The organism is Paenibacillus kribbensis, from assembly GCF_001705305.1.
GTDB lineage: Bacteria > Bacillota > Bacilli > Paenibacillales > Paenibacillaceae > Paenibacillus > Paenibacillus kribbensis_B.
This window is the reverse complement of sequence record NZ_MCBP01000009.1, coordinates 115,343-173,013: the sequence shown is the minus strand read 5'-3', so window position 1 is coordinate 173,013 and position 57,671 is coordinate 115,343. Positions and strand designations below refer to the sequence as shown.

Below are 57,671 nucleotides of genomic sequence, written 5' to 3'. Positions count from 1 at the left end.
CAGGCGCTACAGACAACATGACGCCCGTCAAACCTGCAATCAGGAAGTTCGGAATAAAAGCAATAGACCACATCATCGGAGTTTTAAATGTGATTTTGCCCCGATACATCGTGAACAGCCAGTTAAACACCTTAACCCCTGTCGGGATTGCGATAACCATCGTCGAAATCGCAAAGAATGCATTAACATCTGCGCCTGATCCCATCGTGAAGAAGTGATGCGCCCAGGTGAAGAAGGACAGGATCGCAATAATGAACATGGCGTAAACCATGGATTTGTAGCCAAACAATTTCTTTTTGGAGAATACGCTGATGACCTCGGAATAAATACCGAAAGCAGGCAATACTACAATGTATACCTCAGGGTGACCCCACATCCAAATCAGGTTGATATACATCATCGGGTTGCCGCCAAAGTCAAGGGTAAAGAAGTGTCCTCCTCCGAAGCGGTCAAGGAATAGCAAAGCCAAAGTAACCGTCAGAATCGGGAATGCGAAAATGATAATAACACATGATGAAAATACGGACCACGTAAAGACAGGCAATTTCATCCAAGTCATACCAGGTGCGCGCATTTTAATAATGGTAACAATAAAGTTGATCCCTGTAGCCAATGAACCTATACCAGAAATCTGAATACCCCAGATATAGAAGTTCTGACCGACACCAGGACTAAATTGCAATTCTGAAAGCGGCGGGTAACTCAACCAGCCTGCATCTGGCGAACCGCCAATAACGAAGGACAGGTTGAACAACATCGCTCCCATAAAGAAAAGCCAGAAGCTCAGTGCGTTCAGGAAAGGGAACGCTACGTCGCGCGCACCAATTTGAAGTGGTACCGCGATATTAAACAAACCAAACATCAAAGGCATCGCCATAAACAAGATCATGATCGTGCCATGTGTTGTAAAGATCTGATTGTAATGCTCAGGATGCAGCAGTGTAACATCCGGTGAAGCAAGTTGAATACGCATCAATAATGCATCCACGCCTCCGCGGAATAGCATCAGGATGGACGCGAGGATATACATGATACCGACTTTTTTATGGTCAACGGTAGTCAACCAGTTTTTCCAAAGCCAGCCCCATTTTTTGAAATAAGTGAGCACAAACACGATCCCGATCGTCGCAAGAGCGATGGAAACGTCCGCTCCATAAATCATCGGATCTCCAGTGACGAAGAAAGTGGATGCAAACTCTTTTATTTTGTCAAGCATTGGGAGCCTCCTTCCCTATAATCATTTAATTGTGTCCGCTCATATTCATATGACTCATGTCCATTGCACCTTTATCTTCTGTGCCGGACTTGGAAGAACCTTCAGTGGATGCTCCTCCGCCATGTCCTGCATGCGGGTTGGAAGCACCGTCTATTACGTACTTGGTTACGATATCCTGGAACAATCCGTCGGGAATCGAAGAATACTCATCAGGCTGGGACAAACCTGGTTTTGCAAGCGCCAAATAGCCGTCCTTTGTCAGCGGTTTGGACTGCTTCTTGATGTCAGCGACCCAGTTTTTATACTCTTCATCCGACTGGACTTCTACATCAAATCGCATTTGTCCAAAATGCTCACCGCTAAAGTTTGCACCCGAGCCAAAGTAAGTTCCTTCGTGATCGGCCTGCAAATGCAGTTTCATAGCCATGCCTGACATGGTGTAGATTTGACCGCCCAATTGCGGAATCCAGAACGAGTTCATCGGGGCATCGGCAGTCAGTTCAAAACGGACTGGAACACCTTTAGGAATGTGAACCTGGTTAACTGTAGCTATACCTTCCTCCGGGTACATAAAGAGCCATTTCCAGTCCAGTGAAGTCACTTGAATGGTTACTGGCTTTTGTGTACTTGCCATTGGCTTGGAAGGCTCCAGCAAATAGGTATATCTCGCAGTGATAACCGCAAGGATGCAGATAACGATGATCGGAACAGCCCACCATACGGTCTCCAGCTTTTTGCTGTCATCCCAGTGTGGTTGGTATTTCGCCTTGTTATCCGGTGCGTCGCGATAACGCCAGATGATGAAAAAAGTCAAAATCATGACCGGTACAATTAAAAGTGCTGCCATAGCCGTCGAAAGAATGATCAGCTCTTTTTGTGCTTGCCCAATGGGTCCTTTCGGATCGAAAACAACGTATTTTCCGCCAGCATAAAAACACGTCCAAATGAGCAATGCTACCGTGAGCACGGTCAAAACCAACGCAATAATCGCTTTTGGTTTTTTGTTCATGTTGTTCCCCTCTCCTTGGAAATAGTAAATTACTCAAAACTAACGAACTCCTGTAATGTTGCCCCTATATAAGATAGCAGAAAAGCGGTCACTTTTTTTATTGTTAACAAAATTGTCGATTATTTGTCCGTTTTTTGTGAAAAATCTCTCTTAAAATAAAATTCCTCTTGCAAATCCGAAATCTTTTATTACTAAAAAAATGACATAAAAAACGATATTTATATATCGCAAAGAAGCTATATTAAAGCAAAAAGTGGGCCTCCGTACAGTTATCATGCTACACTGCTCGAAGACCCACGATGTTGTTTTCATTGGATATGCTCTTTCATTTTTATTTATGTTAACTGCGGCCGTTTTCCTGGTCTTCCTTCTTACGGGCAATGACAAATGATTTCCCAATGAGAAAAATAAAAATTCCGGCAACGACGCAGCCAATACCTACCATTAAATATATATTACGATCACTTAAATTCCCTAGATCATACAAAATAAGGATAATACCTGCAATGCAGGCGATCCCCGCGATAACAGATACCGTACGGCTCATTTGGTTGTCAGTTGATCCTGATTTCCTAAAGTTTGCAGCCATACCCTCCACTCCCTCTGGTTTAAAATGTTTTCAAACGCCCTCGTCAGGTATTTTTGTCAGTATGCACATATCTTGCTTTTTTATTCCCTTTGGTCTATACATACTTGGAACAACCTGTAACATATCTTGGCTATTATTACCCCGAAGGACCTGCTATTCAAACAAAAGGGAGTGAAACGGACCCAGCTCCGCTATTGCAAAACAGCTCTTTTTTAGCGTCTGGTCTCCAGCCAATTATTATTGACCACATTTTGATACCAGTAATAGCTTTCCTTGGGGGTACGGACCTGTGTGCGGAAATCGACATGAATCATGCCAAATCTCATATTGTACCCTTCTGCCCATTCAAAATTGTCCATCAGTGACCATGCCATATAGCCTTTGACATGAAGCCCGTCATGAATAGCCCGGTGTACCTGCACCAAATGCTGACGCATATACGAAATACGACGGTCATCCTGAACCTTGCCGTTCACGATGTCATCGTTGATACATGCCCCATTCTCTGTAATGTAAATGTCAATGTTGCCGTATTTTTGCAAATAATGCAGTACCTCATACAGCCCCCGTGATTCCACCGGCCAGCCGATATCCGTGACTGGCAGTCCCATATTGATCTCTTCGGATTGAAGGAACCCGGCTTCAGGATTAAAGCGATTCACCGACATACTGTAGTAATTGATGCCGATCAGATCAATCGGTTCACCAATGATGTCCATATCCCCGTCCTGAATCGGTACGCTGGCTCCCTGCTCCGCAAACCAGTCTACCAGAAACTGTGGATATGAACCTTGATAGATAGGCTGGAGAAACCAGTCACTGTGCAGGGAAATCGTGCGCGCACAAGCGGCTTTGTCTTCCTCGGAAGTGCTGTAGGGTACAGCCCATGAGACATTTGGCGCGATGCCGATCTGGCCACTGGTGCCCAGTTCGCGGAAACGACGTACAGAAAGGCCATGTGCAACCAGCAGATGATGTCCCACATCGATGGCTGTCTGGAGATTCGTCAGACCAGGGGCGTGAACGCCCAGCAGATTGGATAAAAAAGCGATGCACCACGGTTCATTAAATGTGAGCCAATGGTGTATTTTTCCGTGAAACTCACGGAACATCGTTTCGGCAAACTGGACAAATGCCTGAATTGTGCGGCGATTTTCCCAGCCTCCCGCATCCTGAAGCACCTGTGGCAGATCCCAGTGATACAGTGTGCAAAACGGTTCAATCCCGTTTTCGTTCAACAAATCGACAACGCGATGATAATAGTCCAAGCCTTCTTGATTGACTTCACCGTCACCATTCGGGAAAATACGCGGCCATGACACCGAAAAACGATATGTACGAATGCCCAGCTCCTTCATCAGCCGGATATCCTCCTCATAGCGATGGTAGCTATCACAAGCTACATTTCCGTTATCTCCGTTGAACACCTTACCAGGCGTATGGGCAAAGGTATCCCAAATGGACAGGCTTCTTCCCCCCTCCTGATAAGCCCCCTCGATTTGATAGGCTGCCGTTGCCGTTCCCCACATAAAGTCCTGCGGAAATTGAAAAATGGTCATATTCGATCTTCCTCTCCATGAATAATAATCGTATGTCCGTCCGTTATTTCCTGTTCTTTGGTAAAAATCCATGACAATACGAATCCACCGTGCTCTGGATCAGGTTGAGCTAGCCGGGTATCTGTGCTAAAGGGCTGTGCACTGCGAATGACGCAGCTTCCTGTCGAGACAGATGCAATAAGTTCCGCACGGACGAGCCGGGAACCGGACCATTCCATGCTGACCGTCACCCCGCCACGTCCCCGCAATCCGTTGACCCGTCCCTGCGACCATGCCGCAGGCAGGGCAGGCAGTAAAGTTAATTCACCCGGACGGCTTTGCAGCAGCATTTCCGCGATCCCCGCCGTCGCGCCGAAATTACCGTCAATCTGAAAAGGCGGGTGAGCGTCGAATAAATTGGGATAGGTCGAACGCGACAGTAATGTGCGTACATACCGATGAGCCGCCTCGCCATCCTCCAGCCTGGCGTACAGGTTAATCAGCCAGGCACAGCTCCACCCGGTATGGCCTCCACCATGATCCAGACGCCTGTGCAGTGATATGCGGGCCGCCTCTGCCAGCTCCGGGGTATCGCGGATATGGATTTGTCGGCCGGGGTACAATCCATACAGATGCGAAACATGTCGATGTCCCGGCTCCGCTTCCTCAAAATCGACAAACCACTCCTGCACCTGCCCGTGACGACCCAATTGATAAGGCAGTAGCCGTTGCTGTGTCTCTTCACAGCGGTTGCGGAACTCTTCGTCTAATTCCAGCAGGTCCGCTGCCTGAATGCAGTTGCCGAGCAGTTCCCGGATCAGTGTCATATCCATAGTAGAGCCCATGGATATACTGCACTCTTCGCCGGACGGTGTAATGAATTTGTTTTCGGGTGATGTGGAAGGAGAGGTCACGAGCCAGCCATCCGGGCCTTCTATGAGCCAATCCATACAAAAGGAAGCCGCACCCTTCATCAGCGGATATGTTTGTTCCGCCAAATAGGCTGTATCCTGGGTGAACAGATAACGATCCCACAGATGGGCGGTCAGCCATACACCCCCTAGCGGCCAAAACGCCCAACTGGCATGGCCTCCTGAAGGTCCGGTGTATCTCCACAGGTCTACATTGTGATGGGCTGCCCACCCTTGAGCGCCGTAATTGACGGAAGCCACTCTGTGTCCCGTGCGACTGATTTCTCCAATCATGTGCAGCAAGGGCTCATGGCACTCGGCAAGATTGCATATTTCAGCCGGCCAGTAATTCATCTGTGTATTTATATTGGTTGTATAATTACTGTTCCACGGCGGCTGCACACGATCATTCCAGATGCCCTGGAGATTAGCGGGCTGACTGCCCGGACGTGAACTGCCCATGAGCAGGTAGCGCCCATACTGAAATAACAGCACCTCCAATCCAGGGTCCGCCTCCCCTTTCTGATAGCGTTCCAAACGCAGATCGGTCGGCAGGATCGGCTCTTCAGTTCGAGTGTCACCCCCAAGCTCCAATACCACGCGGTCGAACAGCGTGCGATGATCCTGCTCATGCCGTTGCCGCACCTGCTCACTCCCCAGCGCTATCGCTTTATCCAAAGTGGTTTGACAGGCTTCTGCCGAATCCGCCGGATCACTATTGGGCATCGTGTTGAATCCCCGAAATCCGGTCGCTGCCGCCAAATATATCGTGAGTTGGTCGGCGCCCGAAACGATCAATGTTCCGTCAGCCCCCGTCGCCAGGGTTCCCCCCTCGGGAACAATCCTTACCTGAACTGCAAAAGCCGTCCCCAGGTCACTCTCGTATACAACCGACTGCGGATGGTCACCATGGTAATTGGATTCCACATGACTGGGCGCTCGTCCAGTCAGCGTAATACAGTTCCTTGCCGCTTCATCGGATGGCCCCTCAGCCTCATCGCTATCCCACTGGAATAAATCAGCAAAATGTTCATCCTCGCCTGCCTCGTCTTCACAAGGATGCGGTGATGTTATGCGCACAGATGCATTAATCTTCCCAGCCCTATCCGCAGTCAGCGATACCATGATGATTCCATCTGGCGCACTGGCAATCATCTCACGCGTATAACGGATGCCATCGCTCTGAAAAGCAACTGCTGCTGTTCCGGTCGGTAAATCCAGTTCCCGTTCATAATGCGTGATTTCCCCAAAGCCATCCTGCGTAATCCACAAATCTCCCAAAGGCTGATACGCCTCCGTATTGCAACCCAGCATGTGCGTATTGATCAGATGTTCAGCATCCTTGTATTTTCCAGCTGCAATCAGCTCCCTGACGGGCTTCAAGTATCGCAAAGCATCATACTGAACGCCATCTCTGGGAAATCCGGACCAGAGCGTGTCCTCGTTTAATTGCAAACGCTCCTCCCTGATCCCGCCAAACACCATAGCGCCGAGTCTCCCATTCCCGACGGGCAATGCTTCCTCCCATACCTCAGCAGGTTGGCGATACCATAACTGCAGGGACTGCGGCTTTTCACCTTTTGTCACGTCAAACCCTCCCCACCTGAGCTTAAACAGAGCGCCAATCCCGTATTGCCCCTAGGACAAGCGCTCTGTCATCCGGCATTTCAAAGTTTGGTTAAATGGATTCGTTATTTAGAGGCCTTCCCGCTCCATAACTCCACTCTGTCCTTCACCAATTGCGTGTACTGCTGTTCCATTTGTACAGCGCCGGCCGCATCCAGCTCTTTAATCATGTTGTCGTACACGGTGTCAAAATTGGAGGCTGGTGCCAAAATAGCCTCCGGTATACGCTTGCGGATAATATCCGTCGTTTTTTTGAACGTAACGTTATAATTGGATTCATTGTCCGTCGTCAGATTATAGGCTGCGCCCCATGGCTTCACTTCAAATTCCTTTTCGCCCGGGAAGAGCTCCTTCCACGTTTTTACGCCATACGCCTTGAGCGACTCCTTTTCCGGCTCTGAATAGGCTGCGATAATTTGTTCCGGGAATTTGGTGGTGTAATAGTTCCCCGTAGGGTCCTTCACACCATCGCCGTAGTGCCCGCTGATCAACGTGTACAGGTCCATTCCGCTTGTTTTATTGAAGCTGGTGGCGTTATTCGTTTTTTGCTCCAGTATATTTGCCGGAATGACGCGTTTACCGTCCTTGACCTCATAATGCTTACCTTCGATCCCCCAGTTCACCAGCACCTGTCCTTCATCGGAAGCCAGATAATCAAGGAACTTGATGGCCCGCACCGGGTCCTTGCAGCTCTCTGTGATGCCTACACCATAACCGGACATGAAGCCTGCATCCTGAAAGGAATGATCCTTATATTCCTCAGAAAGTGTAACTGGAAAATGCGCATAGCTGGCATCGGCCTTGCCTGACGTTTTTAACGCATTTTCAGCTTCCAGATAGCCCCATTCCTGGTCAATCAGACCGAGGACGCGACCGCTGGCAATTTTGGATTTGTATTGATCACTTTTTTGCACAAATGATTCCTTATCCAGCAGCCCTTCATTGTACATGTGGTTCAACCAGCGGAAATACTCCTTTTCCTCCGGACGCTTGTAATGAAGCTTGGCCTCAAACGTCTTGGGATCAATAAAATATTCGCCATCGTCCGACGCTCCTGTCGTCTGGAAGGCAGGATTCGTTACGGTAATCATGATTCTCCAGTCGTCCGCATCCAGCGTGAGAGGAATGGTCTTTTTGCCGTCAAGGGTCGGGTGTTTGGCTGCATAGGTTTTGAGTACGTTCTCAAAATCCTGTAATGTTTTCACCTTCGGATACCCCAGCTCCTTAAGTACCCTGTGCTGGATTTCAAATCCACCCGTCGCATCAAAGCTCTTCTGTCCCACACCTGAGTACGTAGGAATGACATAGATGGCCTGATCCTTGTTGCTGTATTTCAGCCGATCCATATAGGGACCGTACAGCTTTTTGAGATTCGGCGCGTGCTCGTTAATCAGGTCTGTCAGATCAATCATCGCTCCGGCGTCCACCAGCTTGCTGACATTTGCTTTGGCAGAAACCAGATCCGGGTACTCTCCACTCGCTGCCATCAAGGAAATGCGATCATTCCCTCCCCCGCCGCTGACATCAAATTCAGCATTCAGGGTTACACCCGTTCTTTTTGTGATTTCCTTGCCTATTTCATCCTTCATGCCGCTCCATTGCGGGCTCGGATCAGCCCCAAAAAAGCTTAACGTAATCGGATCGGTTCCGCTGGATGAGCCTTCCTTTGCTGCGTTTTGGCTCCCGCCACAGCCTGCCAGTGCAGTAAGTGATACTGCAAGCAGGGAAATGAGTGCAAATCTGGACCAGTGTTTTTTCATATTCGAAACCTCCTGTATTCTTAATGATGACCTAGTCTGCAAAATAGCTGCTACTTACCCTGGAAAATCCGGTTTTTATAATTTCACTGTTATAATCACCGTTATGTTCTCACCGTTATGATTTAACTGCCCCCAGCGTCATACCGCCTACAAAATACTTTTGCAGGAACGGATATACCAGCAGGATGGGGAGCGTAACCGTAATCGTGATTGCCATTTTGATGGATTCTGGCGAAATCTGTGCCATTTGCTTCGCCATATCATTGCTGTTGGTCATGCTGGAGCCGCCTTGCTGTGTACTTTGCAGTACCTTCATCAGCTCGTATTGTAGCGTTGTCCATTGCGAGGCTGTCCCGTTGTACAAGTACGTATCGAACCACGCGTTCCATTGATTTACCGCCAAAAACAGAGCAATTGTCGCGAGCACAGGCTTGCACAGCGGCAAAATAATTTTCCAGTATATTGTAAAATCGTTCGCCCCGTCCAGCTTGGCAGACTCCTGCAGCGCATACGGCAAACCATCCATAAAGGAACGAATGACAAATACGTTAAACGCGCTAATCAACGTCGGAAAAATATACACCCAGAACGTGCCCAGCAAATGCAAGTCACGCATCAAAATAAACACCGGCACCATCCCGCCGGAAAAATACATCGTTAACGCCAGAAACGTGGAGATGAACTTGCGGGCGCGAAAATCGACCCGACTCAGCGTAAATGCAAGCATGGATGCACAGATGAGTCCCAGCACCGTTCCGACCACTGTACGTAAAATCGATACCTGCAGACCCTGAAGAAGGCCATCGTATTGAAAAATCGTTTTGTAATTTTCGAGTGTAAACTGGCGGGGCCATATATAAATGCCGCCACGAACCGTGTCCGTCGAATTATTCAAGGAAATCGCAAGTACGTTCAGAAACGGATACAGCGTCACTACCACGATTAGAGCCATAAGGATATAGTTGAACAGATCAAACATCTTTTCAGACCGGGTCGCGTTAAAAGCCTTGTTCGTCATTTCGCCTCTCCCTCTCTACATGATGCTTTCTTTGGTCAGTTTCTTGAAGATTCCATTTGCCGTAAACAACAACAAAATGCTGACCAGCGAGTTAAAAATACCGATCGCCGTCCCGTAAGAGAAGCGGCCCAAATTAATCCCGTAATTGAGTGCATACAAATCCAGCACTTCGGAGTAATCTGTTACGAGGCTGTTGCCCAGCAGGAACTGCTTTTCAAAACCGTTGCTGACCAAATGTCCAATCGCCATAATAAACAGAACGGCAATGGTCGAGCGGATACCCGGCAGCGTAATATGCCACATCTGTCTCCAGCGGCTCGCCCCATCCACACGCGAAGCCTCATACTGCTCCTGGTCAATTCCGGTGATGGCGGCTAAATAAATAATCGTGTTCCAGCCCGTCTCTTTCCATATGTCGGAAGCGGTTACAATGTACCAGAACCAGCTCCCCTTGGCCATGAATTGAATCGGCTCATCCACAATATGAAGCGCTATCAATATATCGTTGACGACACCTCCGTCTATGGACAGCATCTTGGTGACCAATCCGGCAACAACCACCCAGGATACAAAATGCGGAAGGTAGGAAACTGTCTGTACGAAACGCTTGAACAGCATCCCCCGCAGCTCATTGAGCAAAATTGCAAAAAAGATCGGTACGACAAAGCCAAATACAATGCCCATCAGGCTCATCGCCAGCGTATTGCGTAATACCAGATAAAATCGTTCATCCTGAAAAAGCTCAATAAAGTTGTCGAGCCCCACCCATTTCTGATTCCAGAAGGATTTGGCCGGCTTATAATTTTGAAACGCCATCGTCCAGCCCCACAGCGGAAGATAACTAAAAATAAACACCCATATGACGAAAGGAATGGACATAAAATAAAGATATTTTTGCTGCTTCACACTGTCCCACAAGCCTTTTTTACCACGTGCGGGCTCCGGTCCGCGTCCCTTCCGCGGTCTGCCCCGATTGGATTCGGGAATCGCAGCACCAGTATTGGAAGCGGTTTCAGTTGAAGATTCCATAGCAAGCTCCTCCTCGTATCTAGTTACTATTATCATACTGTGCCGGATCAGAAGCCGATACCCGACGAATTAGGAGAAAAATCAGTTCAAAATTAGATATATAGGGGGGAGTTGAAAATTACGTTCGTGCCACTGCGCATGCGGATGGTGCTTCCCATCGCTGTTGCCCCCGGATTTCTTGAATAAACACACAACGGTAGAAATCCGGGGGCAGTTTATGCTTACGATGCGAGCTTTCCTACAGAAAGCTTTCAGGCGACCGCTATCGCTTGTACAACACCATTCCGCCTGCTCCATTTTCCGTATAATTTTCTTGAGAAAAATCTTTAAAAAAGAGAACAACAAAAAAGCAGCTCAAGTAGCTGCCTTTTCAAAATATCAAACTTTACTACGATACATTCCATAACTTAGCAACTCATTCCTAGGATTATTTCAATCATATTCTACAACCAATTGGCGGGTATATGGATGTCTGTCCGGAGCAAATAATTCCTCCTTTACAAACTCATCCACCAAACGGCCTTCGTGCATGACCAGTACCCGGTCACACATATATTGCACCACAGGCAAGTCGTGGGATATAAACAAATACGAAAATGCCAGCCTGCCCTGCAACTCCTTGAGCAAGCTTAGCATGTCTGACTGGATTAAGGTATCCAGACTGGATGTTGGCTCATCCATTATAATGAGTGCCGGTTCCACACTAATAGCCCTTGCCATGCAAAGTCGTTGCTTCTGTCCACCGCTGATTTCATGTGGATATCTATCCAGCAGTTCAGGCGATAAGCCCACACACCCCAGCAGCTTCCCTGCTATTTCTCTTCTGTCTGGACCACAGTCCTTCAAAAAAGCTGGAACCTTTTGTTCCAACTGATCCAAGGGCTCCATGACAGATTCCAGTAAACGGAATCTTGAAGCGAATAGAGAAGCAAAAGAAGCCGGACATATCTGCGCCGGCTCCTGATGCTAGAATTATTTTATCGAGGCTTGATCTTTCCTATGATGTCACAGATGCGGATGATCCAGATCATACAGGTTACGGTATCGGGGCTGCTCCTGCCAAAGCTGTTCATGACTGCCTCGCATGGAAATGCCGCCTTGCTCCATAAAGATCACCTCGTCCATATGCTCCATGCCTGTCAGATGATGCGTGATCCAGATCAATGTTTTGCCCTCCAGCACACGAAACATCGTCTGCATGAGCTCATGCTCTGTCAGTGGATCAAGCCCTACCGTCGGCTCATCCAGCAAAACAATCGGATGATTTTGCAGCAAAATCCGCGCCAGAGCAATACGCTGCCTTTCTCCACCCGAAAAACGAAGGCCCGTTTCCTGCATCCGGGTATTGTAGCCCTCCGGTAAAGAATCAATCAGGGCTCCAAGTCCCACCTGCTCCGTTACCGCACGAACTTCTTCCAGCGAAGCATCGGGTCGCCCCAATCGAATATTGTTCGCCACCGTCGTATCGAACAAATACGGCTGCTGGTTTAATACCGCAAACAAGCTGGAGTATGCTCCACCCGTATAGACGGGTGTACCTGCGACAGTGACGCTCCCTTCATCCGGCTGCAACGCTCCCTGAATGAGGTTCAACAGCGTGGACTTGCCCGCACCGCTGCGACCAAGCAACGCAACCTTGCCTCCCTGCGGCACACGCAAGGAAATATTGCGCACGCTCCAAGCCTGTTTTTCCGAATAGCGATAGCTCACATTGTCCAACAGCAGCTCGCCTGCGTTGCCAGATTGACGCACAGCAGCACATGCTCCCGTTGCTTCAGCTGTGACGTCTGCTGCTCGCTGCCCTTTATCCACAGCAGCTGACGTTGCAGGCACAGCAGGTGTATGCGTATTTTTCTCCGTATCCTTCAATCGTCGCAGCGAATCCTGATACTCCGGTGCATGAACCACCGCTTCTCCGGCACGAACAAAGGCATCCAGCAGCGGAAAGCCCGCCAGCGCAAAGGAGGCCAGCCATGTGGCTTCAAGGTGATTTTGTGCTACCAGCCCTCCGGCCCATACGGTCATGATCACAATTCCGTCGCCGACAACGCATTGTGCAATCCAATGGGAACGCCACTCGCCCCGTCGAAGGGAATTTTCCACCATAGCAGCCTTGTTTTGCCGCCCTGCAAAGGAAGCGAGAAAATGCTCAGTCCGCCCGCTCAGCACCAAATCACTCATACCGAACAAAGCATCGGTAAGCTCCTGGTATGCTTTGCTCCGTTCCTGCTTGAACGTTCGCCGTTTGGCGAGTGAGGTCCACAGCGATATGGCCGGGGCAATCAAAAGCAAATATGCACAATACAACGCCATCAGCAGAGCAAAAGTTCCGTCCATCCATCCAAGCGCTGAGATGCCGATCGCATAAATCAGCAGCGACGATAAGGCAGGCAGGACCAGCTTCAAATAGATATTTTGAAGCTGGTCAATATCCTCCGCCAGCAATCCTAACAAATCTCCTGTACGAAATTTGCTGCGGATCATCAGCGCCTGCGGCTCCACTGCCCGGTACAGCCGTACCCGCATACGGGACACCAGGCGCAGCGCTGCATCATGCCCTACCAAACGCTCCAGATATTGAATGACAGCTTTACTAAAACCGAATGTTCGCACAAGCACAATCGGTACGTACACCATCAATATATTTTCCGGTTTTAGAGCCGAACGGGTAATCAGATGACCGGACGTAAAGAGCAACGCGCCTGCACATCCTATCGCCAGTGCACCCAAAAGCCCGGCCGCCAGAAAGGTCCAAAAATATTGTCTCAGATAAGACACAAACCAGCCTTGGCCGCTATGGTTCGTCGCTCTCATATCGTTCGTCCCCTCCTTCCGCCGTTCCTGTCAGCAATCGGAAATATGCTCCCTTGCGTGCAACCAATTGCTTATGAGTGCCTGCTTCTTCCAGACGCCCATCATTCATCATCCAGACACAATCCATATCCGGCATCCAATGGAGCCGATGGGTGGCAAGAAAGATTCGCTTGTGCTGCAAAACGGTCAAAATCGTCTGCTTCAGCTCCCATTCCGTCTCAATATCCAGATGTGCGGTTGGCTCATCCAATAAAATGACCGGACGATTGCTCAGCAAAGCACGCGCCAATGCAATCCGCTGCGCCTGCCCTCCACTCAGCGTCCGACCCGCTTCACCAATAGGCTCGTTCAGCCCGTCCGGAAGTCCATCCACCAGCTCACGGAGTCCTACCGCGTCAATCACCCATTCCACCTGCTCGTTCGATGCCTCCGGTTCATAGAAGCGGATATTATCCGCCAAAGAAGCGCTGAACAGGTATGGATGCTGTGGAATATAGGCAATGTGCCGCTGCCATTCGGCTTTGGCATCACCGGCTAAAGGGTATCCATTCAGGCTCAGCTCGCCCGCAGTCGGGTCGGCAAAGCCGCCAAGCAGACTGAGCAGTGTTGTTTTGCCTGCACCGCTGGCTCCAACGATGCCGATCATGTTCACGTGCGGCTCGATGCTTGCAGATACATGGTCAAGCCTCGCGGAGCCGTCCTCATTGAGGAGACACACATCCAACAGCTTCAGGGTTTCCTGTCCTGTAATGGCCAGACCACTACCACTGCCGCCATTACCACCATTTTTAGCATTAACCGCGCTGCCAAGACCCGTGAAAACCTCTGCGGAATCGGTGTCTCGCTCATCTTTGGCCAGAATAGAGCGCATCGCGCCCCAAGCCTCTTTGCCATCCAGCGAGGCATGATAGTCTGATCCCAACTGACGGATCGGCATAAAATAATCCGGGGCCAAAATGAGCACCATAAGCGCTGCCTCCAGGCCCACCGATCCACTAATCAGGCGCAGACCCAAGCCTACAGCTACAAAAGCAACCGACAGCATACTAAAAAAGTCGAGAGCAAACGAGGAAAGAAATGCTACTCGCAGCGTGCGCATCGTTGCCGCCCTGTACTGGTCACTAACCTTCCCAACGGTGTCCCCATGCTCTCGACTGCGGCCCAGAAATCGTAAGGTCTGTAGCCCACGCAACGAATCCGTAAAATGATGGGATAGCAGACGGTAGGAACGCCACTGCTTGTCTGCCTGCTTCCGTGCCGCCAAGCCGAGCAATATAAAGAAGCCCACCAGGATCGGCATTGTAGTCGTCAAAATGACACCTGAAATGACATCCAATGTGAAAACATATACAAGCACCAGTAAAGTTACAGCCATCATATCCATCATACGAGGGATGGACAGCTCCAAATACGTACGAAAACGATCCACGCCATCCAGCGCCAGCGTTACCAGCTTGCCGCTGCCTTCCTTCGCAGCAAACCCCGGCCCACGCTCGAACAAACGTGCAAGCAGACGCTCCCGCAAGGAAGCGCCTGATGCTTCGGCAAAACGGCCTGCTGTCCGGCGTTGCAGCCAGATCACCGTATGCCTTGCTGCAAAAGCCGCCAAAAACAGCGCCAGTGACGGCCAAGCCATCACCAGCGGATTTTTTTCAAATAAAATCGTCACCGCCTTCGCCAAAAAGGTCGCTTGCGCAATCACAGCGGCCCCCTGGAGAAGGGAAAGGGCGGCCAGCAGCAGCATGACCGGCCGAATGCCCTTTAATTCAAACCATCCTTTATCCATTAATATTCCAAATGATCCTTTTCACTGAGACGCTTGTGGAAAACAAAGTAGCTCCAAGCCTGGTAAGCCAGCACAAAGGGTAAAAGCGTTGCTGCAACAATCGTCATGGCCTTCAGCGTGTAATGACTGGAGCTTGCATTATAAATCGTCAGATCAAATGCACTGTTGATTGAACTCACCATAAATCTCGGGAACAAGCCGACGAATAATGAAACGAAGGTCAGCAAAATGATGGCACCCGTCATTCCGAAGGCCCATCCTTCACGGCGCTGCTTCAGGAAATACCAGGCCAACACATAGGCGATAATTCCGACCGCGACCGCGGCATACATAAAGGGACCACGACGTGCGAATAAATCTGTTGCAAAATAAGTCCATACCACCATTCCGGCGAGTAAAATACCTAATACCGGCAGGAATTTGGACGCGATCACACGAGCGCGATCTCTCACCTCTCCAACCGTCCGCAAAGAAACAAACGTCAGTCCATGCATCAGGCACATCCCGACCACGGTCAGACCGATCCATACCGTATATCCGTTGAACACATCGGAGAATCCGGCTTTTAAATCCATGTTCTGCTGGATAGGCACACCTCTCACCAAAGCGGCAAAAGCCATACCGAACAGCATGGGCGGCAGGAAGCTGCCTATTAGAATGCAAGCATCCCACGTGCCTGTCCACCATTTGCCTTCTGCTTTGCCACGGAATTCAAAGGAAACTCCACGCAAGATCAAGCCAAGCAGAATGAACACAAATACCAGGTAATATCCGCTGAACATGGTCGCATAAAAGTGTGGGAAAGCGGCAAACATCGCACCTGCCGCTGTAATCAGCCATACTTCATTGGCATCCCAAAACGGACCAATCGTATTGATCATCAAGCGTTTTTGCTGGTCATTACGCGGCACCAGCCCCGTCGCCATCCCTACACCAAAATCAAAACCCTCCAGAAAGAAGAAGCCGGTAAACAGCACGGCGATCAATAAAAACCATAAATCATTTAACGACAATGGTGTCACCCCCTTGAGCAAATGGATCATGAATGACCGTATGCTGATGCGGCTCGATATCCGGACCTTTGCGCGCTGTGCGAGCAAACAGGAATGCCAGTACACCCGTTAAAACGACATACAGCGTCGTAAATGCAATCAGTGAGAACAGCACTTCTCCTGCTACAACGGTAGGTGAAACGGAATCTTTCGTTTGAAGCAAACCAAACACGGTCCATGGCTGACGCCCCATTTCGGTCATGATCCAGCCCGCAGTATTCCCAATGAATGGAAGCGATATCCCCCACAGCATCAGACGGTAGAACCAACGATGTGAGCCCTCCAATTTTTTGCGCAAACTCAGGTAAGCTCCGTACAGAGCAAGTGCAATCATGGCACATCCCGCCGCAATCATAATGCGGAAGCTCCAGAAGGTAGTACGTACTGGCGGAATATAATCACCCGGACCATAGGTTTTTTCATACTGCGCCTGAAGCTCCTTCATACCAGGCACAGAGCCGGAAAACTTGCTATACGACAGAAAGCTCAGTGCAAACGGAACTTTAATCTCAAAGGTATTTTCCTGCTTTTCAGGATCAATCCCCGCCACAACCGTCCAAGGCGCCGGGTCACCACTGTTTTCCCACAGGCCTTCACTGGCAGCCATCTTCATGGGTTGTGTTTTGACCAAATATTGAGCCTGTCCATGACCGAACAAAGGAATGGCGATGGCACTGATTAATGCAACAATAATGCTCAATTTAAAAGAAGGCTTAAAAAAGTCCATATTCTTTTTATGCATCAGCTTCCAGGCACTAATACCTGCTACGAGGAAAGCCCCGGTTGCAATGGCAGCAAATATGGTGTGAGGATACTCCCACAAAAGCTGCTCGTTCGTTAACAAAGCAGCAAAATCCTGCATTTCTGCACGTCCATTTTCAATCCCATATCCTACGGGACGCTGCATGAATGAATTGGCAGCCAGAATCCACAAAGCCGAGAGCATCGTACCGATGGAAACCAGCCACATACAAATTAAATGGACACCTTTGGACAGCCTTTCCCAACCGAATACCCATAAGCCGATAAAGGTGGATTCCAGAAAAAATGCAAGCAGTGCTTCAATCGCCAGCGGCGTACCAAATACATCGCCGACAAAACGGGAAAAGTCCGACCAGTTCATCCCGAACTGAAATTCCTGTAAAATCCCGGTTACTACGCCTACTGCAAAATTGATTAGCAGAAACGTTCCCCAAAATTGAGCCATTTTTTTGTACAAATCATTTTTTTTGATTACATACATCGTCTCCATGATCGCCACCAACAATGACAATCCAATGGAGATCGGCACGTAAACAAAGTGGAGAATCGTGGTTGTTGCAAACTGCAATCGTGCCAATTCTAATACGTCCATGATGTTATTCCTCCCCCTGTGCTTCTCTTAACAATCGCATGCTAAATTAGTTTCTAAAGCCAACAAACAAACTTTGTGATAATATTCACGTTTTTGCATATGAATTGATCATTTTTTATCATGACCCGACTTCAGAATAACAACATTATATAGAATAGATTTGAATGAAATAGAATCGAAAGTGTGAACATCGTGTCAAAGTTGTGTCGTAACGATGGCAAATTTATGAATTCAGCTCAAATTCTCTAATGAGTGTGACATTTGCGATTGATCTACTTGATTTTTTCGCACAAAAAAATCTCTCTTCGTTCGGATAACCTTCCTCCGATATCTGCAAGAGAGACTTCATAGAGTGAAACCGAGGGAAACGATTAACAGTCGTCCGTCCCTCCGTTCTTCTGAACCCGATTACGATAGGAGGAAGGCGACATCCCTGCATACTTTTTGAATTTGCTATGAAAATAATCAGCATTCGCATACCCCACACGACCTGCTACCTGATGCACCTTAATTCCCTGTGCCAGCAATTCCCGGGCTCGCTCAATCCTTACTTTATCCAGGTAGGCATTAAAAGCCTCGCCGGTATGGCTTTTGAACAGTTTGCCCAAATAACCACTGTTGTAGTTGAACATCTCTGCCAATAACTCCAGCCGCAAATTTTCATCGAAGTGACTATGTATGAAGTCCAGCATTTGCTTCATAATGATCTCCTTGCCGCCTGAGTCCGTCTGGCCTATCCATTGCAATATATGCTCAACAGAGTGATCGACCAGCTCGCCCAGTGTAGAATAGGCATATACATCGGTAATCAAGCTGGAATGCTCCTCCAACACCGCTCGGCTCTGATCCTGTCCAGCCGCATACTTATTGAGCGCCAATGTAAACGCCTGGGCAAATGCCGCCTTGATTGCAGATTCCGTGCGATACACCTGAGGAAATTGGACTTCCATTTCCTTCAATACACGCAACGCCGCTTCCCGGCTTGCCATGTCCAGCGCATAGTACAGCTTTTCTGCGTAACGCACGGGGTCTGCTGTTTTATTGGACGCCTCGTCCATTCCGGCGTTCATCGCTTCCAATTGATGCAGATCACTGGAGAGCATCACCCTTTCCACCCCAAACAGAAAGGTACGCTCTAATAACCGCAGCGCCTGTTCAAAAGAGCTGGGAATATCGGTTAATTTCGCCACCGGATCACCAGCAGCCACGTAAATCTCGGTTGCCCACGGCTTTAGCTCTTGTCGCCAGGATGCCAGCAGCGCAGCAGCCTTTTCCTCCGTTCTCACCGTGGCGGGAAGCAGCAGGCCTGTATAGATTCCCGCCTCAAACAACATGCCTCTGCCCTGCTCCCGGCACATCTCTGCCAGACGCTGTTTTGCTGCCGATTGCCGGGCTTGCCGATCCCAGTCAGGTATCCGCAGATCCAGCAGAATAATCTGATAGCTGGCCCAATCCAAAGCCGGCAGCGCCAGATGCTGCCCGTGCTGTTCGTTTGATCGTTTCCTTTTATCCAGAGGACTGCCAATTTCCCTTGTATCGCGTATAGCCCCATCCGCTTGAACCGGAAACAGCAGTGCTTCAATCCAATCACGCTCATGGTGAGAAGTACCTCCCCACTTGCCGTTTTCCTTTTCGTCCTCAATGCTTCGCCGTACCCGTTTCAGCTCTGTCGTCATCTCTTCCTCATCGACAGGTTTCAACAAATAACCATCCACTCCGAAGCCCATGGCTTGCCGGGCATAATCAAAGTCTGCATATCCGCTTAATATAAGAAAATGGAACGGCTCACTGTTCATTTCACGTATGCTCCGTATGACCTCCAGCCCACTCATGCCTGGCATACGAATATCGACAATAACCAGCTCCGGCTGGTGCTCTCCGAATTTTTCCAAAGCCTCGCGCCCGCTCCCTGCTGTATCTACAATCCGAAAGCCACAATCCCCCCAGTCAATAATGGAGGATAGTCCTTCTCGAATTGCAGGCTCATCATCCACAATCATCGCTTTATACATTCTAATCCTCCTCTCCAGGTATGGAAAAAAATACGGTTGTTCCTGCGTCCAACGCGCTTTCAATATGCAGGCCATAACGTTCACCGTACATCAACGTCAGACGCTGGTGGACATTGCGCAGACCAATACTGCTTCCTTCCGGCTCATCCGTTCCCCTGATACGGGTCAGCAGACGAGCCAGCTGCTCTTTTTCCATACCTATCCCATCATCCGCTACTTTAATGTGCAGCTCTCGCAGCTCCATTGTAATATCCACTTTCACGGTAACCGGCTCTTCCTTATTTTCGAGGCCATGAATGACTGCATTTTCCACCAGCGGCTGTATGATTAAAGGAGGGATAGATATGTCCTCAGCGTGTTTTTCCAGATTCACTTCATAGATCAAACGATTCCCGAATCGGAACTGCTGAATTTGCAAATAGGACCTCACCATATCCAGTTCCTGACGCACCGTTGTTGTACCGCTGCCAATCTCCAGATTCCGCCGCATCAGCTTGCCAAGCAAACGCACCGTCGTTGCAATCTCGGCTTCCCCATTCAGATGTGCCTTCATTCGGATGGACTCCAGCGCATTAAACAGGAAGTGCGGATTAATTTGACTGGCCATCATTTTTAGCTTGATATCCTTTTGCGCCAGTTCGAGTCTGTTATTTTGCTCACTCGCTTCGTACACCTGCGTCATGAGTTGGCGGATGCTGGTCACCATATAGTTGAAACGGCGGGATAAATCTCCGATCTCGTCCCTTCCCTCCACGCTTGACACCACATGGAAATCGCCTGAGGCTACTTTATCCAGTTCATAGCTCAACCGCTGTAGCCGTTTGGTAATAAGCCAGGAAATGATGGTAATCAAAATCAGTGCCATGATCAGTACCGCAAAAACACACAAAGCACCAATCAGGCTGACCCGGTTCGCCCCCTGCACAATATGTTCCGTCGAAAACACTGAAATAATTGTGAATCCACTCACACTTGAGGTTGGCAGCAGCTCATCCACAATAATGTTCGAGGGCTTTCCGTTTATTTTGGCTTCATATATACCCTTACCCGCCCGCTGGACATCAAAGCCCAGATGTAAACCCGCCAACGTCTGCCCCACCGACTGCGGATTAGTTGCTGCAACCACAATCCCGTTGCGATCCGCTATCAGTGTTTCAAACGGCTCCTTGCTCAGCATATGATTCAGCTCCGTCTGACTCAGCGCTATCATCAAAACTCCCTTGGTATGGTATTCGGGAAACGGAATTTGCCGCACCAGACTCAAGCGGTTAACCGGATTATCCTCCTTATCCTGAATATAAAACCAGTTAATCGCCGTCCCCTTCAAAGCCGTCTTGAACCATTCCTGACGCTCTATGCCGGAGTCCACTGGAATAAACTCCAGATTATTGACAAGCGTCGGATTGTACGAATAAAACCGGACGGTAGCAATTTCTCGATACTGCTGCACATACTCATTAAAATCCTTGTATTGATGATACGCATTCATTAGCTCAACCATGCCCGAATAACGGTGGTTCGCCATTTCCTTGAGCCTTTTATCGAACATCAGCCCATTTGAAATATCTGTTGGCACGCGCAGTAAATTCGCAGTCTGGCTCTTAATCTTTTCCACATTGTTTACCGTCTGGGCAATCGCACTGTCGAGTGCCTGCTGACGCAAATAAAAAGTAACACAGCCGCCCACCACCAGCACCGGGATCATGACAATCAGCACGTAGGAGAAGAGCAGCTTATTCCGCATACGCATATTGTTCATCAAATGCCTTACTCCACGATACATGCCATCCCTCCAATAAAATAAGCGCTTACATTTTCGTGTATATCTCACATCCAACATCACAACGTATATGATTCCAGTTTAAAGCTTCGCAACATTTATATCCATATTTTCTTGAAAATTAAAAATGTGGCGAACGAAGTCACCACACTTTACGGATCATGAACTATTTACGCACAAAAGGTTCAATATGCACTCCCTGCGGCAGCTTATGCGGATCTTCCGGGTTGATGCGGTCATAGAACATAATACCGTCCAAATGGTCCATTTCATGCTGTACCACAATCGCTGCATAACCTTTGAAGGTCAGTAGTTCCTGAGTTCCGTCCGGCAAATAGGCCTTGATGCGAATTTTTTCATAACGCGGAACATATCCGGGTATGTAACGATCCACTGACAAGCACCCTTCTCCCTGTTCCAAATAAATCATGGATGTGGAGTGGCTGACCAGCTTCGGATTAAACAACGCGTACTCTATCGTTTGGTCTCCATCCTCATAATAGATTGCGCACATTCTTTTATTCAGACCTACCTGGTTGGCGGATAGCCCTACACCCGGGCGCAGCTCATAGCGGGTGGCCAGCTCTTCATTTTGGCTATTTTTCAGATAATCCAGCATCCATTGCATCTGTTGAAGGTCCTCTTCAGACAGCGGCAGGCATACCGGATCAACCTTCGTACGCAAAATCGGTTCCCCTTCACGCACGATATCCTTGGTGAGAAGCATGTCCATCGATTGATTGCTCATTCGTCAGCCTCGATTCATTTTTAAATAATTATATGATCATGTGATGTTATGCAAAAATCGGGTAAACCCCCGGTTTTCTGCAAGTTTTATCCCATAAATTATATCTATTTATGAAATGAATTGTCAAAATAAAGCGACGTTTGGAGTAAAATTTTGTGCAATAGCGGCCGCTACGCGGGCGGATCATTCTTCCGATCGCTGTTGTCCCCAGATTTCCCGATTATAATTTTCAAAGGTAGAAATCCGGGGGCAAAGGCGAACGCTAACTATAGTTCGTATCTTTATTTCTGAAATTCTAGCCATTAAATATTCATAAGCTTAATTGTTCACCAGCTTGACTAGATAATTTCTATCACATATTTATGATAAAATACTATTTTTTTGCTTGTTGCACAAATTTTATACCCTACATCAATAATATATTACGTTATTAATTAGTAGAAATATAATTTATGATGAAAGAAGGTTATATTATGGATTTTAGCAAAAAGAAAGCAAGTCAACTGTTAATAGCTATTTTGGCTTCTGTTGTTACCCTTGTACCGATTGGTTCCAGTGCTACAGTTTTTGCGGAGACCACACCTAAAAACGAGGAAGCACTTAGCGTGGATAGAAATGGATACACACCTTATGTAGATCGGATAGAAAATATTCCGAGTATTGACGAACTGAAAGAACTAGGCTTATCAGATGATGAGATCCAAAGATTGCTGTCCATAAAACCTTCTGGAATATATCTAATTAATGGGGCTGCCTATGATCGAAACGGCAATTCGCTGGAAAAAAATAATTCTGGGGCAATTAGCACTCAGGGTAAGCTATCATGGGCGGTTAAGTTATTAAGAGCAGCGTGGGATAAATTACCAAAAGGCGTTCAAAATGCAATAGGCGGTACTGCAGGATTTTCTACCCTATTAAGCATCATAGATACCTATACAGGAGCCGTTGAGGATGCTGTGCTGGAAGGCTGTAAGGCACTAGGTATGTCGGATACGGTGGCTTGGTGGGTAACAAAAACCTTAATGGCGTTTGTTTTGTGACTTGTCAAAAATTCTTTTTAAAAAAATGAATGCTAATACAATTAAAAATACAATAACTATAGCGGTTAGTAGCATTCCTATTCCAGTCCAAAAACCGTATTGAAAAGCACTTATTATATTTTCAGGAGAAGTAACGAGATTCACCAGCGTTGCTATAGCTATGATAATCACAGTATACAACAATGATTTTTTTAACATTTTCAGAATCACCCTCTCATTCTTTTGATTATTATACATTATTTATTAAAAAGATGAAATTTTTTTATTTTCTACAGCCTATTTATAAGAGCATCAAGCCAAAAACCTCCTACACCACAAAGGGTCAGGAGGCTTTTTTGCGTTCCCGTACGTTCGAAGCCGCATTTCAATAATAAAAGACTTCCTTACATTAAGACGGCTGCTCTAATTCCTCAGGTGCATCGTTAAACAGCCTCGCCTTGGGATTCGGCTGAGTCCATGTATTATAATATTGAGAGTTTTTTCCGTAGGAATTGTCAATGACGACATGCGGCATGTCGAGCAGACAGGCCAGAATATGACCGTGAAGCCGTGAAGTGCGAACCTCGCGGTAAGAACTGAACAGCGTGACTGCTTTGTTCATCAGATGGTCAGTGTATTTGTACCAAAAGGTACGCGTTGGCAACGGCCCACCGATTTTTTTATTCAAACGGTAAAACTTTTGGAAGTAGACAATTCCCTTTACCTCCAGTGGAGTGAACAAAGTATCCCAATCCAGACGATGGGCTGCATGGGCCTCGTCGTCGAATTTCTTTTGCCCCCCTACTGTTTCAATATCGGTACGCAGGAAGTACAGTACGTCCTTCACGGTTTCTGTAGTCGGCTTTAATGGCCAGAGCTGGTGTGCCATATCCGGACATAGCGTGATGTTGCACTGATTCAGCTTGTCCTTGGCCCACTGATAAGAGCGTGTGTCACGTACAAACATATGTAAATCGGGGTGACCATTGAACAGGGCAGCGACCTCATTGGCCTTCTGTTCAGATTGAAAGTGGATCGTCTGCGGCATGATGACAATTCGGTGGTTAGGGAAATCGCGAACGATACGTTCTCGCAAATTTTGATGATTTAGATACAGATCGCCGAAATTGCCGCCGCCGTGGCACACGATAATCCAGTCGCCCGGAATGTGAAGCTGATCGGGAATATCCATAGCGCTGTAACGGGCACGAACATGAATACCGTTATCCTTGAAGAACGCCTCGGTGCCTTTCATGATGAGTACATCCCCACCATTATTATAAACGGGATAGTCGACATAAATGATATTCGAGCCTTGAGGGACTACGTCGAGAATGACGCTCAGCTTATTTTTCAGTTTAGCCATGGGATGCGAATTCGGCATCTTTCAGTTCTCCCTTCCTGCGCTTCTTTTGTATGGTCTGAATGACAAACGTGATGTCACTTTTATCAAAAATGATCCGTGATAGCGGAACATTAAAAAACATAGGGAACGAAAACAATGAGAATGCCAGCCGTATACAAGCGCCTGCGAGCAAAGCAATGGCAATGCCGTCCAGACCGAAAATCGGTGTACAAATAAAAAACAGACCGACGGTGATCGCATAGGCTGCAATTTGCCGGAACAATACAAGCCCCGGACGACCCAGCGCGTTGAAGGCTGAAGCCAGAATCCACGAGCCGCCACCGATAATACATTCCAGTGACAGCAGATAGAACGTTAGCGATGCTTCCAGAAAAGCAGGCCCGTACAGCAAACCCAGCATATATCGTCCAATGAAGAGAGCAGGCACAATGACGATCAACATGGCAGCCATCGAGATGCGGAAAGCACGGCCGACTGTTTCGACAATCTTGCTGTGCTCCATCCCGGTCACCTTGGGAAAAGTGACGTTAGTGACGGCATTTTGCACCACATTGAACACGCGCGACAAGGCGTAGACAACAGAATATAGACCGAAGGCTTTGGGAGACAGCAGCGCCACAATGACAATTTTGTCCGTTTGTGTGGACAAGGTCCCCATCAACTCCATCCCGTAGACTCTCGCTCCATAGCTATAATAAGGGCGGAGCACCTCACGACGGGTAAACAGGCGAAAAGCAGGCAAATTCATATGCTTGCGCAAACGGAGGAACGCCCACATCAGCGCAAGGAGACTCGCCGCGAAATTCACCATTCCCGCCAACTGGACATTGAGCAAGCCCATCAACCACAGTGTCACCAGGCCGATGAAGTTCAGCAACGGGTAGTAAAACAGCAGGCCGTTGTAGACGCTAAAGCGATCCATCCCTTGCGACAGAGCCGTCGTCAGTGCTGTAAGCACCGCGAGCGGTATCGCGGCGGCACAATAAAGCTGAGACAGCTGGATAATATCCGCCCCATAGCCACTAAGCCACATAGGCATGCATATCCAGGCCACAGCCCCAGCCAGCAAACTGGCAGGCAGCTGAATCCACAGCGACAGCGACAGCAATTCTTCTGTCGTACCTGTTTTCTTCTTGATGTTATAAATGAGTGACGTGGGCAAGCCGAAGCTCAATACACTACCAATCAGCGTTGGCCAAAACAGAACCGCTGCCAGCTCCCCTTTCCCCTCTACTCCGAGCATACGCGCGGTCAGGATGGAGGTCAGGGTCGTAACGATCAGTACAAAAAAATTGTTAAAGCTCGTACGCATGATCGTTTTGGCAAGACTGTCACCCGTGAATACTTTCCTTGCTGCTGTCCATGTGCTCATGTCACGTCCAACTCCCGTTCCTTATTAAACCCTCTTTTCTGCTCACATCGCGTCTTCCGCCGCACCTCCATCAGCCTGCCGTTTTTTTGGAATTGCGTTCAGGCAGCTGCTCTCCGCCAAGAGGCTCCTTTTGACTTGAAAAAATCGCCTTCAGCGCTCTTCTGTAGCCTTGAATGGCAGCATAATTTTTCCGAGGTCTCTCTCTCAAAATCTGATATAGTGTCGTCCAGTACAACGCTGCATAACCAATCGGTCCGGAACGCTCGTCCCGCAGCAGATGAATATGATTCATCACCCGCATATAAGTGACCTGCTCCATATTGTCGCGCGAGGACGGCGATTCGTGATGAAGCAGCGTGAGCGCTGGATTGATGTACAACGGGCCTTTTTTCATCGCAATACGTGAAAGCAACAGATCCTCGCCTACGCTATAGCTTTGCAGCCAGGGCACCGGCTCCAGACCTCGAATGGCCTCCCGGCGAAATGACATATTACATCCATGGAAAAACTCGGTTCGAAACGTCTTTTTCGCCTTGTGCCAGTTGTACATCGAGCCGGACTGACCGCTGAGGGACAGCCTGCCCTTGGACAATGACTGCTGAAATGACACCAGGCAACGAATCGTCCCCATGAAGCTGTTGCTCATTCCCTGTGCAATGCCGCCGATACCAGCAGCTTGCGGATAAGCTTCGTAAGTACGCATTAACTCATTCAAATAGTTGCTCGGCAGCTCCACATCATCGTCAAGGAACAAAATAACGTCACCCTGCGCAAGCTCAACCGTCTTCACACGCGATAACCATAAGCCCGGCTGCTCCTTGCGATGATATCGGTAGGAAATACCCGCTCTGCCCAACTGTCGCTCATAACGCTCCAGCACATGCTTCGGCAGTTCTCCATCGTCGATAACCCACAGCTCGGTTTCACATCCCTCCGGTGCTCCGCCAATAGCAATTGAATTGATGCATCGGGTCAGATCGTCAATCCGATTTCGGGTGCACAGGGCAATGGACAAGCTTAACATCATACTCCCCCTTTATCCTGTAAATGTGTGCAGAACAGATTACTGAACCGCCGGGCCTAAATACTCGTTGTATTTTTGCTTGCGCGGGTTCAGAATGAACAACACCCCCTGCCTGTACCCGTCTGCTGCATTAAAATTGCGGCGCAGCGTTTCTTTGAGCATCAAGTAGGATAAGGTCCATAAAAGAGCTCCATACCGGATGGCTCCCGCCTTTTTCAGAGCGAGAAAATAATAGTGGTTGATCGCTGTAGCCTTGGCTACCTTGCCCGCCTTATCACGCGAGCTTGGAGATTCGTGATGGATGATGGTTAAATCGGGATTGATAACGAGCTTGCCGTAACGGCTCGCCAGCTGGCACATGTACAGATCATCAGCCACGGCATAGCTGGTCATCCACGGATATGGCTTCATATCCCGAAGCGCATCCCTTCGGAATGACATATTGCAGCCATGAAAAAATTCGGTGTCAAATATCTCCGTTGCTTCGCTCCAACGCAGTAATGAACCTGCCAGACTGCTGGGTGAAAGTTTGCCGAGGGATGGGGACATCTGAAATGTCAAAACGCCCAGCAGCTTTCCTGCCCGGCTCGAATGTAGTCCCTTTGCAATCCCTCCAACACCCACAATTGTCTTATCCTGATCATAGGTATCGAGCAAGCGCCGGATATAGAGTTGATCGTCCAGCTCGGCATCATCGTCAAAATACAGCACAATATCATACTGCACGAGAGACAAGGCTTCATAGCGGGATAGCCAAACACCGGGACGAGTTTTTTTATGATACTTCAGAACGCCTTGAGGCAACCCGGATACCATGTCACGATATTGCTCGACCTGCCTGCCGGAAATATCACCGTCATCAACAATCAGCAGTTCTACAGCCGTATGCTCCAGCTGCTGCTGTGCTGCAATAGACTGTATACAGCGTGTCAGGTCTTCGATCCGGTTGCGGGTGCAAATGATGATGGAGACATCGGACATGCCATTACCTCCTGTGATTATCCAGAAGCTTTGGAAGTGATATTCAAACTTTTTCCAATTGCTGGATTATATATGTTTATTGTATCTTTGACAGCGTTTTAGTGTATATACCTCTTTTGTATACTTTTTCAGTCTCCAAAAGGGTAGACTATACTCGAAAAAAGGCAAAAAAAAGAGGATCGGCTTCTAGCGCCAATCCTGATCTAACCTTGAAAGTCCAGAAACAACGTCGCATTCACATACCGGCGTGCCATGGACAGGAAATAACTGTTTTGCACCGCTACCGCTGCTACCAGCAACGTATTACGTACCGCCTCACGCTGGTTGGAGGTCAAATACGGTAAACGACTGGTGTATTGATCTGCCGCCTGAACAAGCAGTTCCTCTGTGGCACCTTCCTGACGCTGCTGTACTGTACTAAAATTCCCGTTTTCTTTGGCATGTCCGACTCCTGTCACATCCAGCAATTGATCTCCATTCGCATCCAGCTCCTCAAACAAAGTTGAATACGCGGCGTACAAATCCACGGGCTGGATCAGATCATCTGCATCATCTTCAGGCTGTTGGAACAGGATATGAAATAACTGCCGGATGGATTCAAAATCAAGGCAGGATTTTAAATCCTCCACAATGAGCAAAATGGCTGCCTGGTTGACCGAGTATTTTTTGCCGATCTTCGGGGAACCGAGAAATTCCTTGAAATCACGTTTGACCCAATTTTGCATGGAGGCCAGTGAGACATGACTATACTCGACCAATTGACCTAGAGAAACGATCTCCTGAAGCGAAAAGGCGGCGCTGTGCTTGCCCTTGATGATTTTATCCAGCACAGGCGTCACTTCCGTGTACAAAAATGTCGGCATCGTGCTGCCGGAACGGTCGAGATGATTATGAGTGCGTCTCCAGGCATCCTGAAGAACGGCCAAAGGCTGCAATTCGCGGCGACCTTCCATGGCCAGCAGCAAATGGGCCATATCACGGCGAGTGAGGGTAAAAGACTCCATCTGCTTTCCTCCCTTTATCACATTTCAAGTTCATTTGAACTCATCATACGCCCTTGAACTAGGCTTGTAAAGTGAAGCAATGAGCCGTGCGGGTTCTATTATGCCATGTTTTCCGTGCAAATTGGAGGTAGGCGACCTGCCACGATTCCATATGAACCTTGTATATTTTCTTTTAAGTTCTTACAATAAGTTCAAGTGAACTTAAAATGGAGTTCCTAAAAAATTGAACGAAAAAGGGATGAGTGGAAATTATATGGGTATAGGTGTCAGTCTATTTTTGTTTGCGGTGTTGATTTTATTTAGTGCTTTCTTCGTGGCTACCGAGTTTGCGATCATTAAAATCCGTTCCAGCCGGGTCGATCAGCTGGTAGCGGAAAACCGTAAAAATGCACTGGCGTTACAAAAGGTCGTCAATAATCTGGATGGCTACCTGTCCGCCTGTCAGCTTGGTATTACGATTACAGCCCTGGGACTCGGCTGGCTCGGTGAACCGACCGTGGTCAAATTGCTGGAGCCTCTCTTTCAACAGCTCAACATCAATGGGGATTTTTCACATATCCTGGCCTTTATTATTTCATTTATCATTGTAACTTACCTGCACGTGGTGATCGGTGAACTGGCTCCCAAAACATTGGCTATCCGCAAAGCGGAAGCAATCAGCCTCTTAACCTCCCCCGTTATCGTGTGGTTTAACCGGATTATGTATCCGTTTATCTGGCTCCTGAACGGCTCGGCCAACCGTCTGGTTCGTCTGTTCGGTCTTCAACCGGCAAGCGAACATGAAGAAGCGCATTCTCAGGAGGAAATTCAAATCATTTTGTCCGAAAGCGTGGAAAGTGGTAAGATCAATAACACCGAATATGGCTACGTGAATCGGATCTTTGCTTTTGACGAGACCGTTGCCAAGGAAATTATGGTGCCACGTACAGATATGGTATGCTTGTTTACGAATCGCTCGCTGAAAGAAAACATGCTGACTATCCATGAAGAGCAGTATACCCGTTTCCCGGTGGCGACAGACAGCAAGGATCAGATCATTGGTATGATTAATACCAAGCAGCTGTTCCTTGAGTATGATCGCAATCCGGAGCTTGTTTTCGATAGTCTGATTCAGCCGATCTTGACCGTTCCGGAAGTTATGCCTGTTAATACGCTGTTGAAACGCATGCAGAAGGAGCAGGTTCATATCGCTCTTCTCGTCGATGAATACGGCGGAACCTCCGGTCTCATTACCATTGAGGACATTTTGGAGGAAATTGTTGGCGAAATCCGAGACGAATTTGACAAGGATGAACGGAAGGAAATCGAGAAACTGACGGAGAACAGTTATTTGATGGATGGTAAAGTATTGCTTTCCGATCTGAGTGATTTGACTGGCATGACATTGGACGATGAAGACGTGGATACTGTCGGAGGGTGGGTGTATAGCCGGGTTCCAGAACCGAGACAGGGCAAGGAATTCATAGAAGATGATGTGAAATTTATCATTCGTGAAATGGGTAAAAATCGTATTCGTCGGGTGGAAATTATTTTACACCAGAAATCCCCGATATCGGAATTAGAAACGGAATCTTGATGGCATATTTTAGGGCAAACGACTTAGGTCGTTTGCCCTGTACGCGTGTAAGGAGGAACTAGTAAAGTGGATATTTTATCATCTATTATTATGGGAATTATTGAAGGACTGACAGAGTTTTTGCCGGTCTCTTCGACGGGTCACATGATCCTGACGGCTGATCTGCTTGGGCTCAACACAGAGAATGATACGGTCAAAACGTTTGAGGTTATCGTGCAATTAGGTGCTGTATTGGCAGTCGTTGTATTGTATTGGCGCAGATTCCTGAGCCTGTTTGATTTCAGACGCAGAACCTCCACCCAGCCACGTCTAAATTTGCTGCATATCATTTTAGCCATGATCCCTGCTGGGGTGATTGGTGTACTGTTCCGTGATGTGATCAAGCAATACCTGTTTGGTCCCGAGACCGTTTTGTACAGCTTGGTTATCGGTGGCCTGCTGATGATCGCCGCTGAGAAATTCCATCCGCCTATTAAATCACAAACCATCGATGAAATTACGTACAAACAAGCATTTACGATTGGTTTGTTTCAGGTCCTGGCTCTATGGCCAGGCTTCTCCCGTTCAGGCTCAACTATGTCCGGGGGCCTATTCGCACGTGTAAGTCATACGGCAGCCGCGGAATTTACATTTTTGGTATCCGTTCCGGTTATGCTGGGCGCATCGGGCATTGATATGATCAAAAGTATGGATCATCTGTCTATGAGCGATTTTCCAGTGTTCGCGGCCGGCTTTATTACCGCATTTATCGTCGGGATGCTGGCGATCAAAACATTCCTTGGTCTGCTCAAACGCTTGAGCCTGACCTCGTTCGCCATCTACCGCTTCGTACTGGCGGCTGTGTTCTTCTTCATTATTTTGTAAGCATTGTTTGTTGCTTTATAATCAAAAAGGGATATCCGCATGGCATGAATCTTCTGCCCTTGGATATCCCTTTTTTTTGATTTCACTGAAACAATTATTTGCTAAAATGATACATACGTTCATTCCATGCTTGAAGCCTGCGTTCGGATTATTGTTTGGATTCAAGCGTAGTCAGGTACTCAGACACTTGCGCTGGCGTTTTGGCGTATTTGCTGTGCAAATGAGCAATTTTTTCACCGTTGCGGAAAACGAGCAGGCTTGGAATGCCGCGTACCTGATTTTCCTCAGCAATCGGCTGGAATTTCTCGGCATCGAGCGCAAAGAAACGCTTATCTGCGTTTTCCTCAATAATGCCGTCCATGAATTTATCCAGTGTCTTGCAATCCGGACACCAGGTTGTATCAAATTTCACGACGGTCAGACCGTCACCGTTAATCAAATCCTGATATTGCTGCTGTGATTCAATGCGTTCCATGGGTGTGTCCCTCCTAGGGTATATTTTATGAACGTCTCCATATTCATCTATGGATGATAAACCTGAGCTTATTCTTATATTGTAATGATTCTCTCATATATTGCAACTAGAGTGAGTACACGTTTACCGTATCAGCGGTACTGCGCATCATAACGATTGGCCCGGCTGATTTGTTGTAGTGTCTGCCGCTCCTGCCCGGTTAGCGGCGGGATATCCGCTGCTGCGGTATTATGCTCCAATTGTTCCAATGAGCTTGCACCCGGGATGACAGCAGCGACAGCCGGATGAGACAGGCTGTAACGGATAGCTGTCTGCCCCATGCTGCGATCTGTCCCTGCGAATGCCTTTAATTGCTTTCTCACGTCCAGCAGCTCCGCTTCTTCATAGTCCAGATAGCCCTTTGCTGCCTTTTCTTCCCCGCCGTCGGCCAATACGCCGCTGGCGACAGGCCCGCGTGCAATCACGCTAATTCCCCGTTCCTGAAGCAATGGGAGCACCTCTTCCTCTGCACGCCGGTCCAGCAAGCTATACTGATTCATGACACTGACGATATTCGAGCGTTGGGCATATTCTCGAATGACGTGAGGACGAATCGAAGAAATGCCATAATAGCGGATGACGCCCTCTCTTTTGAGCTGTTCAAAAGCCTCAATCGTTTCGTCCATTGGATCGTCAATCGTTCCCCCATGAAGCTGGTACAGGTCGATATAGTCCGTTCCAAGGCGGCGCAGGCTTTCTTTGACCGCAGACAGGATGTATGGCTTGGACGGGTCCCATCCCCAGCCCTCCTGCCCCGGTATACGCCGATTGCCAACCTTGGTCGCCAGGATGACATCCTGACGTCGCCCGCGGATCGCTGCACCGACAATTTCCTCATTGCGTCCGTGATGGTACAAATCGGCTGTATCCAGCAGATTCACACCCCTATCTAACGCTTCATGTATCAGGTAAACCCCTTGCTGCTCCTCCGTGCCAATTGACATACAGCCCAAGCCAATCTCGCCTACCAGCAAATCCGAAGATCCCAGACGGTTTTTTTTCATGTATGGGTTCCCTCACTTTCATTAGCGTGTAACATCAAATTTTGAATATTACTCTATTATACGCAAAAAATAACCCTAAAGGGCATAGAGACTCCACGATCTCCAATCCTTTGGGGTTATTGCATAAAGTCCGTATTCCATTTGTGCTATCGGAACAACCATTTGATGGCCTCGGGGAATTGACGCTGGAAAAAATCTACTCGATGCACCGCATCCTCATCCAACACGAGAAGAACATCCTTTTCATCAAGCCCCTGTCCCAGCAGCGCTTCACGTGCCTGAAGGGTTAACGAAACCATATCTTTCTGCACATTCGTTTTCCCCTCACCTTCACGCGTCCCGACGGATATATAAAAGCGGTGTGTTCCAGTCGTTACAGCGGTATAAGATGTTGACTGCAAGTAATCGACCATTCCCGGATACCAGTAGGAGCCAGAAATTGAGCCAATACGTCCAAACACATCCGCATATCGAAAAGCGCCATACATGGAAATCAATCCGCCCAGCGAGGCGCCGATCATTCCTGTATGCTCCTGTCCGGTTTGAACCGGATATTTCGCCTCGACGTATGGCATGACTTGTGTAACTATAAATTCCAGATAAGCATCTCCACCCCCGCCAAAGGCAGGCCTTCCTGCTACTAAAGCTGCCGCCTGCCAAGGTGTGTAATCATCCAGCCGATTCACGGGCTGAATGCCCACCAGCACGACACGGGGGAGCTCCCCAGCAATAAAACACCGCTCCAACTCATCCAGACTGCTTAGAAATAAGGAGCTGCCATCCTGTACATACAGCACAGGATACAGCTCATTTTCGTTCGCAGAGACAGGAGGCGTATAGATGTGTACAAGATACTCATCTAATAAAACTTCATCTATAGTTCCTTTCATTCTACTCGGTCTCCACTTTGTAAAAAATGAAATTACTGCAACGCAGCGTCAATTTCCTTGATCATTTCAGTCACAGATTCCAGACCGTTACCTGACAGGTACCAGTAGTTTGGATTAAGGTATACCATATGACCGTTTTTAAACGCATTGGTTTGTTTCACCAGTTCATTCTCTATGGTTTGTTTGCCTGAAATCTGTTCCTTGCCTTCTTCTACCACTACAGCCCCGCGGTCAACAACAAAGATATAATCCGGATTTTTTTGCTGTACATATTCAAAAGAAACCTTTTGTCCATGTGTGGATACTTTAATGTCAGGATCTACAGGTGTGACACCAAAAGCATCATGAATGATACCAAAGCGGGATTGTGAGCCATATGCGCTCAGGCTTCCTTCGTTCGTCAATACAATCAGCCCTTTGGCCTTGCTCGCTACAGCCTTGTCATGTACGACCTTGATGGAGCTATCAATCGCAGCCAGTTCCTGTTTGGCAGTGTCTTCCTTGTCGAAGATTTGACCCAGCGTTTCAACATTTTTCTTGAAGGAATTTACATAATCCTTGGTGTCTACAGCGAGCGAAATCGTGGGTGCAATTTTGCTTAACTCCTTGTAGGCATCTGCCTGTCTGCCGCCAATAATAATCAGTTCAGGGGACAGATCGCTGATTTTCTCGTAATCCGGTTCAAACAGCGTACCAGCACTTGCATATTTGGAATCCTTATATTTGCTCAAATACGTAGGAAGATCCTGCTGTGCTACCGCCGCAACGTCAACACCCAGCTTGTCCAGCGTGTCCAGCGCGCCGTAATCAAATACGACGACATTTTTCGGATTGACCTTGACCTGCACCGGGTTTTCATCCAACGCATGTTTTACTTCGATTGTTTTGGCTTCAGTTGTTGCAGCAGAGGATGAGCCGTTGCCAGTCGCTTCCTGCGTTGCCGGAGCCGCTTTGCCGCAGGCTGATACGATCAGTACCAGTGCCAGCATCATCGTGAGAAGCATCATATTTTTCTTCATTATTAATTCCTCCTAAGTGAAATACACACAAATTTTATGATCACCGATCTGTTGAATCGGAATATCCATATCGTACAAATCTTGTAATACCTGACTATCAATCATCTCGTCAGCGGTCCCTTGCTTCAGCAATCTGCCGTTCTTCATGCCCACAATATAGTCTGAATAGCAGGAAGCAAAGTTAATGTCGTGAAGCACCACCAGAATCGTTTTGCCCAGATCATCCACCAAATTGCGCAGCGTCTTCATAATCTGAACCGAGTGCTTCATATCCAAATTGTTCAGCGGCTCATCCAGCAGTATGTATTCCGTGTCCTGAGCCAGAATCATGGCAATAAAAGCCCGCTGCCGCTGTCCGCCACTAAGCAAATGAATGTGCTTGTCCTTCATATCCTCCAGCCCCATATAAGCCAGAGACTGCTCCACCATTTTGCGATCCTCGCTGTTCAGCCTGCCCTTGGAATATGGAAAACGGCCGAAGCTCACCAGTTCCTTCACGGTTAGGCGGATATTCACATCATTCGTCTGCTTTAAAATAGATATCTTCCGCGCCAGCTCCTCGCTTTTGGTCACGCTCACCGGCTGCCCATCAATGAAGATTTCTCCCTCATCGCTGTCTGTCAGGCGACTGATCATCGACAACAAAGTGCTTTTCCCCGCGCCGTTGGGGCCAATAAAGGAGGTGATGGTGCCTTTCGGTACGGTGACGGATACCTGATCCACCACATTTTTATTCCCGTAGCGTTTGGATACGTTTTTGACTTCTACCATGATTTATTCTCCCGCAGCAAAAGATACAGGAAGTACACCCCCCCGATAAAGTTAATAATGACGCTGACCGTTGTCGATAAGTCAAAAACCCGCTCTGCCAACAGTTGGCACCCAGCCAAGGCGATAACGCTGACCAAGATGGAGGCCGGAATAATATAACGATGCTGATAGGTTTTCATCACCTGATAGGCTACATTCGCCACAATCAGCCCGAGAAACGTAATCGGCCCGACAAGCGCTGTAGAAATGGAAATAAGAATGGCTACGATAACCAGCAGCCTTTTGATGATAAAACCATATGGAAGCCCCAGGTTAATCGCATGCTCCCGCCCGAGCGACAGCACATCCAGATACTTGATGAACCTCCACGCATAAGCGAATACAAGCACAAGAATCACGACGGATAGCCACAACAGCTCGGTATTCACATTGCTGAAGCTGGCAAAGCTTTTGTCCTGAATTTTGGCATATTCGTTCGGGTCAATCAGCACTTCCATAAAGGTGGACAGGCTGTTGAACAGCGTACCGAACACCAGACCAATCAGCAAAAGCACATAAATCCCGCGTCCATCCTTGCGAAAAATTAATTTGTACAGCAGACCCGCGAACAGCACCATCAAGCCCACGGACAACAAAAAATTCAGCTCTCTGCTGGTCGAAATAAACGGTACAGAGCCAAACGCAAATACAATGGTGGTCTGAATCAGCATATACAGTGAATCCAGCCCGATAATACCTGGAGTCAAAATTTTGTTATTCGTAATTGTCTGGAAAATAACCGTTGCAAAAGCAATGGAACCACCTGTCAGGATGAAGGCTGCGATCTTTTTCAATCGTCGCGGCAGCGCGTAGTGCCAGGTATGCGGAAGATCTACAAACACAAAAGCAGCAATCAGCAGCAGCGCGGCAGCAGCTAATATTCCGATTTTTAATTTAGGATTCATAGGCCCTTCTCCTCAACAGCAAATACAAGAACAGCGCGCTCCCGATCACACCCACGGTAAGCCCTACAGAGATTTCATACGGATAAATGATGACCCGTCCCAAAATATCGCAAAACAGCACAAAAATAGCGCCGAGAGTCGCTGTATGAGCCAGGCTTTTTTTCAGATTATCCCCCATGTACATGCTGACCACATTGGGTACAACCAGCCCCAGAAAGGGAATCGCCCCCACCGTTAAAATGACAACAGAGGAAACCAAAGCCACAATCACCAGACCCATATTGACGGTGCGCCTGTAATGAACTCCCAAATTCGCCGCAAAATCCTCACCCATGCCTGCAATTGTGAAACGATTCGCATAGATGTACGCCAGCACAACCAAAGGAACACTAAGGTACAGCATCTCGTAGCGACCGCTCATAATCAGAGAAAAATCCCCCTGCATCCACGAGGAAATGCTCTGGATCAGATTGTATTTATAAGCAAAGAAGGTCGTCACTGAATTCAAAATACCCCCGAACATCAAACCAACCAGCGGGATAAATACCGGGTCCTTGAAACGAATCTTATCCAGTATTTTCATAAAAACAAGCGTCCCGGCAAGTGCAAAACTGAAGGCCGCCAGCATCTTTGTCCAAAATCCAGCCGCTCCAAACACCATGATCGCAATCAAGACACCCAAGCGTGCCGCATCCATCGTCCCTGCGGTAGTAGGCGATACAAACCGGTTCTGGGTAAGCTGCTGCATGATAAGCCCGCAGATACTCATACTCGCTCCTGCGATAATAATGCTAATCAACCGTGGAAGTCTGCTAATCAGGAGCACCTGCGCCTGATCATCGGTTAAGCGGAACAAATCGAGCGGAGTTACATCATGAACACCGATAAAAACCGAGGCGAAGGCCAGTACCAGAAAAGCCAGTATTAAATAACGCAATTTCATGTTCTAACCAAGGGAGCCTGTTCTCCATAAACCCTGTACCAAGCTTCGGCCCTGTCCTCCCTTCAATAATGATAATCATTATCAAAATCAACTAGCATAAATTATATCAGTCATCTCGTATCTGTCAAATTTTTTTGAAATGAATAAACCATGCCTACAAAGGTGTTGACATGCACCTGGATAGCCTGGAGAGCGAATGAGCAAATAAGAGCAATATCCTGTAAAATGGAAATAGAGAATTGTGAGACCCTCTTTTACATTTTTATTGTGAGCGATTCTTGGAATTCGGGATTCAATGACTTGGTTAATCAAAATACAGGAGGAGAATGATGAATTACATATTAATCGTCGAGGATGATATCGCCTTGAGTAACGGTATTGTTCTTGCTCTTAAAGAACCTAACAACGTATTTGTGCAAACGTATGACATAGCTGCTGCAAAAGAACAATTGAACGTCACTCCCTTTGACCTGGTAATTCTTGATGTAAACTTGCCGGATGGGAATGGACTCGACCTTTTAACCCATATACGGAAAAAGGCAACTATACCAGTCATCGTTCTGACCGCGAATGATATGGAAACAGATGTCGTCACTGGTTTTGAACTGGGTGCTGACGACTATATCACCAAGCCTTTCAGTCTCATGGTACTGAGAGCAAGAGTCGGCGTTCAGCTAAAGAAATCCAGATACACGCTTGCAGACTCCATTCAGCTCTATAATTTTTCCTTTTCATTCGAGAGGATGGAATTTATTAAGAATGGTACACCCATTGAACTAAGTAAAACTGAGCAAAAATTGTTGCGCATCCTAATCGATAATCGAGGCAATACTGTATCTCGCGATCATTTAGTAGACAGCATCTGGACTGATGGAGCTGAGTATGTAGGTGAAAACGCCTTGTCTGTTACAGTAAAAAGGCTGCGGGACAAATTGGAGGATTCCCCCTCCTCTCCCCGATACATTAAAACGGTTTATGGTATTGGCTACACATGGGCGATGAAATGAGATGACAACACTCCTTTATATATGTATTGGAATTGCTGCTACTGCTCTATTTACCGCAACGGCTGTAATCATCCTATATCGTAAGAACATGTATAAAACCATGAAAACCATTGAGGACATGATTGATACTGCAATAGATGGCAACTTTTCGGAGCGGGTTTTCGACGAATCCGTTTTATCTGCAGTAGAGGCAAAGCTTGCGCGATTTCTTTCCATTTGTACCGTATCCTCCAAAAATTTGCTTGCGGAAAAAAACAAAATAAATGAGCTTATTTCCGATATTTCGCATCAAACGAAAACGCCTGTCGCTAATATCCTGCTCTATTCCCAACTGCTTGGCGAATACGAATTGCCAGAGGATGGTTCCATTTGTGTAAAAGCTCTCTCCACACAGGCAGAAAAGCTTAACTTTCTTGTCCAGGCATTGTTGAAAACATCACAGCTTGAAACGGGAATGATCACGGTATCGCCAAGTCAGGAATCTGTTCAAAAGCTCCTGCACACTGCACGGGAGCAAATTATGCCGAAAGCGGATGCCAAAGGCATCTCTGTTGTTATGGAGAATACAACGATTCATGCTTGCTTTGATCTGAAATGGACGGCCGAAGCAGTCTACAATATTATGGACAATGCTGTGAAATATACAGAAACCGGCGGAAGCATCACCATAAAAGTGATCGCGTATGATTTGTTTTGCCGGATTGATATTACCGATAGTGGCATAGGGATTGCAGAAGAAGAACAAGGTAAAATCTTTACCCGCTTCTATCGCTCCCCTACTGTAAACTCGCAGGAAGGTGTCGGTATTGGACTGTTTTTAGCTAGAGAAATCCTTGCGGCTGAAGGTGGTTACATTAAGGCACGGTCACGCTACGGCCGTGGCTCTACCTTCTCTATTTTTCTTTCTATGGATACTTAATTCTTTCAACACTGTTAGATTTCAGAAAGGCTGTAGAAAGATTGATATGGTACAGTCTGTATTGCAGGGCGCCACAATACAGACTTTTTTTATGGAGGAGAAAGTGTATGGCTCTATTAAAAACTCAGGAGTTGAAAAAGTACTACGGGAACGGGGATACTGCTGTCCACGCTTTGGACGGTGTGAACCTGGAGGTGGAAAGCGGAGAATTTGTCGCTATTGTCGGCACGTCCGGGAGCGGCAAATCTACCCTTCTCCATATGCTGGGTGGACTTGATCGTCCAACAAGCGGAAGCGTTACAATTGACGGCAAAGATATTTTTACATTGAAAGACGAAGAATTGACCATTTTTCGCAGACGAAAGATTGGCTTCGTTTTTCAAAATTACAATCTGGTGCCTGTCCTGAATGTCTACGAAAATATTGTGCTTCCTGTTGAACTGGATGGTATAGAACCGGACAAAACTCACATAGATAAAATTGTACATACCTTGGGCCTTGACCATAAGCTGAATAATCTGCCCAACCATCTTTCGGGAGGCCAGCAGCAGCGTGTAGCCATTGCCAGAGCGCTAGCAGCGAAACCCGCGATTGTCTTAGCAGATGAACCCACCGGGAACCTGGACAGTAAAACCAGTCTGGATGTGATGGGGCTAATCAAAGTATCCAGTCAGCAGTTCCGCCAAACGATGGTGATGATTACCCATAATGAAGAAATCGCGCAGATGGCAGACCGTATCATCCGAATTGAGGACGGTAAAATGGTCGGCGGTGAAGGCAAATGATCCAGGTTAGAAATAAAAAAGCGATCCGCAATCTGGCAGATAAGAGCTTCAAAGTAAACAAAGCCCGTAACCTCTTTGCCATTGTCGCCATAGCTCTCACTTCATTGTTATTTACGACGTTGTACACCTTGGGTCTGGGCGCTGTGGAAAACTTACAACGGGCAACCATGCGACAGGCCGGTGGAGATGGACATGCTGTACTTAAATATATAACGGATGACGAATTTAATCATGTCAAGGATCATCCGTTGATCAAGGAAATAGCTTATAACCGTATATTAAGCGATGGAGTTATGAACGATAAATTTCTAAAACGCCATACGGAGTTCTGGTATTACGACGATGTAGGGATGAAGCTTGGTTTTATTGAGCTTAATGAGGGGCGTAAGCCTGCGGCGGAAAATGAAGTAATCGCAGACTCCAAGACATTGCAGCTATTAGGTATTCCACTGGAGGTTGGAGCACCTTTGAAGCTAAAGCTTGACATACGAGGTAAAGAAGTACAGCGTGATTTTATCCTCTCAGGCTGGTGGAAAAGCGATCCTGTGTTTAACGCAGGACAAATATTCGCCTCTAAAGCCTATGTCGATGCTCATGATAAGGAATTACAAAGCAACTATAAAAAGGATCACTTCTATACAGGAACCATTAGTGCATATATGATGTTCGACAACAGCCTTGATTTGCGGGGAAAGCTCAGTAAAGTGATTACCGAAAGCGGGTATTCGCTTGACAAAGATGCACCAAACTATATTGAGAATAATGTAAACTGGTCATACATCTCGACCAATTTCAGTATGGATGCGGAGACAATCATGGCGCTAACTTCCGCCCTGTTGCTGATCATGTTTACCGGTTATTTGATCATATATAATATTTTCCAAATATCGGTGATGCGAGATATCCGTTTTTACGGTCTTTTAAAGACGATTGGCACAAGCGGCAAACAGATCCGCCGGATCATTCGCAGACAAGCACTGATTCTATCAGCGCTAGGAATCCCGATTGGATTGATAGCAGGCTTTTTTATCGGTAAATCGCTTGTGCCTTTTATCATAAATATGACTGTGTATAACGGAACCAAGATATCAGTATCCCCTAATCCATGGATTTTTGCCGGATCTGCTTTGTTTGCGCTCATTACCGTAATGATCAGTACCTTCAAGCCAGGTAGAGTTGCCTCGTCCGTATCGCCGGTAGAAGCGGTCAGATATACAGGTGGAGCAAACAAGAACAATGGTAAGCTGAAAAAATCAACCGGAGGTGCAAAAATCCACCTCATGGCTCGTTCCAACCTGGGACGCAATAAAAAACGTACCATTTTAGTGGTGATCAGTCTTTCTTTAAGCTTGGTCCTTCTGAATACAGCATTCACACTATCTCGGAGCTTTGATATGGATAAATTTTTAGCCAAATTTAATGATACCGATTTTCTCATTGCTCATGCTGCATATTTCCAGGTTCCCAGCAGTTTCAGTGGGCATGAAAATGAGACCACTGAAAGTTTTATTAAGGCTGTACAGGCACAACCGGGCTTTGAAGAAGGCGGCCGATTGTACGGTGACCCAACAGCTCTTACGGCTGAGAATACCAAAGGAATCACGGATGAAACCCAAAACACTGACGCTCGCGGCAACTTCCTTCTAGACGTGTATGGGTTGGAAGATTTACCGCTACATCGGCTGCAATTAATTGATGGCGAGCTTGATTTTAAGAAACTGGCTTCCGGTAAGTATATCCTGGAGGGAGTCGAACTGAACGACTACGGCAAGCCTTACATGGAGAGCATTCATCATAAGGCGGGGGAGAACGTTACATTGCATAGTTATGCAGGAACAGCAGATGCTCCACTGAATACAGAGGATATAGCACATAAGTTTACAGTGCTTGCCCATGTGGGTATCAAATCTACCAATTCGAATCGCCTTTCGAGCTATAGCAGCTTTTACCTCCCGGCGGATATATACAAATCACTTGTAAAAGAGCCTGCTGTGATGAGCTATGCCTTTAATGTATCCTCAAATCAGGAAGCGTCCATGCAGAGCTTTTTGAAGCACTACACTGAAACAATCGAACCGATGATGAACTACGAATCCAAAATTACATCACGGTACGCTTTATCAGGTATGCAAACCACTATTATAATGATCTGCGGCCTGCTCAGCTTGATTATTGGCCTGATTGGTATCCTGAACTTTATAAACGCGATTTTAACCAGCATACTGACCCGACGCAAAGAATTTGCTATGCTTCAGAGCATTGGCATGACTAAACGGCAACTGCGGGGAATGCTGATTTATGAAGGATTATATTATGTTTTCAGCACCAGCCTGGTCTCTATGCTATTGGCAGTTCTATTTTCTGTTTTGATCGTGAAACCGTTCTGCAACTTGCTATGGCTTTTAAGCTATCACTTTATAATCTGGCCACTTCTAGTCTTATTGCCTTTACTATTATTGCTTGGAATACTTATTCCAGTAGCAGTCTATTCTATGAACGGCAAACAGAGTATTGTGGAGCGGCTTCGAGAATCAGAGTAGATTTACCGAGAAAATTAGAAAGTCCAAGATAGCAGTGGGAATAAAAAAAGATGACTCCTGATAAATTCGAGGCCACTGAAAAACCAGCCTTTCGTGAAAAAAACAAGAACACGAATCAAAAAGACGACGGTTTATTCTGAATTCACAGAATGAACCGTCGTCTTTTCTCTTGCTCTCCACCTCATGTGGCCCTTGCATGCTTTGCTGTTTCGGAAGCACCGGAATCACCCGCCATTATTTGGATATTTTAATTATACCGAAAAAGCGAGACAGTAACCTCTGTTATGGAGGAACTGTCTCGCTTTAGAGTTTAGGACTTTTTCAGTGGCCTCGGGATATCCGGGGTTGTCTTTTTTTCATCCTTAATCTTTTTCTGAATGAGTAGCTCCACTTGCTTCTTCCAGAGAATGAATGAGAAGTCTATGATCGATCGGTGACGACATGACAAGCAGGCTCGTGTAGGTTCCATACTTATCGCACTGGTTGCTAAACTCTTCGAGGGTGCGCGTCGAACTGGTCACTACTTTTAATAAATAACTGTGTTCTCCGCTTATACGGTGGCACTCGGCAACATGTGGAGATGTATGGACAAAATCAAGAAATGCATGGCAATCTCTAGTCCGAAACAATATATAGGCTGCCGTATCCTTTCCTATTTTTTCAGGAGAAATGATAGTGCGATACTCCTTGATAACCCCTCTTTCTTCCATTCGTTTAACTCGTTCTGTTACAGCGGGTTGGGACAAACCCACGCACTTCCCTAGCTCCGTCATTGAAATTCTCGCCTGACTTTGAAGATAAAAGAGGATTTGTTTGTCTACATGATCCACTTTGAATGCTCCCCTTTAAATTTAACGTTTTTATAAAAAATTCATTTAATTACTTTGTATAATCATCATAATGGATTGATTGCGTTATGTAAAATGAATGATTTAGATTATATAATAAAACTTACATCGATAAGGTGAACCACACATGAAAAGATAGAGAGGATGGCTGCCCTTGAGCAAATACGTTTTAAATAAGGTAGGAACAGTAGCAGATTTAGAAGTACATATTGAAGAGGCTATTGATCGTACAATTGACGAAAAAAGGCTGGTTGGTGCTGGTGTACGAGTTGCGCTTAATGAGGCGCAATATTATAGTTGCGCTGCCGGATGTCCAGACCGTGAACAAAAGTCTGGAGGGACCTCTCAATGAGCCTCTCCCTCTCCCGCAAAAATATAATTGCATTGGCTGCTATTTGTTTGTCCGCATTGATGTTCGGCCTCGAAATTTCCAGTGTGCCAGTGATACTGCCAACTCTGGAAAAAGTATTGCATGGCGATCTTAAGGATATGCAATGGATTATGAACTCTTACACCATTGCATGTGCCACAGTTCTGATGGCTGTTGGAACGCTGGCTGACCGGTATGGAAGGAGGCGTATTTTTATTATCAGCCTCGTCTTGTTCGGTATTACATCCTTGATTTGTGGCTTGGCGCAAAGCACATCGGTTCTGATCATCAGTCGGTTTCTTCAAGGGGTGGGTGCTGGTGCGATGCAGATTTGCCAGATAGCAATTCTTTCACATCGGTTTCAGGAAGGACAAGAACGCAGCAAAGCCTTTGGCATATGGGGGATCGTGTTCGGTATCGGCCTCGGTTTTGGACCTATCATCGGCGGCATGATCGTGGCCGTGTTGAACTGGCATTGGGTTTTCCTGGTCCACGTTCCGTTGACCATCCTCACTTTGATTCTTGTTTTCGGTGGCATAGAGGAGTCCAGAGATCCGCAGGTGAAAAAGCTGGACATTATCGGCATCGTCACGCTTTCGTTGACAGTTTTTGGCCTTGCATACTTTATCACGCAAGGGCCGGAACTCGGCTTTACCAGCAGAGCATCCATCAGCATCCTTGTTGCAGTAGCAATAAGTTTCATTGTTTTTCTATTTGCGGAAAAGCTCAGCGCCCATCCGATGTTTGACTTTTCCGTATTCAAGATACGTAATTTCTCCGGCGCTCTCCTTGGCTCCATCGGCATGAACTTCAGTTTCTGGCCGTTCATGGTCTATCTGCCGATCTATTTCCAGAGTGGCCTGGGTTACGGCATCGTAGCCGCCGGGCTGTCTCTCTTGGCTTATGCGCTGCCCACCTTGGTAATTCCGCCTCTGGCAGAGCGTTTTTCGCTCCGCTATCAGCCGCGCATAGTCATTCCATCAGGTCTGTTCATCCTCGGTATGGGCTTCATTTTGATGAAATATGGCAGCGGCAGCGATCACGCCAGTTGGTTGACCATGCTCCCTGGCTCCTTGTTGGCTGGTATTGGGCTTGGCTTAACCAACACGCCTGTGACCAACACAACCACCGGCTCTGTTCCGAGTGCCCGTGCAGGCATGGCTTCCGGTATAGATATGAGTGCCAGATTGATCAGTCTAGCCATCAACATCGCTGTGATGGGATTCATCTTGCAGGTAGGTATTCTGTCTTATTTGAAGAGTGCCCTTTCCGGGACTCTCAGTGCAGTGCAATTGCGGTCTGTAGCCGAAAAAATAGCCGCCGGTAATACTGTATTCCTCAGGCAGAGTTTGCCAGAACTCTCCTCTCTGGATGCGTCTGGAGCCGTCGTCCATGCAGCGCTTGTGCACGGCTTTGGCTTGATAATGCTCTACGGCGGTATTGGTGTCTGGGTTCTAGCCGCGATCAGTTTTATGATTTTTGGACCTAAGAGAGCATAAAGACAATCCCGGGGATATCGAGGCACTGAAAAAGTCCCCATTGTTGAGAGTAAGAGAATATCCAAAGAAAAACGAGCCTCTAGAATCGCTTCTAAGGCTCGTTTCGCGTTCAGGGAGACATATTTGTACCCCTAAAATCTTTGTATTTTCGAAAATCAACAGTTTTTTAGTGGCCTCGATAAATTCAGAGGTCATCTTTTAATGCTTAGAAAGGTTTTTTTGTCTGAACGCCTACAGTTCCCACTCTTTCCGTAAAAGCCCCATTCGAATCGAATCATAATACTGTCCGTTATAATATCTGCACTTTCGAAGTCTGGCTTCCAGGGTCATGCCCAGCTTCTCTCCAACTTTCATCATCCGCTGGTTTCCTGACCAGGTCGTAAAGCCCACTCTTACCAAGGGTAATGTATTAAACAAATGCGTGATCCACAATCGCAAGGCTCGTGTACCATACCCACCGTTCCAATACTGCGGATTATAAATGCCAATTCCCATTTCAAGCCATTGCGAAGGTTGATGCTCCCAATAGTAGCTAACCGTCCCTATGATCTTACCTTCCACCTCAATGAGCCAGAAGTCGTCTTGTTCGACTCGCTTTTCTTTGCCTTGTAAATAATCCTCCCAGGAAAGCGCCTTATGTTCATAATAAGGTGCATCCCATTGCTTCCATTCCGGCGCTTCCTCTTTATAGGTTAGCGTCCAAAGAGCATGCAAGTCTTCTTCTTTAACAGGCCTAATGGTTAAGTCCTTATCCGTGTAGATGGAAAACACCCCTGACCATCATGGTTTTACTACTGGGCCCGCACCTTATTCGCACCGGGCTTGATTTCTGGTGGAATGGGGCATACGTAAGGCTGATCGCCGAGTCTGGCCCGCAAGTCAGTCTGCGCCTGCGCTACCAGCTCCGGCTGCTCCAGCAGCTCGGCGGCTGTAGCAGCCATGACCTTGGCGGCATGCAGCATGCCCTTGTGTCCGATGGAGGTCGCACCCGAGGCAACCCACTGCCACGTATGCGCCTGTGTTCCTACAGGAAAACAGGCGGTCGTGCACTGTACGGTCGGCGTAATCCAGCTTACGTCGCCGACATCGGTTGATCCATACAGCGGCTCGGTGCCCGTATAAGGCTGAAGAATATCAGCCATATCCTTATCACGCAGGCCCGGATATTTGACCACGACTCCTGCGCGCTCCTGCTCATCCAATGTCGTACATATTTCGGCGGCATAGGCCAGTTCTTCCGCCGTAAATTCCGGTACGCCCAGTTGCTCGAACACGCGATACATGGTTTGCTCCAGCACCGGGCTGGGCATCAGGTTGGAGCATGCCTTGTCGAATACGATTTCAACCTCCGTCCCCGTCATCAATGCCGCTCCGCGAGCAATATCGCAGACCCGGTTGTAAATATGCTGCACCTGCGACGCTTGCGGTGCCCTGATCAGATATAGCACCTCAGCATCTGCCTGTACGACATTGGGAGAAAAGCCTCCGCTGTTCGTGATTGCATAATGCAGACGCGCGTCCTGCACAATATGCTCGCGCAAATAGTTCGCGCCGATGTTCATCAACTCGACGGCATCCAGCGCGCTGTGGCCCAGATGAGGAGCTGCTGCGGCATGTGCGCTTTTACCTTTAAAACGAAAATAAACCTGCACATTGGCTAATGTGCTCACAGACATAATGCTGTTATAGTCCATCGGATGCCAGCACAAAGAGAAATCCACATCATCAAACAATCCTGCACGCGCCATAAACGCCTTGCCTGAGCCACCCTCTTCACCGGGACAGCCGTAGTAACGGACCGTTCCCGACAGTCCGTTCTGCTCTATCATGTTTTTAAGCGCAACCGCTGCGGCCAAAGAGGCTGAGCCGAGCAAATGATGACCACAGCCGTGACCGTTGCCTCCCTTTTCTACTGGCTCCTGCCGGGCAATGCCTTTAAGCTGGCTAAGTCCAGATAAAGCGTCATATTCTCCGAGAAATGCGATAATCGGCTTGCCGCTGCCATAGCTCCCGATGAAGGCTGTTTCGATACCGCCCACACCGCGCTCTACAGCGAAGCCCTCCTCTTCCAGGCTGCGGCATAACAGCTCAGCGGATTGATATTCCTCGAAGCGTGTTTCTGCATACTGCCATATTTGCTCGCTGATGCGAATGATGTTATCCCGTTGTCGTTCAATATCTTCGGATAATAGCTCTATATGCTTCATGACTGGTATCCCACCTTTCTCAGCGAAGCGTCCGTCTGGCCAGCCGCTCCAGCAATTCTACGCTGCGTGGCAGCACCTCTTCCTGAATATCAAACTCCGGATGATGGTGAGGGGCGGGCAGATCGCAGCCGATAATCATATAGGTGCCCTTTCCTCCCAGCTCCTGCACACGCCGAATCATGTAGCTGGCATCCTCACTGCCCAACGAGCTGGTTTGCCCCATCGCTTTCTGATTCACGAAGCCCTCAACATGCTGTGCTTCCTCTGCTGCCATCTCCGCCAATTCCGGGCTGCATACAATCGGGATTGCGCCACCGATGACGCGAATTTCATGCTCCAGCTCATGCATCCCTGCACTGTGGGCTATAATATTGCGTACCCGTCTCTCCAGCTCTTCATTCGTCTGCTCATTCACCGAGCGTGTTTCGATGATCATACGCGCGGTTTCAGGTATGATGTTGGCAGCTGTTCCTCCTTCCAGCACACCTACGTTAATACGTGTCTCCCCGGTGCTGAAGCGGGGCAGCGAATGAATGTTCAACAGCGCGGTGGCCGCGCCTAGCAGGGCATTGTTCCCTTTTTCCGGTGAGGAGCCCGCATGTGACGCCACACCGCGAAAGCGTGCCTCCAGCTTGGTGGACGCCAGAAAGCCTGCCGAGCTGCCGTGAATTTCACCCAGCGGTACATCACAGCCCAGATGCTGGCAAAAAAGCGTATCTACGTCGTCCAGCATTCCTTTGTGCACCATAGCATAAGCGCCTCGAACCCCCTCTTCTGCCGGTTGAAAGATCAGTTTAACCTTGCCTGCAAATTGACGGTCACTTAATCGCTCGGCCAAGCCGAGGCCAATCGTCGTATGTCCGTCATGAGCGCAAGCATGCATATGACCCTCGTACAGTGAACGAAAGCCTTCGGCCTGCGGCACATGCCGTGTTTTCGTGCTTTCCGTAATCGGGAGCGCGTCCATATCGAATCGGAACGCCACAGTGGGCCCTTCCTGCACACCCCGCAGAATACCAACAACAGCCGTATAGCCCCCCTTCATGTGGGAAGCAATCGCAGGGTCCGCTCCATCCCGCAAAGCGCGTTCATAAGCGGCCTCCAGCACCTCTTTTTCCGGCAAGCCGCGCACAGAGCTTGGTTCCATCGCATCCTGTCCATAAATAACCTCGTAGCCGAATTTCCGCAGCAAACCCACAACCTTGGATGCTGTTCGGAATTCAGTAAAGCCCAACTCAGGATGACGGTGCAAATCCCGACGCAGTTCAATCAGATCTAACATATATACCACCTTACCTTTTATATGAAATAATAGAATTTACAAAATCGTACGTTTCAATTATGACAGACTATAACCGTTCTAACTAGGATAATTTGGGATATATACCCGGTCCAATCGGAAGACCCAGCAGGTACCAAACCACGACCAGAAGCGTCCATACAATGAAGAAGAAAATAGGATACGGGAGAATGAGAGAGTAATAGGTGCCAAGTTTTGCGTCCTTTTTATACTGCTGAAGAAAACCGACAAACAAAGGAATAAACGGAGATACCGGGGCCAGCGGAATGACAGAGGAATCCGCCACGCGGAAAATCAACTGCGCAAAAGCAGGATGATAGCCCAGTACCATAAACATCGGTATAAATACAGGTGCAAGCAGTGACCAAATGGCTGAGCCACTGGCAATGAACATACACAGGAATGCCGACAGAAAGATCAGGCCAACGAATACAGGTACTCCGGTCAGGTTGATTTTTTCTAACATATCCGTAATGTACAACGCGATAAAACGCCCCATATTACTCCAATTGAACATGGCTACAAACTGGGACAACGGGAAAACCATAATAATGAATCCTGCCATGTCCTTAATCGGATGGACAAGCAGCTTGGGGATATCGTTCTGCTCCCGGATCACTTTTGTCGCGATGCCGTAGGTGATAGCTACAGCGAAAAAGAACAATAGAATCACCGGGACAATTCCTGACAGAAACGGCGAACCCATAATGCCTCCCGTCTCCGGGTTACGTAAAATCCCGTTAGCTGGAACAACCATCACGGCTATTACAGCAATGTACACTAAGGCGGCAATTCCGGCAGCACGTAGCCCTTTATTTTCACGGGAAGACAGCTTTTCCAGCTTGAACGGACTCTCTCCGCCTTGATACGTACCCAGTCGCGGTTCCAAAAATTTATCCGTAATCAAACCGGCGAGCAACGTAAGCACAAATACAGAAGTCATCATAAAATACCAGTTGTCCAGCACACTCACGGAAATCGCAGCATTGACTGACTTGGCTACCTCGGTGCTGATACCAGACAAAAGCACGTCTGTCGATACGATCAGCAGATTGGCTGTAAACCCGGAGCCCACGCCTGCAATAGCTGCCAGTAGACCAGCTACTGGATGACGTCCAACGGCCAGGAAAATAAGCGCGCCCAAAGGAGGCATGATCACGAGAGCGGCATCAGAAGAAACGTGGCTGAAAAAGGCGATAAATATGACCAAATAGCTGGCGTAGCCGGGACGCACGACGAGCGCTATTTTACGAATGACAGCCTCCAGCAGCCCCACCTTGTCGGCCAACCCAATGCCTAGCATCAGCGCCAGAATAGAGCCTAATGGGGTAAAGCCGGAAAAGTTTTTGACAATGTTAGGCAATAACCATTGAATGCCTTCGGCACTAAGCAGGTTTTTGACCTGTACCCGTTCATGGCTGATCGGATCAACGGCGGAGGCATGAAAGACAGACAGTACAGCAGTGCCTAATAAAAGAAGAATAATCAAATAGACAAACAGTAAAAAAGGATTGGGCAGCTTGTTGCCCACCCTTTCGACCCATCTGAAGATGCCAGTTTGTTGCTCTACGTTTTCCATGTTTGTCCCCCTCTTCGCGCTATTAAGCGAATATTTAACGACTATTTCGCTTAATTGTTTTGACATATTATATCTTTGGTTTTCAGGCGTTACAATACTTTTGTTATATTTAATAACATATCAACGTTATATAATTTTTTTATCATACTAAATTCAAGCAGATGCACCTACAAAAAAAGCTCCCGAAGGTCAGGTTACTTCACCTGTTCTCCAAGAGCTTTGATCAGCGCTTTGATCAGCGCTTTTATAAGCTTATCGTATTCCGTGTTTATTTCGGTTATCGTTTGAGCTGATAAATTTTACGCGGTCGTCCCCGACTCGTCTGGAGTTCGCCGCCTGTGGCGAGAGCCAGTCCATTTTCCACCAGCCCCAGCATAATACGCTGTGCATTGCGGACTGTCATGGACAAATCGGCGGCCAAATCCGATGCGCTAAAGCTTCCCCATCCCTTGCGTCGGGCAAGCGCCTCGATTTTTCGGTACGTACGAATACTGACTGCCGCCTGGTTTAAGCGATTCAGCAGTTCCTGATCCTCTGTACGATATTCATACTCCAGTTCATCCTGCCCTCCTGCCGATTCAACCACAGTTCCGTCCGCCCTCACGATGATAATGTCGCCCACTTCTCTGTCTTTTGCCGTCTGAATCGCCTTGCGTGCGTGCTGCTCCGCCGAAAGGGCCGTTTCGCCAAAACCTATACCAACCGCCACAGGCTGGTCTACCTCTGTCTCCAGCCGAAATACCGCTTCACGCAGAGCAGAAATTTCACGCTCCATCGCCCCACGCGAGCCGAATATCTGGTATCGACCATTTCCATTCTCCAGAAGAGAGCCATCCAGCTTGTCACAAAACTCCAGCAGCACACGCTTGATCTCCAATTCCAGGAGCTGCACATAATATTTTGTGCCTGAACGCCCTGACACCTTGTCCAGGTTCTCTATTTCTATGATTTGCACGCCAATCTGGCTATCTTTAAAGTAGGAGGCTCGCTGCTTCTCGATGCTAATACGAAGCGCCTGACGGATTTCCATACGGGTCACATCAATCTTGCTGCACGGCACTCCCCGTTCCAGCAGCCTTTTATGCACTGCATGCATACAGGTCAGAGCCGCCTGCGTCTGCCCGCTCTCCCACATTTTTATATGAACATCGGCTAATTCCGTTTCCTGTTGCTTATCCCGGTGTCCCTCCTGCTTTACCTCGAACATATGGATAGCAAACATGGATTCAGGCAATTCCAACTCATCCAGCGATTCCTGCAGGTTAAACTCCTCCAGCTCCACCATATCCAGTGACATGCACGTAATTGCAGGATATGAACCCTTTAAAAGATGGAGAATCCCTTTGTACAGGCTGGCCCCTGTCGGGGAGCAATATACGATACTATCAGAGTCTATAAGCTGCGGTTTGACTGCCATGTAAGGAATAGGTCCGGTAAAAAGCCATCCACTCACCTCTCCACGGTGAGCCGGGATGATAGCCGCTGCTTCCACCAGATTTTCATACGGATAAGGGATTAGCTTCGCCGTATCTGCATACTCACGTCCCACCTCTATGATCCGATCAATTGAGGGTTTCGGACCTACTACTCCAATCGTATACATGAAAATACTCCTCCTGATCTGTATGCAGGACGGCGGTTATTGATCCTACGCCTGTCTTTGGCTATATCGTAGCTGTTTTATTGAGGAGTAGCAAGGTGTGCAGAGTGTGGTGGTGGGTTTCGTGGGAAGTGGCGCTGCGCGAATGATTTGATCTTACGATCGCTGTTGCCACGGGATTCTTTGGATTGGATAGGACATGTGATGGTAAGAATCCCGTGGCAAAGGCGAACGCTGACGCTTCTACAGATTCAAATCCTCCGCTCCGCTGGCTTCCCGCCATTCCAGTACCACATCTGCGTAGGGAGGTAAGGTATTGGAAAAGCGGATTTCATCGGCTTCGCTCGATTCAATTTAATTTTTTATTACTACATTATTAATGCTCTGTATAATAGACTCGAAAAATGAACATAAAAACGGAGTAGACGGAATGGTGCTGTACAAGCGTAGCGGTGGCGATGGGAAGCACCATCCGACTGCGCAGTGGCGCATAGGTAACTTCGATAAATGATATGTGTTGACAAACAATCAAAAATCATTTATCTTAATATCAAGATAATAAATTATAAAGAAAGTTTACGACTGTTTATTTTGCTTTGAAAAAACGAATCATATAAAACCAAGGAGGACAATGACATGAAACTGTTAGGATTGCATCACGTATCGGCGATTACAGCGGCGGCGGCTAAAAATGTTGATTTTTATACTCAGGTTATGGGACTTCGGCTGATCAAGAAAACGGTAAACCAGGATGATGTCAGCGTGTATCACCTCTTCTACGGGGATGAGCGTGGAACTGCGGGGACGGAAGTTACATTTTTTGAAATCCCACATGCCGGACAGACTCGTACAGGGAATAACAGCATTTCGGCGCTCTCCCTGCGCGTACCGAATGACAAGGCGCTGGAATATTGGAAAAACCGCTTCGAGCAACTGGATGTAAAACATGGCGAAATTACGGATCAAGCAGGACGTTTGGCGCTTTCGTTCGAGGATTTTGAAGGACAACGTTTCTTCCTCGTTTCGGATGAGCATGATAACGGTGTGCGCGGTGGTACGCCTTGGGAGAAAAGCCCTGTCCCTGCCGAATATGCCATCGTGGGACTTGGCCCGGTTCATCTGACCATTCCCAAAGCAGAGAATACAATTCTCATTCTTGAACAGGTTATGGGCTTCCGCAAAAAGGGCTCCTATCCTTCCCCTGTTGCCGGACAGCCGGATGTGGTTATCTATGAAACGGGTGAAGGTGGTACCGGAACTGAGGTTCATCTGGAAGAGCGCAACGATCTCCCACAAGAGCGGCCGGGACGAGGCAGTGTGCATCATGTAGCCTTCCGTGTTGAAACCGAGGAAGAGCTCAAACAATGGGTAGAGCGTATTGGTCAGCTGCAAATTTCCAATTCAGGCTTTGTAGATCGCTTTTATTTCCGCTCCCTGTACTTCCGTGAGCCGAACGGCATTCTGTTTGAATTGGCAACCGATGGACCTGGCTTTGACACCGACGAGGAATTGGAGTTTCTGGGCGAATCCCTGTCGCTGCCGCCATTTTTGGAGTCGCGCCGTGCATCTATTGAAGCCAATCTCAAGCCACTTAACACCAAACATTAATTGAATTTTCATTTACACAAAAGGGCATTCCGCCACCTGTAAGCTTTTCAGCTTTGACAGGTAAGCGAAATGCCCTTTTTAGCTATGCTTACAGCTTTTTATCATCCACGCTGTTCAGCCACGCTTCGATTTCTCCGATCACAGAAGCGATACAGCCATCCTGGAACGGCGAGATCAATCCAGCCAGCTCAACCAATCCGGTAAAAGATCGGTTCCCCCCGGCACGGCACAGCTTCAAATAATCCTCCCACGCCGCTGTCCGGTCGATACTCATACGTTTCCAGAACTGGAATGCGCACAATTGCGCGAGTGTGTAGTCAATATAGTAGAACGGGGATTGAAAAATATGCCCCTGTTTGTGCCAAAATCCGCCATGCTCCAGATACTCGTTGCCTTCATAGTCCAGATGCGGTTTATACTTGCGTTCAATGGAGCGCCATACGCTTTTACGTTCGGCCGGGGTCCAATCCGGATGCTCATATACGGCATGCTGGAATTCGTCTACGGCCACGCCGTAAGGCACGAACAGCAACGAAGAGGACAGATGTTCAAAATGATATTTGTCCGTATCTTCTTCAAAGAACAGCTTCATCCAAGGCCATGCGAAAAATTCCATGCTCATGGAATGGATCTCAGCCGCCTCCATGGTTGGCCAATGATACTCCGGAATTTCAAAATGCCGGCTCTCATAGACCTGGAAGGCATGACCTGCTTCATGCGTCAATACGTCGATGTCACCAGAAGTACCATTAAAATTGGAGAAAATAAACGGCGTGCCATATTCGCTCAAAAAGGTACAGTAGCCTCCGCTTTGCTTACCCTTTTTGCTGATCAGGTCCATTAATTCCCGTTCGATCATAAAGCTGAAAAATTCATGTGTTTCCGGTGAAAGTTCCTCATACATACGTGCTCCATTACGAAGGATCCACTCCGGGTCACCTTTTGGCGTAGGGTTGCCTGACAGGAAGTTGAAGCCTTCATCATAATAACGAAGCCGATCTACACCGATCCGTTCGCGCTGACGCTCCTTCAACTTGGTTGCCAGGGGAACGATGTGCTTCAGTACCTGCTCGCGGAAATTGGCAACCATTGTGGCATTGTAATCTGTACGTCCCAAACGAGCATAGCCCAGTTCTACGAAGTTGTCGTAGCCCAGCTTATGTGCCATGCGTGTACGTACCTTGACCAGTTCATCATAAATCCGATCCAGTTCGTCCTCATGCTCGCTCATAAATTGATATTTGGCCTCGGATGCCAGTTTGCGCGTTTCCCGATTGGTATCCAATTCAAATGGCAAAAGCTGTGCTAACGTGCGTTCTTGCCCTTCAAACTGGATCTTGGCGGACGCAATAAGCTGGGCATATTCGGAGGTCAGCTTATTTTCCTGCTGCAAATCCTCGATGATATCCGGGTGGAACGACTTGAGTGCTACCTCGGCAATACTAAAAAGCTGGCTGCCCCATTGGCTCTCCAGCTCGGCTCTGAACGGAGAGTCCACCAATGCCCGGTAGTACTCCGTTACATACTCCTGAATGACCGGAATGAAATCATCAGCATACTCTTGCTCCGCTTTGTAAAAGGCGTCCTCCGTATTAATGGAGTGCCGAACTTCCACCAATTGCAATTGCGTTTCCACATGACTGCGCAGCTTGTTAATCGCATGAATTACTTCATTTTGACGTTCTACGCTGTCTGCCTCACGAAACTGCTGCAACAGCGTTTTAAACCGCTGTTCAATTTCAGGCTGCTCTGGTCGGCTGTAAGCCATTTGGCTGAATAATGTCATTGCTTTCGTTCCCCCCTCAGTGTAATAAACCTGATGCCTATTATACAGTACGATTAGACAAAACTGGAAGCAATAGCTCAAAAAAAAGACAACCTCAAAAGCCGCAATACCAAGTACTGCGGCTTTTAGGAGCCAAACTGGCTCTTATCTCATAGATATCTTTGCCTCAAGCAATTATTATATATATGCAGCCTAATGGAGATTTATAAGGCCTTCTTTGTTATGCTTATTAATTTTGTATACTTATTGATTTTGTATACTTATTGATTCTGTAAACGGTGTGCGGCATGCAGGGTCGGACCGACGAATTCATTCAGCTTGAAGCTGCCTTCAATGGCCTGTGTGATAAATTTCTTGGCCTGATCCACCGCTTCACGTACAGTCAGCCCTTGAGCCAAGCCAGCCGTTACCGCCGCCGAAGTGGTGCATCCTGCACCATGGGTAAAGCTCGTTTTTACCACATCCGCTTCAAACCAGTCAGAAGTGATTCCGTCATACAGCAGGTCCATCGCTTTGCCTGTGCGAATTTTACCACGGTCCTTGATCAGCACGTGCTTCGCTCCGCGCTCATGGATAATGGCAGCCGCTTCCTGCATCTGCTCCAGCGTCGTGATGGGTCCATTCTTCGCCAGCTGCGAAGCCTCGAACAAGTTGGGTGTTACCAGATCAGCGCCAGGAATTAACAATTCCAGCATCGCTTCTGTATTTTCCGGCTGAAGCACTTCATCCGTACCTTTGCAAACCATAACCGGGTCAATGACGATCCGCTTCAGATCATGTTTTTTCAAATGGCTGGCTACCAGCTCGATAATATCAACGGAACCAAGCATACCGGTTTTCATCGCATCAAAACCGATGCCTTCCAATACAGTACGCAGCTGCGCTTCTACCACATCCAACGCAACAGGATATACAAGATGGTCCCAGGTTTTGGGACCCATCGCTACTACGGTTGTCAATACAGTCATACCATATACGCCAAGCTCCTGAAAGGTTTTCAGGTCTGCCTGAATACCCGCTCCTCCGCTTGTGTCGGAGCCCGCTATCGTTAATGTTTTGGGAATCGTCATTTGTACATGCTCTCCTTCACTTTCTGTGCTGCATTTATCCTAATCCCGCATACGAAACTTGTCAACGCGCAAAGCGTCTTTTCCATGCCAAAAGTCACAAGAACCCGCAACAACTAAAAAACGAGAACATTCCCCTTTGGAACGGGAACATCCTCGTAAGAACGTGTTATATGAAGAGCTCGCATGAAAATTAGAATTACGAATATCCACCGGTACTGTGATCATAAGCATGATTCTTTTCATTTTCCCGTACGCCGAGACAAAGGCTTTGATACAGATGCTGCTGTTCCGGAGTAGCAAAATTCCGGTGCTGCTCAACCAGGGCCATACAACCGATGATATGCTCGGTATAGCTATTATCTACAGACAGCTGCAAGCAGTGCAGTGTTTGTCCCAATCCCTCAGAGAAATCGCCCTTTCGAAAATGATATTCCGCATACACCTTACAAAAGGATGCAAAGCGAAACGCATTAAAGTGCCTGCGATAATGAGTGTCCCATTGTTCAGGTGCAAGCTCCCAAAAGCTCTTGAGCTGCTGACTGAACAGTCCCAGCTCGGCATCCACAAAATAACCGAACCGGTTCGCTGATTCGAGCAATGTGTTCAAGCCCTCCAGCGTTTCATCCGAATGCTCGCGCAAATAAGTAATATACTCATAGATTGCAGAAGTGTTACCCATTTTAATTTCAATACAAAGTCGGTTGCCCCGAGCATATACACGGTGCATTTCGACTACTTTCGTGCCTTCCTCGTCCAGGCCCTCAAACCAGCTTAAATCTGCATAACCTTCAATCCATTGCTTGGATTCCTCATATCTGCCCTGAAACTCATAGCAGCTGGCCTTTAGCAGATGCCCCTGGGCATAGTAATAAACGAGCGGCTTAAGCAGCTCCAGGTGCTCATCCCCAAATCGATTCCGATTACGATACAATGCCTGCGCCAGCTCTCTTAGCTCATCCGCATACATTTCCATCTCGGACCATTGCATTTTTGACGCAAACACTTGGGACAGCATATGTA

Annotated in this window: 48 protein-coding genes (2 of these 48 running past the window's edge); 10 read left to right on the top strand and 38 right to left on the bottom strand. The window is 47.7% G+C overall.

The genetic code is table 11. The features are described from left to right. The 16 genes from BAZ21_RS17155 to def form a co-directional block, all read right to left on the bottom strand. A protein-coding gene (locus BAZ21_RS17155; RefSeq protein ID WP_068503310.1) for a cbb3-type cytochrome c oxidase subunit I crosses the window boundary here: on the bottom strand, positions 1-1,216 show its 5' portion. It extends 761 nt beyond the left edge of the window; only the first 1,216 of its 1,977 coding nucleotides appear in the window; its start codon is at positions 1,214-1,216; its stop codon lies off the left edge, out of view. A 25-nt stretch (positions 1,217-1,241) separates the two neighbouring features. Then, positions 1,242-2,225: a ubiquinol oxidase subunit II gene (gene cyoA / locus BAZ21_RS17150; protein ID WP_068503307.1), complete on the bottom strand. Its 984-nt coding sequence runs from the start codon at positions 2,223-2,225 to the stop codon at positions 1,242-1,244. 340 nt (positions 2,226-2,565) lie between these two features. Beyond that, a complete protein-coding gene (locus BAZ21_RS17145; RefSeq protein WP_068503305.1) occupies positions 2,566-2,814 on the bottom strand; it encodes a hypothetical protein in 249 nt (82 codons plus the stop codon). 212 nt (positions 2,815-3,026) lie between these two features. Continuing rightward, the gene (locus BAZ21_RS17140; protein WP_068503303.1) at positions 3,027-4,373 is read right to left on the bottom strand and encodes a GH1 family beta-glucosidase; all 1,347 of its coding nucleotides are present in this window, start codon (positions 4,371-4,373) and stop codon (positions 3,027-3,029) included. Beyond that, the gene (locus tag BAZ21_RS17135; RefSeq protein WP_068503300.1) at positions 4,370-6,850 is read right to left on the bottom strand and encodes a glycoside hydrolase family 95 protein; all 2,481 of its coding nucleotides are present in this window, start codon (positions 6,848-6,850) and stop codon (positions 4,370-4,372) included. Before BAZ21_RS17135 ends, BAZ21_RS17140 begins: the two co-directional genes overlap by 4 nt. 104 nt (positions 6,851-6,954) lie before the next feature. Then, the gene (locus tag BAZ21_RS17130) at positions 6,955-8,649 is read right to left on the bottom strand and encodes an ABC transporter substrate-binding protein (RefSeq protein ID WP_068503297.1); all 1,695 of its coding nucleotides are present in this window, start codon (positions 8,647-8,649) and stop codon (positions 6,955-6,957) included. 115 nt (positions 8,650-8,764) lie between these two features. Next, a complete protein-coding gene (locus BAZ21_RS17125) occupies positions 8,765-9,667 on the bottom strand; it encodes a carbohydrate ABC transporter permease (protein ID WP_068503294.1) in 903 nt (300 codons plus the stop codon). A gap of 15 nt (positions 9,668-9,682) precedes the next feature. Then, positions 9,683-10,696 carry an ABC transporter permease gene (locus BAZ21_RS17120; RefSeq protein ID WP_068503291.1) on the bottom strand — a complete coding sequence of 338 codons (1,014 nt, stop codon included), beginning with the start codon at positions 10,694-10,696 and terminating at the stop codon, positions 9,683-9,685. A 432-nt stretch (positions 10,697-11,128) separates the two neighbouring features. Next, positions 11,129-11,584 carry an ATP-binding cassette domain-containing protein gene (locus BAZ21_RS17115; RefSeq protein WP_256021548.1) on the bottom strand — a complete coding sequence of 152 codons (456 nt, stop codon included), beginning with the start codon at positions 11,582-11,584 and terminating at the stop codon, positions 11,129-11,131. Between the two features lie 117 nt (positions 11,585-11,701). Next, positions 11,702-13,510 (bottom strand): thiol reductant ABC exporter subunit CydC, encoded by a 1,809-nt coding sequence (gene cydC / locus BAZ21_RS17110; protein WP_068503286.1) that lies wholly within the window; start codon positions 13,508-13,510, stop codon positions 11,702-11,704. Continuing rightward, positions 13,491-15,296 (bottom strand): thiol reductant ABC exporter subunit CydD, encoded by a 1,806-nt coding sequence (gene cydD / locus BAZ21_RS17105; RefSeq protein WP_068503284.1) that lies wholly within the window; start codon positions 15,294-15,296, stop codon positions 13,491-13,493. Before cydD ends, cydC begins: the two co-directional genes overlap by 20 nt. Further along, a complete protein-coding gene (gene cydB / locus BAZ21_RS17100) occupies positions 15,296-16,309 on the bottom strand; it encodes a cytochrome d ubiquinol oxidase subunit II (protein ID WP_068503281.1) in 1,014 nt (337 codons plus the stop codon). Before cydB ends, cydD begins: the two co-directional genes overlap by 1 nt. Then, a complete protein-coding gene (locus tag BAZ21_RS17095; RefSeq protein WP_068503278.1) occupies positions 16,296-17,702 on the bottom strand; it encodes a cytochrome ubiquinol oxidase subunit I in 1,407 nt (468 codons plus the stop codon). The genes cydB and BAZ21_RS17095 overlap by 14 nt, the downstream gene beginning before the upstream one ends. A gap of 371 nt (positions 17,703-18,073) precedes the next feature. Continuing rightward, positions 18,074-19,714, bottom strand: a complete 1,641-nt coding sequence (locus BAZ21_RS17090; protein WP_068503275.1) for a response regulator transcription factor — start codon at positions 19,712-19,714, stop codon at positions 18,074-18,076. 1 nt (position 19,715) lies between these two features. Further along, positions 19,716-21,497 carry a cache domain-containing sensor histidine kinase gene (locus tag BAZ21_RS17085; RefSeq protein WP_068503272.1) on the bottom strand — a complete coding sequence of 594 codons (1,782 nt, stop codon included), beginning with the start codon at positions 21,495-21,497 and terminating at the stop codon, positions 19,716-19,718. Positions 21,498-21,660: 163 nt separating this feature from the next. After that, a complete protein-coding gene (gene def, locus BAZ21_RS17080; RefSeq protein WP_068503269.1) occupies positions 21,661-22,242 on the bottom strand; it encodes a peptide deformylase in 582 nt (193 codons plus the stop codon). 473 nt (positions 22,243-22,715) lie between these two features. Between def and BAZ21_RS17075 the strand changes: the two genes are divergently transcribed. Beyond that, positions 22,716-23,282: a hypothetical protein gene (locus BAZ21_RS17075; protein ID WP_068503267.1), complete on the top strand. Its 567-nt coding sequence runs from the start codon at positions 22,716-22,718 to the stop codon at positions 23,280-23,282. Here BAZ21_RS17075 and BAZ21_RS28590 read toward each other — a convergent pair. The 6 genes from BAZ21_RS28590 to BAZ21_RS17050 all read right to left on the bottom strand — a co-directional run bounded on the left by BAZ21_RS28590 (position 23,262) and on the right by BAZ21_RS17050 (position 29,008). Continuing rightward, a complete protein-coding gene (locus BAZ21_RS28590; RefSeq protein ID WP_141694991.1) occupies positions 23,262-23,480 on the bottom strand; it encodes a hypothetical protein in 219 nt (72 codons plus the stop codon). The two genes, BAZ21_RS17075 and BAZ21_RS28590, sit on opposite strands and share 21 nt — an antisense overlap. A gap of 190 nt (positions 23,481-23,670) precedes the next feature. Then, positions 23,671-24,645: a polysaccharide pyruvyl transferase family protein gene (locus tag BAZ21_RS17070; protein WP_068503264.1), complete on the bottom strand. Its 975-nt coding sequence runs from the start codon at positions 24,643-24,645 to the stop codon at positions 23,671-23,673. Beyond that, the gene (locus BAZ21_RS17065; RefSeq protein ID WP_068503263.1) at positions 24,620-25,999 is read right to left on the bottom strand and encodes a lipopolysaccharide biosynthesis protein; all 1,380 of its coding nucleotides are present in this window, start codon (positions 25,997-25,999) and stop codon (positions 24,620-24,622) included. Before BAZ21_RS17065 ends, BAZ21_RS17070 begins: the two co-directional genes overlap by 26 nt. Before the next feature lie 70 nt (positions 26,000-26,069). Next, the gene (locus tag BAZ21_RS17060; RefSeq protein ID WP_068503260.1) at positions 26,070-27,023 is read right to left on the bottom strand and encodes a glycosyltransferase family 2 protein; all 954 of its coding nucleotides are present in this window, start codon (positions 27,021-27,023) and stop codon (positions 26,070-26,072) included. Between the two features lie 39 nt (positions 27,024-27,062). Further along, the gene (locus BAZ21_RS17055; protein ID WP_068503258.1) at positions 27,063-28,004 is read right to left on the bottom strand and encodes a glycosyltransferase family 2 protein; all 942 of its coding nucleotides are present in this window, start codon (positions 28,002-28,004) and stop codon (positions 27,063-27,065) included. 203 nt (positions 28,005-28,207) lie between these two features. Further along, positions 28,208-29,008 (bottom strand): DUF1836 domain-containing protein, encoded by an 801-nt coding sequence (locus BAZ21_RS17050; RefSeq protein ID WP_068503255.1) that lies wholly within the window; start codon positions 29,006-29,008, stop codon positions 28,208-28,210. A gap of 253 nt (positions 29,009-29,261) precedes the next feature. Here BAZ21_RS17050 and BAZ21_RS17045 point away from each other — a divergent pair, with 253 nt between their 5' ends. Continuing rightward, positions 29,262-30,584 (top strand): hemolysin family protein, encoded by a 1,323-nt coding sequence (locus tag BAZ21_RS17045; RefSeq protein ID WP_176718167.1) that lies wholly within the window; start codon positions 29,262-29,264, stop codon positions 30,582-30,584. Positions 30,585-30,650: 66 nt separating this feature from the next. After that, positions 30,651-31,448: an undecaprenyl-diphosphate phosphatase gene (bacA, locus tag BAZ21_RS17040; RefSeq protein WP_084011730.1), complete on the top strand. Its 798-nt coding sequence runs from the start codon at positions 30,651-30,653 to the stop codon at positions 31,446-31,448. Between the two features lie 148 nt (positions 31,449-31,596). Here the strand turns inward: bacA and BAZ21_RS17035 are convergent, their stop codons facing one another. The 7 genes from BAZ21_RS17035 to BAZ21_RS17005 all read right to left on the bottom strand — a co-directional run bounded on the left by BAZ21_RS17035 (position 31,597) and on the right by BAZ21_RS17005 (position 37,533). Continuing rightward, positions 31,597-31,923, bottom strand: a complete 327-nt coding sequence (locus tag BAZ21_RS17035; RefSeq protein WP_068503244.1) for a thioredoxin family protein — start codon at positions 31,921-31,923, stop codon at positions 31,597-31,599. 131 nt (positions 31,924-32,054) lie between these two features. Then, positions 32,055-32,966, bottom strand: a complete 912-nt coding sequence (locus BAZ21_RS17030) for an aldo/keto reductase (RefSeq protein ID WP_068503241.1) — start codon at positions 32,964-32,966, stop codon at positions 32,055-32,057. Between the two features lie 146 nt (positions 32,967-33,112). Further along, positions 33,113-33,856, bottom strand: coding sequence for an alpha/beta hydrolase (locus tag BAZ21_RS17025; RefSeq protein WP_068503238.1), 744 nt, complete (start codon positions 33,854-33,856; stop codon positions 33,113-33,115). A gap of 32 nt (positions 33,857-33,888) precedes the next feature. Then, the gene (locus tag BAZ21_RS17020; protein WP_068503235.1) at positions 33,889-34,875 is read right to left on the bottom strand and encodes a siderophore ABC transporter substrate-binding protein; all 987 of its coding nucleotides are present in this window, start codon (positions 34,873-34,875) and stop codon (positions 33,889-33,891) included. A gap of 12 nt (positions 34,876-34,887) precedes the next feature. Then, entirely contained in the window at positions 34,888-35,646 is a 759-nt protein-coding gene (locus tag BAZ21_RS17015) for an iron ABC transporter ATP-binding protein (protein WP_068503229.1), read from the bottom strand. Next, complete coding sequence (locus BAZ21_RS17010) at positions 35,640-36,590, bottom strand: iron chelate uptake ABC transporter family permease subunit (protein ID WP_068503226.1); 951 nt, start codon at positions 36,588-36,590, stop codon at positions 35,640-35,642. Before BAZ21_RS17010 ends, BAZ21_RS17015 begins: the two co-directional genes overlap by 7 nt. Further along, positions 36,580-37,533, bottom strand: coding sequence for an ABC transporter permease (locus BAZ21_RS17005; RefSeq protein ID WP_068503223.1), 954 nt, complete (start codon positions 37,531-37,533; stop codon positions 36,580-36,582). The genes BAZ21_RS17010 and BAZ21_RS17005 overlap by 11 nt, the downstream gene beginning before the upstream one ends. Positions 37,534-37,862: 329 nt before the next feature. On the opposite strand from BAZ21_RS17005, the gene BAZ21_RS17000 reads away from it, so the two are divergent. The 4 genes from BAZ21_RS17000 (at position 37,863) to BAZ21_RS16985 (ending at position 42,784) form a co-directional block, all read left to right on the top strand. Beyond that, positions 37,863-38,540 carry a response regulator transcription factor gene (locus BAZ21_RS17000; RefSeq protein ID WP_068503220.1) on the top strand — a complete coding sequence of 226 codons (678 nt, stop codon included), beginning with the start codon at positions 37,863-37,865 and terminating at the stop codon, positions 38,538-38,540. Between the two features lies 1 nt (position 38,541). After that, on the top strand, positions 38,542-39,459 hold the full coding sequence (locus BAZ21_RS16995; protein ID WP_068503217.1) for a sensor histidine kinase: 918 nt from the start codon (positions 38,542-38,544) through the stop codon (positions 39,457-39,459). 107 nt (positions 39,460-39,566) lie between these two features. Then, the gene (locus BAZ21_RS16990) at positions 39,567-40,244 is read left to right on the top strand and encodes an ABC transporter ATP-binding protein (protein WP_068503213.1); all 678 of its coding nucleotides are present in this window, start codon (positions 39,567-39,569) and stop codon (positions 40,242-40,244) included. Further along, positions 40,241-42,784, top strand: coding sequence for an ABC transporter permease (locus BAZ21_RS16985; RefSeq protein ID WP_068503210.1), 2,544 nt, complete (start codon positions 40,241-40,243; stop codon positions 42,782-42,784). Before BAZ21_RS16990 ends, BAZ21_RS16985 begins: the two co-directional genes overlap by 4 nt. Before the next feature lie 362 nt (positions 42,785-43,146). On the opposite strand, the gene BAZ21_RS16980 is transcribed toward BAZ21_RS16985, so the two are convergent. After that, positions 43,147-43,614 (bottom strand): Lrp/AsnC family transcriptional regulator, encoded by a 468-nt coding sequence (locus BAZ21_RS16980; protein WP_068503207.1) that lies wholly within the window; start codon positions 43,612-43,614, stop codon positions 43,147-43,149. A gap of 172 nt (positions 43,615-43,786) precedes the next feature. Between BAZ21_RS16980 and BAZ21_RS16975 the strand changes: the two genes are divergently transcribed. Then, positions 43,787-43,984: a hypothetical protein gene (locus BAZ21_RS16975; protein ID WP_068503205.1), complete on the top strand. Its 198-nt coding sequence runs from the start codon at positions 43,787-43,789 to the stop codon at positions 43,982-43,984. Continuing rightward, positions 43,981-45,501 (top strand): MFS transporter, encoded by a 1,521-nt coding sequence (locus BAZ21_RS16970; protein WP_068503200.1) that lies wholly within the window; start codon positions 43,981-43,983, stop codon positions 45,499-45,501. Before BAZ21_RS16975 ends, BAZ21_RS16970 begins: the two co-directional genes overlap by 4 nt. A gap of 231 nt (positions 45,502-45,732) precedes the next feature. Here BAZ21_RS16970 and BAZ21_RS16965 read toward each other — a convergent pair whose 3' ends face one another. The 5 genes from BAZ21_RS16965 to BAZ21_RS16945 form a co-directional block, all read right to left on the bottom strand. Continuing rightward, complete coding sequence (locus tag BAZ21_RS16965) at positions 45,733-46,263, bottom strand: GNAT family N-acetyltransferase (RefSeq protein WP_068503546.1); 531 nt, start codon at positions 46,261-46,263, stop codon at positions 45,733-45,735. A 29-nt stretch (positions 46,264-46,292) separates the two neighbouring features. Then, positions 46,293-47,708 carry a M20 family metallopeptidase gene (locus BAZ21_RS16960; protein WP_068503199.1) on the bottom strand — a complete coding sequence of 472 codons (1,416 nt, stop codon included), beginning with the start codon at positions 47,706-47,708 and terminating at the stop codon, positions 46,293-46,295. Positions 47,709-47,727: 19 nt separating this feature from the next. Further along, positions 47,728-48,990: an amidohydrolase gene (locus BAZ21_RS16955; RefSeq protein ID WP_068503196.1), complete on the bottom strand. Its 1,263-nt coding sequence runs from the start codon at positions 48,988-48,990 to the stop codon at positions 47,728-47,730. An 82-nt stretch (positions 48,991-49,072) separates the two neighbouring features. Then, entirely contained in the window at positions 49,073-50,587 is a 1,515-nt protein-coding gene (locus BAZ21_RS16950; protein WP_068503192.1) for an AbgT family transporter, read from the bottom strand. 277 nt (positions 50,588-50,864) lie between these two features. Next, entirely contained in the window at positions 50,865-52,190 is a 1,326-nt protein-coding gene (locus tag BAZ21_RS16945; RefSeq protein ID WP_068503189.1) for a hypothetical protein, read from the bottom strand. Positions 52,191-52,823: 633 nt separating this feature from the next. On the opposite strand from BAZ21_RS16945, the gene BAZ21_RS16940 reads away from it, so the two are divergent. After that, entirely contained in the window at positions 52,824-53,795 is a 972-nt protein-coding gene (locus BAZ21_RS16940) for a ring-cleaving dioxygenase (RefSeq protein WP_068503186.1), read from the top strand. Positions 53,796-53,883: 88 nt separating this feature from the next. Here BAZ21_RS16940 and BAZ21_RS16935 read toward each other — a convergent pair whose 3' ends face one another. From BAZ21_RS16935 to BAZ21_RS16925, 3 genes are all read right to left on the bottom strand, one after another. Then, positions 53,884-55,581: a M3 family oligoendopeptidase gene (locus BAZ21_RS16935; protein ID WP_068503183.1), complete on the bottom strand. Its 1,698-nt coding sequence runs from the start codon at positions 55,579-55,581 to the stop codon at positions 53,884-53,886. A gap of 260 nt (positions 55,582-55,841) precedes the next feature. After that, the gene (thiD, locus tag BAZ21_RS16930; protein WP_068503180.1) at positions 55,842-56,651 is read right to left on the bottom strand and encodes a bifunctional hydroxymethylpyrimidine kinase/phosphomethylpyrimidine kinase; all 810 of its coding nucleotides are present in this window, start codon (positions 56,649-56,651) and stop codon (positions 55,842-55,844) included. A gap of 196 nt (positions 56,652-56,847) precedes the next feature. Beyond that, positions 56,848-57,671, bottom strand: partial view of a DNA-binding protein gene (locus BAZ21_RS16925; protein WP_068503178.1) — the 3' portion only. It continues 583 nt past the right edge of the window; 824 of the gene's 1,407 nt are visible here — the last part of the coding sequence; its start codon lies off the right edge, out of view; it ends in the stop codon at positions 56,848-56,850.

Excerpts from the sequence above, each read along its gene's own strand:
- BAZ21_RS28590 (WP_141694991.1), bottom strand. The coding sequence starts at position 23,480 with ATGTTAAAAAAATCATTGTTGTATACTGTGATTATCATAGCTATAGCA.
- BAZ21_RS17050 (WP_068503255.1), bottom strand. The coding sequence starts at position 29,008 with ATGGAGTCTTTTACCCTCACTCGCCGTGATATGGCCCATTTGCTGCTG.
- BAZ21_RS17010 (WP_068503226.1), bottom strand. The coding sequence starts at position 36,590 with ATGAATCCTAAATTAAAAATCGGAATATTAGCTGCTGCCGCGCTGCTG.
- BAZ21_RS17075 (WP_068503267.1), top strand. The coding sequence starts at position 22,716 with ATGGATTTTAGCAAAAAGAAAGCAAGTCAACTGTTAATAGCTATTTTG.
- BAZ21_RS17085 (WP_068503272.1), bottom strand. The coding sequence starts at position 21,497 with ATGTATCGTGGAGTAAGGCATTTGATGAACAATATGCGTATGCGGAAT.
- BAZ21_RS17060 (WP_068503260.1), bottom strand. The coding sequence starts at position 27,023 with ATGTTAAGCTTGTCCATTGCCCTGTGCACCCGAAATCGGATTGACGAT.
- BAZ21_RS17000 (WP_068503220.1), top strand. The coding sequence starts at position 37,863 with ATGAATTACATATTAATCGTCGAGGATGATATCGCCTTGAGTAACGGT.
- BAZ21_RS17070 (WP_068503264.1), bottom strand. The coding sequence starts at position 24,645 with ATGCCGAATTCGCATCCCATGGCTAAACTGAAAAATAAGCTGAGCGTC.
- def (WP_068503269.1), bottom strand. The coding sequence starts at position 22,242 with ATGAGCAATCAATCGATGGACATGCTTCTCACCAAGGATATCGTGCGT.
- BAZ21_RS17145 (WP_068503305.1), bottom strand. The coding sequence starts at position 2,814 with ATGGCTGCAAACTTTAGGAAATCAGGATCAACTGACAACCAAATGAGC.
- BAZ21_RS17120 (WP_068503291.1), bottom strand. The coding sequence starts at position 10,696 with ATGGAATCTTCAACTGAAACCGCTTCCAATACTGGTGCTGCGATTCCC.
- BAZ21_RS16995 (WP_068503217.1), top strand. The coding sequence starts at position 38,542 with ATGACAACACTCCTTTATATATGTATTGGAATTGCTGCTACTGCTCTA.
- BAZ21_RS17025 (WP_068503238.1), bottom strand. The coding sequence starts at position 33,856 with ATGAAAGGAACTATAGATGAAGTTTTATTAGATGAGTATCTTGTACAC.
- cydC (WP_068503286.1), bottom strand. The coding sequence starts at position 13,510 with ATGAGAGCGACGAACCATAGCGGCCAAGGCTGGTTTGTGTCTTATCTG.
- BAZ21_RS17095 (WP_068503278.1), bottom strand. The coding sequence starts at position 17,702 with ATGGACGTATTAGAATTGGCACGATTGCAGTTTGCAACAACCACGATT.
- BAZ21_RS16990 (WP_068503213.1), top strand. The coding sequence starts at position 39,567 with ATGGCTCTATTAAAAACTCAGGAGTTGAAAAAGTACTACGGGAACGGG.
- BAZ21_RS17090 (WP_068503275.1), bottom strand. The coding sequence starts at position 19,714 with ATGTATAAAGCGATGATTGTGGATGATGAGCCTGCAATTCGAGAAGGA.
- BAZ21_RS16940 (WP_068503186.1), top strand. The coding sequence starts at position 52,824 with ATGAAACTGTTAGGATTGCATCACGTATCGGCGATTACAGCGGCGGCG.
- BAZ21_RS16955 (WP_068503196.1), bottom strand. The coding sequence starts at position 48,990 with ATGTTAGATCTGATTGAACTGCGTCGGGATTTGCACCGTCATCCTGAG.
- BAZ21_RS16950 (WP_068503192.1), bottom strand. The coding sequence starts at position 50,587 with ATGGAAAACGTAGAGCAACAAACTGGCATCTTCAGATGGGTCGAAAGG.
- thiD (WP_068503180.1), bottom strand. The coding sequence starts at position 56,651 with ATGACGATTCCCAAAACATTAACGATAGCGGGCTCCGACACAAGCGGA.
- BAZ21_RS16945 (WP_068503189.1), bottom strand. The coding sequence starts at position 52,190 with ATGTATACGATTGGAGTAGTAGGTCCGAAACCCTCAATTGATCGGATC.
- BAZ21_RS17140 (WP_068503303.1), bottom strand. The coding sequence starts at position 4,373 with ATGACCATTTTTCAATTTCCGCAGGACTTTATGTGGGGAACGGCAACG.
- BAZ21_RS17130 (WP_068503297.1), bottom strand. The coding sequence starts at position 8,649 with ATGAAAAAACACTGGTCCAGATTTGCACTCATTTCCCTGCTTGCAGTA.
- BAZ21_RS17015 (WP_068503229.1), bottom strand. The coding sequence starts at position 35,646 with ATGGTAGAAGTCAAAAACGTATCCAAACGCTACGGGAATAAAAATGTG.
- BAZ21_RS16935 (WP_068503183.1), bottom strand. The coding sequence starts at position 55,581 with ATGACATTATTCAGCCAAATGGCTTACAGCCGACCAGAGCAGCCTGAA.
- BAZ21_RS17020 (WP_068503235.1), bottom strand. The coding sequence starts at position 34,875 with ATGAAGAAAAATATGATGCTTCTCACGATGATGCTGGCACTGGTACTG.
- BAZ21_RS16985 (WP_068503210.1), top strand. The coding sequence starts at position 40,241 with ATGATCCAGGTTAGAAATAAAAAAGCGATCCGCAATCTGGCAGATAAG.
- BAZ21_RS17125 (WP_068503294.1), bottom strand. The coding sequence starts at position 9,667 with ATGACGAACAAGGCTTTTAACGCGACCCGGTCTGAAAAGATGTTTGAT.
- BAZ21_RS17045 (WP_176718167.1), top strand. The coding sequence starts at position 29,262 with ATGGGTATAGGTGTCAGTCTATTTTTGTTTGCGGTGTTGATTTTATTT.
- BAZ21_RS17065 (WP_068503263.1), bottom strand. The coding sequence starts at position 25,999 with ATGAGCACATGGACAGCAGCAAGGAAAGTATTCACGGGTGACAGTCTT.
- cyoA (WP_068503307.1), bottom strand. The coding sequence starts at position 2,225 with ATGAACAAAAAACCAAAAGCGATTATTGCGTTGGTTTTGACCGTGCTC.
- BAZ21_RS16960 (WP_068503199.1), bottom strand. The coding sequence starts at position 47,708 with ATGAAGCATATAGAGCTATTATCCGAAGATATTGAACGACAACGGGAT.
- BAZ21_RS17055 (WP_068503258.1), bottom strand. The coding sequence starts at position 28,004 with ATGTCCGATGTCTCCATCATCATTTGCACCCGCAACCGGATCGAAGAC.
- BAZ21_RS17030 (WP_068503241.1), bottom strand. The coding sequence starts at position 32,966 with ATGAAAAAAAACCGTCTGGGATCTTCGGATTTGCTGGTAGGCGAGATT.
- BAZ21_RS17035 (WP_068503244.1), bottom strand. The coding sequence starts at position 31,923 with ATGGAACGCATTGAATCACAGCAGCAATATCAGGATTTGATTAACGGT.
- cydD (WP_068503284.1), bottom strand. The coding sequence starts at position 15,296 with ATGGATAAAGGATGGTTTGAATTAAAGGGCATTCGGCCGGTCATGCTG.
- BAZ21_RS16970 (WP_068503200.1), top strand. The coding sequence starts at position 43,981 with ATGAGCCTCTCCCTCTCCCGCAAAAATATAATTGCATTGGCTGCTATT.
- BAZ21_RS17005 (WP_068503223.1), bottom strand. The coding sequence starts at position 37,533 with ATGAAATTGCGTTATTTAATACTGGCTTTTCTGGTACTGGCCTTCGCC.
- BAZ21_RS17115 (WP_256021548.1), bottom strand. The coding sequence starts at position 11,584 with ATGGAGCCCTTGGATCAGTTGGAACAAAAGGTTCCAGCTTTTTTGAAG.